The 52,932-nt window shown below is 59.2% G+C and carries 38 protein-coding genes; 12 read left to right on the top strand and 26 right to left on the bottom strand.

From position 1 onward, the window contains the following. A partial coding sequence (locus PSV43_RS07815) for a DEAD/DEAH box helicase (RefSeq protein ID WP_300195260.1) occupies positions 1-1,487 on the top strand: 1,487 nt, incomplete at its 5' end. 14 nt (positions 1,488-1,501) lie between these two features. On the opposite strand, the gene PSV43_RS07810 is transcribed toward PSV43_RS07815, so the two are convergent. Both PSV43_RS07810 and PSV43_RS07805 read right to left on the bottom strand, forming a co-directional pair. After that, entirely contained in the window at positions 1,502-1,840 is a 339-nt protein-coding gene (locus PSV43_RS07810) for a DUF3368 domain-containing protein (protein WP_300195258.1), read from the bottom strand. Between the two features lie 72 nt (positions 1,841-1,912). Next, positions 1,913-2,155 carry a UPF0175 family protein gene (locus tag PSV43_RS07805; protein WP_300195256.1) on the bottom strand — a complete coding sequence of 81 codons (243 nt, stop codon included), beginning with the start codon at positions 2,153-2,155 and terminating at the stop codon, positions 1,913-1,915. Between the two features lie 152 nt (positions 2,156-2,307). Here PSV43_RS07805 and PSV43_RS07800 point away from each other — a divergent pair, with 152 nt between their 5' ends. Then, complete coding sequence (locus tag PSV43_RS07800; protein WP_300195254.1) at positions 2,308-3,111, top strand: hypothetical protein; 804 nt, start codon at positions 2,308-2,310, stop codon at positions 3,109-3,111. A 9-nt stretch (positions 3,112-3,120) separates the two neighbouring features. Here the strand turns inward: PSV43_RS07800 and PSV43_RS07795 are convergent, their stop codons facing one another. From PSV43_RS07795 to PSV43_RS07775, 5 genes are all read right to left on the bottom strand, one after another. Next, positions 3,121-6,321, bottom strand: coding sequence for a PVC-type heme-binding CxxCH protein (locus PSV43_RS07795; RefSeq protein WP_300195252.1), 3,201 nt, complete (start codon positions 6,319-6,321; stop codon positions 3,121-3,123). Between the two features lie 115 nt (positions 6,322-6,436). Beyond that, entirely contained in the window at positions 6,437-10,906 is a 4,470-nt protein-coding gene (locus PSV43_RS07790) for a PVC-type heme-binding CxxCH protein (protein WP_300195250.1), read from the bottom strand. Between the two features lie 118 nt (positions 10,907-11,024). Beyond that, entirely contained in the window at positions 11,025-12,617 is a 1,593-nt protein-coding gene (locus PSV43_RS07785) for an arylsulfatase (RefSeq protein WP_300195248.1), read from the bottom strand. Between the two features lie 19 nt (positions 12,618-12,636). Next, positions 12,637-14,136, bottom strand: coding sequence for a sulfatase-like hydrolase/transferase (locus tag PSV43_RS07780; RefSeq protein ID WP_300195246.1), 1,500 nt, complete (start codon positions 14,134-14,136; stop codon positions 12,637-12,639). 15 nt (positions 14,137-14,151) lie between these two features. Continuing rightward, positions 14,152-14,943, bottom strand: a complete 792-nt coding sequence (locus PSV43_RS07775) for a DUF1080 domain-containing protein (protein WP_300195244.1) — start codon at positions 14,941-14,943, stop codon at positions 14,152-14,154. A 110-nt stretch (positions 14,944-15,053) separates the two neighbouring features. Between PSV43_RS07775 and PSV43_RS07770 the strand changes: the two genes are divergently transcribed. From PSV43_RS07770 to PSV43_RS07760, 3 genes are all read left to right on the top strand, one after another. Further along, a complete protein-coding gene (locus PSV43_RS07770) occupies positions 15,054-16,376 on the top strand; it encodes a hypothetical protein (protein WP_300195242.1) in 1,323 nt (440 codons plus the stop codon). 62 nt (positions 16,377-16,438) lie between these two features. Further along, positions 16,439-17,710, top strand: a complete 1,272-nt coding sequence (locus tag PSV43_RS07765) for a DUF1552 domain-containing protein (protein WP_300195240.1) — start codon at positions 16,439-16,441, stop codon at positions 17,708-17,710. Next, positions 17,710-20,199, top strand: a complete 2,490-nt coding sequence (locus PSV43_RS07760) for a DUF1592 domain-containing protein (RefSeq protein WP_300195238.1) — start codon at positions 17,710-17,712, stop codon at positions 20,197-20,199. The genes PSV43_RS07765 and PSV43_RS07760 overlap by 1 nt, the downstream gene beginning before the upstream one ends. 131 nt (positions 20,200-20,330) lie before the next feature. Here the strand turns inward: PSV43_RS07760 and PSV43_RS07755 are convergent, their stop codons facing one another. From PSV43_RS07755 to PSV43_RS07730, 6 genes are all read right to left on the bottom strand, one after another. Then, positions 20,331-21,221 (bottom strand): ThuA domain-containing protein, encoded by an 891-nt coding sequence (locus tag PSV43_RS07755; RefSeq protein WP_300195236.1) that lies wholly within the window; start codon positions 21,219-21,221, stop codon positions 20,331-20,333. A gap of 71 nt (positions 21,222-21,292) precedes the next feature. Further along, complete coding sequence (locus tag PSV43_RS07750) at positions 21,293-22,495, bottom strand: SGNH/GDSL hydrolase family protein (protein WP_300195234.1); 1,203 nt, start codon at positions 22,493-22,495, stop codon at positions 21,293-21,295. A 14-nt stretch (positions 22,496-22,509) separates the two neighbouring features. Beyond that, entirely contained in the window at positions 22,510-23,613 is a 1,104-nt protein-coding gene (locus PSV43_RS07745; RefSeq protein ID WP_300195232.1) for a hypothetical protein, read from the bottom strand. Between the two features lie 20 nt (positions 23,614-23,633). Continuing rightward, on the bottom strand, positions 23,634-24,920 hold the full coding sequence (locus PSV43_RS07740) for a DUF1552 domain-containing protein (protein WP_300195229.1): 1,287 nt from the start codon (positions 24,918-24,920) through the stop codon (positions 23,634-23,636). Between the two features lie 28 nt (positions 24,921-24,948). Continuing rightward, positions 24,949-27,642 (bottom strand): DUF1592 domain-containing protein, encoded by a 2,694-nt coding sequence (locus PSV43_RS07735; RefSeq protein WP_300195227.1) that lies wholly within the window; start codon positions 27,640-27,642, stop codon positions 24,949-24,951. A 115-nt stretch (positions 27,643-27,757) separates the two neighbouring features. Continuing rightward, positions 27,758-28,741: a hypothetical protein gene (locus tag PSV43_RS07730; RefSeq protein WP_300195225.1), complete on the bottom strand. Its 984-nt coding sequence runs from the start codon at positions 28,739-28,741 to the stop codon at positions 27,758-27,760. Positions 28,742-28,910: 169 nt separating this feature from the next. Between PSV43_RS07730 and PSV43_RS07725 the strand changes: the two genes are divergently transcribed. Continuing rightward, positions 28,911-34,769, top strand: coding sequence for an alpha-2-macroglobulin (locus tag PSV43_RS07725; protein ID WP_300195223.1), 5,859 nt, complete (start codon positions 28,911-28,913; stop codon positions 34,767-34,769). A 5-nt stretch (positions 34,770-34,774) separates the two neighbouring features. Beyond that, positions 34,775-37,078: a penicillin-binding protein 1C gene (pbpC, locus tag PSV43_RS07720; protein ID WP_300195221.1), complete on the top strand. Its 2,304-nt coding sequence runs from the start codon at positions 34,775-34,777 to the stop codon at positions 37,076-37,078. A 12-nt stretch (positions 37,079-37,090) separates the two neighbouring features. Here pbpC and PSV43_RS07715 read toward each other — a convergent pair whose 3' ends face one another. After that, the gene (locus PSV43_RS07715; RefSeq protein ID WP_300195219.1) at positions 37,091-37,636 is read right to left on the bottom strand and encodes an MOSC domain-containing protein; all 546 of its coding nucleotides are present in this window, start codon (positions 37,634-37,636) and stop codon (positions 37,091-37,093) included. A 142-nt stretch (positions 37,637-37,778) separates the two neighbouring features. On the opposite strand from PSV43_RS07715, the gene PSV43_RS07710 reads away from it, so the two are divergent. Continuing rightward, positions 37,779-39,596 (top strand): FAD/NAD(P)-binding protein, encoded by a 1,818-nt coding sequence (locus PSV43_RS07710; RefSeq protein ID WP_300195217.1) that lies wholly within the window; start codon positions 37,779-37,781, stop codon positions 39,594-39,596. Here PSV43_RS07710 and PSV43_RS07705 read toward each other — a convergent pair. Continuing rightward, complete coding sequence (locus PSV43_RS07705; protein WP_300195215.1) at positions 39,593-40,102, bottom strand: methylated-DNA--[protein]-cysteine S-methyltransferase; 510 nt, start codon at positions 40,100-40,102, stop codon at positions 39,593-39,595. The genes PSV43_RS07710 and PSV43_RS07705 overlap by 4 nt on opposite strands. A 136-nt stretch (positions 40,103-40,238) precedes the next feature. Between PSV43_RS07705 and PSV43_RS07700 the strand changes: the two genes are divergently transcribed. Next, positions 40,239-41,702: a DNA-3-methyladenine glycosylase 2 family protein gene (locus tag PSV43_RS07700; RefSeq protein WP_300195213.1), complete on the top strand. Its 1,464-nt coding sequence runs from the start codon at positions 40,239-40,241 to the stop codon at positions 41,700-41,702. A gap of 245 nt (positions 41,703-41,947) precedes the next feature. Further along, entirely contained in the window at positions 41,948-42,100 is a 153-nt protein-coding gene (locus tag PSV43_RS07695) for a helix-turn-helix transcriptional regulator (RefSeq protein WP_300195211.1), read from the top strand. Between the two features lie 103 nt (positions 42,101-42,203). Here the strand turns inward: PSV43_RS07695 and PSV43_RS07690 are convergent, their stop codons facing one another. The 4 genes from PSV43_RS07690 to PSV43_RS07675 all read right to left on the bottom strand — a co-directional run bounded on the left by PSV43_RS07690 (position 42,204) and on the right by PSV43_RS07675 (position 46,600). Further along, the gene (locus PSV43_RS07690; protein ID WP_300195209.1) at positions 42,204-44,036 is read right to left on the bottom strand and encodes a DUF1549 and DUF1553 domain-containing protein; all 1,833 of its coding nucleotides are present in this window, start codon (positions 44,034-44,036) and stop codon (positions 42,204-42,206) included. 74 nt (positions 44,037-44,110) lie between these two features. Then, a complete protein-coding gene (locus PSV43_RS07685) occupies positions 44,111-45,484 on the bottom strand; it encodes a DUF1501 domain-containing protein (protein ID WP_300195207.1) in 1,374 nt (457 codons plus the stop codon). Positions 45,485-45,656: 172 nt separating this feature from the next. Beyond that, positions 45,657-46,043: a nucleotidyltransferase domain-containing protein gene (locus tag PSV43_RS07680; protein WP_300195205.1), complete on the bottom strand. Its 387-nt coding sequence runs from the start codon at positions 46,041-46,043 to the stop codon at positions 45,657-45,659. A 65-nt stretch (positions 46,044-46,108) separates the two neighbouring features. Further along, on the bottom strand, positions 46,109-46,600 hold the full coding sequence (locus PSV43_RS07675) for a GNAT family N-acetyltransferase (protein WP_300195203.1): 492 nt from the start codon (positions 46,598-46,600) through the stop codon (positions 46,109-46,111). 137 nt (positions 46,601-46,737) lie between these two features. On the opposite strand from PSV43_RS07675, the gene PSV43_RS07670 reads away from it, so the two are divergent. Together PSV43_RS07670 and PSV43_RS07665 are read left to right on the top strand one after the other, a co-directional pair. After that, positions 46,738-47,820: a Gfo/Idh/MocA family oxidoreductase gene (locus PSV43_RS07670; RefSeq protein ID WP_300195201.1), complete on the top strand. Its 1,083-nt coding sequence runs from the start codon at positions 46,738-46,740 to the stop codon at positions 47,818-47,820. Between the two features lie 78 nt (positions 47,821-47,898). Then, positions 47,899-48,762 carry a TIR domain-containing protein gene (locus tag PSV43_RS07665; protein ID WP_300195199.1) on the top strand — a complete coding sequence of 288 codons (864 nt, stop codon included), beginning with the start codon at positions 47,899-47,901 and terminating at the stop codon, positions 48,760-48,762. Positions 48,763-48,790: 28 nt separating this feature from the next. On the opposite strand, the gene PSV43_RS07660 is transcribed toward PSV43_RS07665, so the two are convergent. From PSV43_RS07660 to PSV43_RS07630, 7 genes are all read right to left on the bottom strand, one after another. Next, complete coding sequence (locus tag PSV43_RS07660; RefSeq protein WP_300195197.1) at positions 48,791-49,201, bottom strand: type II toxin-antitoxin system VapC family toxin; 411 nt, start codon at positions 49,199-49,201, stop codon at positions 48,791-48,793. Between the two features lie 30 nt (positions 49,202-49,231). Next, on the bottom strand, positions 49,232-49,465 hold the full coding sequence (locus PSV43_RS07655; protein WP_300195195.1) for a hypothetical protein: 234 nt from the start codon (positions 49,463-49,465) through the stop codon (positions 49,232-49,234). Positions 49,466-49,602: 137 nt separating this feature from the next. Further along, entirely contained in the window at positions 49,603-50,829 is a 1,227-nt protein-coding gene (locus tag PSV43_RS07650) for a Gfo/Idh/MocA family oxidoreductase (protein ID WP_300195193.1), read from the bottom strand. Between the two features lie 248 nt (positions 50,830-51,077). Then, positions 51,078-51,368 (bottom strand): 30S ribosomal protein S6, encoded by a 291-nt coding sequence (rpsF, locus tag PSV43_RS07645; RefSeq protein ID WP_300195191.1) that lies wholly within the window; start codon positions 51,366-51,368, stop codon positions 51,078-51,080. 19 nt (positions 51,369-51,387) lie between these two features. Continuing rightward, positions 51,388-52,002, bottom strand: a complete 615-nt coding sequence (gene pth, locus PSV43_RS07640) for an aminoacyl-tRNA hydrolase (RefSeq protein ID WP_300195189.1) — start codon at positions 52,000-52,002, stop codon at positions 51,388-51,390. Positions 52,003-52,023: 21 nt separating this feature from the next. Next, a complete protein-coding gene (locus tag PSV43_RS07635; protein WP_300195187.1) occupies positions 52,024-52,710 on the bottom strand; it encodes a 50S ribosomal protein L25 in 687 nt (228 codons plus the stop codon). A 60-nt stretch (positions 52,711-52,770) separates the two neighbouring features. Further along, complete coding sequence (locus PSV43_RS07630) at positions 52,771-52,932, bottom strand: hypothetical protein (protein ID WP_300195262.1); 162 nt, start codon at positions 52,930-52,932, stop codon at positions 52,771-52,773.

Below are 52,932 nucleotides of genomic sequence, written 5' to 3'. Positions count from 1 at the left end.
GAAACCCTTCTGAAGCACCTGCACCGCTGAATCTGCACGCCACCCTGCGTCCATATCAGCTCAAAGGCTTCGCCTGGTTGCAATTCATGACCCGTTTAGGCCTCGGCGCCTGTTTGGCGGACGACATGGGCTTGGGCAAAACGTTGCAAGTCATCGCGCTGCTGCTCGCCCGACAAAAAGAATCGAAAGCGCCCGGTCTGCTCATCGTGCCCGCCTCGCTGGTTGGCAACTGGAAGGCCGAGGTGGCAAAGTTCGCCCCCGACCTAAAACTCTTCATTGCACATCCATCCCAGACCTCCCGTGAAGCACTCGACCATGCGGTGCAGCATCCCCCCGAAGCTCTGCGGGGTTTTGATGCCATGCTCACCACCTACCAGTTTCTCCAGCGCACCGAATCATGGCAGCAGCACCCATGGAGCGTCGTCATTCTCGACGAGGCCCAGGCCATTAAGAACCCCGGCAGCAGCAGCACCAAGGCTGTGAAACGCCTGCAAGCCACCACACGCATTGCTTTAACTGGCACGCCCGTGGAGAACCGCCCTGGCGATCTGTGGAGCCTCTTCGACTTCCTCAATCCCGGTCTGCTCGGTGGTTCCGCCGCCTTTGCATCTGCGGTGAAAAATTGCGCCAAAAGCAGCACCGGCTTTGCACCGCTGCGCAAGCTTGTGCAACCCTACATCCTGCGCCGCATGAAGACGGACAGGAGCATCATCAGCGACCTGCCCGACAAAATCGAAACCAAAGCCTTCTGCGGCCTCACTAAACGGCAGGCTACAATCTACGCGAAGCTCGTCGATCAACTCGCGAAAATGCTCGCAGACAAGGAGATGGAGCCAATCAAACGTCAGGGCCTCGTACTCGGCTTCCTGCTGAAGTTCAAACAGATCTGCAATCATCCCAGCCATTGGAATGGCGATGGTGCGTGGAACCCCGCAGACAGCGGCAAATTCACGCGTCTGGCGGAAATTTGCAGCGAACTCGCCGAGCGCGGCGAGCGCGCACTCATCTTCACTCAGTTTCAAGAAACCTGCGATCCCCTCGCCCGCTTCCTCGCCACCGTCTTTGGCCGCGAGGGCCTCATCCTGCACGGCGGCACTGCGGTGAAGAAGCGACCGCAATTGGTCGAATCCTTCCAGCAGCCCGGCGGTCCGCCCTTCATGGTCATCAGCGTCAAAGCCGGCGGCACCGGCCTCAATCTCACCGCCGCCAGCCACGTCATCCACTTTGACCGCTGGTGGAACCCCGCCGTCGAAAACCAGGCCACCGACCGCGCCTTCCGCATCGGCCAAAAGCGGAACGTTATGGTTCACAAATTCGTCTGCCAGGGCACTATTGAAGAACGCATTGACGCATTGATCGAAGAAAAGATGAGCCTCGCCCATGACCTGATCACCGGTGACGGCGGAGCCGAAAAACTGCTGACCGACATGGGAGCTGAAGAACTGCTGAGTTTGGTCGCACTTGATGTGAACTCCGCTGTCGTGTGATAGCACATGCGCTGTCAGGGAATTTCCCCGGCTCGTTGGAGCGTGGCATGTACTAATGCTGGTGATACGCGAAAACGACCTTCGACGATGAGTTTGCGCAACAACGGCGCAACCTCGTTGACGAGCCCCTCCTGCTTGGCTCGAAGGAGCAGCCCCAAAGTCCCGATCACCTGCATGCCAAGCTCATTCGCGACCGCTCTGGCGGCGGATTCATCCAGTAGAATGGCGTCAGCTTTTAGTTCGATCGCGAGAGCCAGCGCCTCGGCCTCGCCGGCATCCAATCGTGCTTCGGACACCAGCTTGGCAGGAACTTCTGCAACAGGGGTGATTTGGCAGAAAGCAGGCAGCTTCAAACCAAGCTGGCAATAGGCGTTCCTGATTGAGAAACGCCAGATTCAAAAGCACGGAAGTGTCCGCGATAACGATCACTTTTTGAGAAGGTGATCGAGTGCGGCCAGATCGGCATCGAGGTCAGCAGGCTTGCAGCCAATGGATACGCCACGGGAATGAAGCTCCTCCTCAAAAGCATCCAGTTCCATTCCCGCTAGCCGCGCCGCCAGGCCTTTCGCAACGCCACGTGAAGCATACAGCGCACAAGCCAGCTCCAGCCGAAGCTGATCCTCGCGAAACAGCGCGAGGCCGGGTTCATCGGGCAGAGTCACTGTCATGGCGAGATTGTATCCCAGAGTGTTAAGTGTCCAACTGGAAAATTGGACCTATGCAGGCGGCGCGGAAAAAATGCTCACAGACATAGGGGCGGCGTAGTTGCTGCGCTTTGTCTCCCTTGATGTGAACTCTGCTATCGTGTAAAAACCCACTCATGTGGTGGTCTTACCAAGATGTCGAAGAGCAAAAAAAGCGGCTGCAGCGCGAGATCGCGAAGCGGAAGAAGCGTGGCGATAAGTTTGAGGTGCTGCCGGCTCCGGCGGGACAGAAGAAGCTGAGCACGACATTCTGGGGGCTGGCCTGGTGCAGGAATCTGGAGTCGTATCAGGACTATGAATCGCGGCTGCCGCGTGGCCGCAGCTATCTCCGGCAGGGCAAGGTGTACGATCTGGAGATCGAACCGGGAAAGCTGAGTGCGGTGGTGGCGGGATCAGAGCTGTATGACACGAGCATCGTCATTCAGCCACTGCCGAAAAAGCAGTGGAAGCAGATCGTAACCTCCAGTGCCGGTCAGGTGGGCTCCATGCTGGATCTTCTCACAGGGAAACTAGGCGATGGCCTGATGAAGGTGCTCACCGATCCGGACGGCGGCTTGTTTCCGAAACCGAAAGAAATTCACTTCAACTGCTCCTGTCCCGACCATGCGGACATGTGCAAGCATGTTTCCGCCGTGCTCTATGGCGTGGGCGTACAGCTCGACACGAAGCCGGAACTGCTCTTCACCCTGCGCGGCGTGGATCAGGCCGAGTTGCTGTCCAACGCCAGCAGCGCAGCGATCACAGAACTCTCCACCAGCAGCGGTGACCTGGCCGGAGCCGATCTCTCGGCGATCTTTGGCATCGACCTCAGTGCAGAAATGATGCCGGAACCGCCAGTCGCAAAGAAAACAGTGAAGAGGGCCACGAAGAAAAAAGTCGCAGCAAAGAAAGCGGCGAAGAAGAAGCCGAAAGAAATCTGAGGGGCCGCCTCACTTCACATGCATCATCCCGCGCATGATGACCCAGTGGCCGGGAAAGGTGCAGAGGTAGGGGTAGTCCCCTGCGGCGGCGGGGGCGGTGAAGCGCAGGGTTTCACCGGTGTTGGGATTGAGCAGCTTGGTGTGGTGTAGAATTTTTTGCGTCTGCGGGATGAAGTCCTTTTTAATGCCTTCCGGGTCTTTTGCCATTTCGTTACCGGCGAGGCCGATTTCCTCCACACTGCCCGGCTGGCAGATGGCGAGGTTGTGCGCGGTGGCGTCGGGATTGTTGAAGACGAGACTCACGGGCTGACCGGCCTTCACGCTGAATTCGGTTTTATCGAAGAGCATGCGCTCGCGCACGCAGTTGATGGTGATTTTAGCAACGCCGGGCTGCTTGTCGAAAGCAGTTTCCTCAGCGGTCTTTTTCTTCTCGAAGGGGCTGCGTTTGTAATTCGCCGCGAAGGTGTCCATGAACGCGGTGATCTTGGGATTCTCGTTGGCCTTCCAGTGGCGTGAAAGCGCCTCGCTGCCGAGTGCGGTGCGGACTGCATAGGTCAGGTGGTCGCCCATCGGCTTGTCGAGCACCTCAAGCACGGCATCCAGCGCTTCCTGTGTGCCGATGTAGCTTGCAGCGATGACAGCTTCCATGCGGACGAGCCCGTTGTCGTCATTGGCACGGGCACGAAGTTGCTCGATACGGTCAGACAGAGCCACGTAGCGCAGTTGAGTCGTTGCGGCGGCGCGGGCGTGGTGTTCGTCGCATTTGAGCAATTCTCTGAGCAGGGCGCGGTTCTCGGTGCTGAGGGTGCGGTAGGTCCACAGGGCTTCGAGCTGATGATGACGAAAGCGGGCATCTTTGGGGTCGAGCTTGGCCACCCAAGCATCAAGGGCCGTTTTGACTTCGGCGGCGTAGCGTTCATGCAGTTCACGCTTGGCCTGGTAGCGCCAGCGGTAGTGCGGACTCTTCAAGAGATCCAGCAGCGCGGGAATCGGAGCACCGGCCACTGTTGGCGGTTCGGCGAGCTTGGCCCTCTTCGGCACGATGCGCCAGATGCGGCCGCTGGTGCGCAGGCGGCGCGGATCACGCAGCGAGTACTGCGCATGACCTTTGATGGGATTGTACCAGTCGCAGATGTAGAAGTCACCACGTGGGCCAGCCTTCACATCCGTGGGAATGAAGCTGAGGTTGGTGGAGAAGATGAGATCACCGATTTTCTTTTCCTCATAGTGGTCGTCCATCTCGATCCACTGATGCATCTCGATGTTGTTCGTGGGTTTGTAACGCGCCTTGAGGAAACCACCTTGAAGCTCCTGCGGCCAGAAATCGAAATCGATGAACTCCTGCCCGCAGGTGCCGGAATACGCGGGCAGTTTGCCAGCACCGGGCTGCTGCTCGGGATACGGTGGATTCGTCGCATGGAACGCACTGGCGAAAATGGGATGGCTGGCCATGTGGTGGCCCCAGTCGTCGAAAGTCACACCCCACGGGTTCGTGCTCGGATAGCTGCCAAAGGTGCTCAGCTTTTGCGTGTCGGTTCGCAGCCGGAACCAGCCGGAGTTGTCGAGCCGCACGGGACCGTAGGCGGTTTCAATTTGTGAGTGCAGGAAAATCGAATCGCGGATGATGAGATCGCCATCCGGGCTCCACACAAAATCATGCAGCGCATGGTGCGAATCCTCCGTGCCAAAGCCTGTGAAGACTTGGCGGCTGAAGTCCGCCTTGCCATCGCCATCGGTGTCTTTGAGGAAGGTCAGGTGCGGCTCGTCAGAGACATACACACCGCCATCGCCGAACTCGAAGGCCAGCGGGATATGCAGCTTGTCAGCCCACACCGTCGATTTGTCAGCGCGGCCATCGTTGTCCGTATCTTCGAGAATGACGAGGCGGTCCTTCGGCTCCTGGCCGGGGTAGAGATGCGGGTAGGCCTGGGATGTGCTCACCCACATGCGGCCGCTCGTGTCCCAGCGGATCTGAATGGGGTTCGCGATCTCGGGGAACTGCTCTTCGCTGGCGAAGAGATTCACTTCGAAGCGCGGATCGACCTTGAAGGCGGCGAGTTCATTCGCTGGCGTCATCCATTCGTTCGCGCCCTTGCTTTCCTTGGTCTCAGGCATCGCGGGCACATTGGAATCATCCACCTTCTTGCCTGCGAAGCTCTTCCCCTGCGCGATGGCCCAGATGCGCTGATCGCGATTCGCCACCATCACATCAAAGCTCCGCATCGCGGGCAGGAAATCGAGGTAGCCGTAGTCCTTGTTACGATCACCCGTGTAGTAGAAGCCGTTGAGCGGCCGGTAGCGTTGAAAAAACTGCCGGTTCTTGTCCGCGATGGCCGCACGCAGTTCGGGCGTCGTCTCCGGCGCGCTGACCTCGAATGTCGCACGATACAAGGCCTCGCCAAACACCCCGTACCCCTTGTCCTCCAAATGCACGCCGTTGAAGGTGAGCCCCTTCATTGCGGGCAGCATCGGCTCAAACACATTCGCAAAGCCGACCTTCTGCTCCGCCGCGACTTCTCCCATCGCTTGCGTGTAGGCCGCCAGCCGGGCGTTGTTCATATCCGCCGCCGGAGCACCCTTCACATTCTCATTCGCAATCGGCGACACCAGCACCACACGCGGCCCCGCTTTGCCGTTGTAGGCATGCGTCTTCAGTTCCTGCACCAGCGCTGTGAGCCTCAGCTTGAAATCCGCCAGCTTCCCCAACCCACCAAACGATTCATTGAAGCCAAACGCCGCAAAGATCACATCCGCCTTCTGCGCACACAGGTGCTGGTTCAACGTTCCAAAATTCGTCGGTCGCGGCATCAGATCCACCTCATCCGCCGACCATGCCAGCGTGCGCACCACGAGCTGTTTGTCCGCCTGCCCTTTTTGCAGCATCGCCTCGAAATGCGGAAACTGCGCCCCGCGATCAAACAGCGTGTTGCCGATGAACACGACGTGATCTCCCTGCTGAAGAACCAGCGGCAGCGCCGTATCCACCGCTCCTGTCACCTTCGGCAGCGGAGCCGATTTTTCATCCATGGAGTACTTCGCCAGCGCCGGATCTTCAGGCGGTGGCGGCTTGCCGGTGTCCGTATTCTTCGCATCCAGCGGATTCACTGAAGCCGAATAGTTCTTCACCGGCTTTTCCGGCTTCGTTGCCGGTGGGTCTGCGGCGACAGCGCTGGTGGCCAAAGCGAGAAAGAGAGTGGCAGATTTGATCATAGAATTCAGAACTGAGTGAACGAAAAAAAGACCCTCACATTGCGGGGTAAAACCGAGCAAGGTGAGGGTGCTACAAAACTCGCATTTCCGGGCCTAACTAAGAGCTGCGACAGGTTTACTTCACATGCATCACACCACGCATGATGATGTAATGCCCAGGAAAGGAGCAGACATAGGGGTAGTCGCCAGGCTTCGTGGGAGCGGTGAACTCGATGACTTCTTCCTTCCCGTGGTCGAGGAGTTTGCTGTGCCAGAGGATGTCCTTGTTCTCGGGGATGAAACCGGTCTCGAATCCTTTGGCACCGAGGGCCATGGCCTGCATGGCGATTTCATCCACCTTGCCGGGATTCACCAGCAGAATGTTGTGCGGCATGAAGTCAGGATTGGCAAAGGTGAGCTTCACCTTCTTGCCGGCCTTCACGCTGAGTTCCTTCACGTCATACATCATGCGTTCGGGCAGGGTGCCAACGCGGATGGTGGTGAGCTCAGGCGTGTCACTAAGCACGCCGGACTTCTCCGTCTTTTCTTCCACTTCAGCGGCGATGACGCCGCCGTGCATGGAGGCTTCGACATTGAACCAAAGATGCTGCACGACGTTGGCGGCATTGCGCGCATTCAGCTCAGGCGACTTCTGCAACTGCCCGAGCATCTCCACATTGCGCACGTTGTGCTGCTGATGAATCCACAGCGCTTCGAGCAGGGGATGCGCGTCTTCCTTCTTGGTCACGTCAAACTGCTTCATCCATGTCTTCGTAGCGGCGATGACTTCCTTGGTGTCGCGCTCGCTGAGCTCAATGTGCGTGCGGTGGCGCACGCCGTCGGCGGGGTGCTTGAGGTTTTCGAGCAGCGCAGGGATCGGCAGGCCCTCCACGGGCACGATCTTTTGCAGCGGGCGACCCGTGGCGGTGATGCGATAGACGCGGCCGTGGGCGTGGTCGCGGTTAGGATCACGCACGTTGTGCTGCATGTGGCCGATGATGACGTTGTGCCAGTCACTAAGATACAGCGAGCCGTCCGGTGCGAAAACCGCATCGCTGGGACGGAAGTTTTTGTCGCCGCTCATGAGAAAGCCGCGTGAGGTTTCTTCAGTAACGGTGCCGTCAGCCTGCGTGACTTTCACGCTGAGTTCATCGCCCGCAGGCTCGCCCCAGACCGTACCTTTGTCGCCATCGCGTTCGAGATGGTAATGCTTCACACCAAGGAAACCGATGACGTTGCAGATGAGGAAGTCTCCCTGCATGGCCTCAGGGAAGTGGGAGCTGCTGACGATCTCGCTGGCCGTGACAGGTCGCACTTCCTTTTTCAGCAATTCATACATCTTGAAGCCATTACCTTCGGGGCGCACCTGATACGCACGGCCACCCGTGCCGTCGGTGGCATACTGATAGCCCCAGGAATCAAACGAGGTGCCATGCGGATTCGGAGAATTGTCTGCGTGCTTGGCGATGGTGAAACGTCGCGGATCGAAGCGATACATGGCGGAAGCGCCGGTGTTCAGCGAAGGGCCCCACGGATGCTCGTGATTGTGCTGCATGAACACACCACTCTGCCAGTACAGGCCGCCATCGGGGCCGTAGATGAGATTGTTCGCGCCGTGGTGCGAGTCAGAGCTGTCGAGGCCCGTGAGCATGATCGTCTCCACGTCCGCCTTGTCGTCGCCATCGGTGTCCTTGAGGAAAAGAATCTCTGACTGACGCGTGACGAGCACGCCGCCATTCCAGAACTCGAAGCCGAGGGGATTTTGCACACGGGCAAACTCCGTGGTGCGATCTGCTTTGCCGTCGTTGTTGTCGTCATGCAGGATGACGAGCGCGTCTTTCATCTCCTTCAGCGGCTCCCACTTCGGATAGGTCGGCCACGCAGCGACCCACAGGCGGCCCTTGGAATCAAACTGCATCTGTACTGGGTTCGCGATCTGCGGGAACCGCTCTTCATCGGCGAACAGATGAACTTCAAAACCCTTCATCACCGCCATGTGCTTGATCGCCTCTTCGCCGCTGATGTATTTCAGTATGCCTTCCTTCTGCGCGTTGCTGCTCTTGCTGCCGCCGCCCACGTTGGAGATGACCGGCACGGGTTGCGGCACATTGCTGTCGTCGATCTTCTTGTCGCCACCGCTGATACGTGCCCACACGCGCTCATCCCGATTTGCCGTCATCACATCGAGCATCGAAAGCTCATGCTGCAGCACGACGGCATTGGTCTGGCCGTTGGTAAAGCTCAGCGTGGAGCGGCTGCCCCACACGTCGTTGCCATCGGAGGCGTGGTACCGGTTGTACCAGTGCAGGGACTTGTCCACCACGGCCTCCCGCAGCGGTTCCATGGAGGGTGAGGTGCTCACCGCCTTGCCGAGCAGGGCCTTCGCGATCACTTCCGCGAGTTGGCGATCACCTTCGATGCCAAGATGCACGCCATTGATCGTCAGTGGTTCATTCGCGGCTTTGAACAACTCCAGCGATGGATGGTATAGATCCACAAACGCCACGCCCGCTTCCTTGGCCGCAGCCTCGGTGGCTTTCGTGTAAGCTTCGAGCTGCGCATTGTGTGCCTTGCCATCCGGCACGTTCACATTGTGCGTGTCCTCATGCGCGATGGGGCTGAAGAGCACGATGCGCGGGAAGGATTTGCCATTCGCCTTGCTGCCGCGCGTCTTCTTTACGAACTCGACGAGCTGTTTTTGAAACTCCTCCAGCTTGTTGTCGTAGGATTCATTGTAGCCAAAGAAACCGAACACCACATCCGCCTTCACATGGCGCAGGTAGTCCGTCATATGCGTAGCACCGGGACTACGCGGGTAGCTGTTCGGACGATCGCCGCTGGTGCTCATGTTGCGGAAGCGCACCTGAAGTTCTGGAAGCTGGCTTTGCAGCAGCGTTTCCATCCAGCCATCATGCTGCATGCGGTCAGGCAGGGCATTGCCGAGGATCGCCACGACATCACCTTTGCTAAAAGCGAATGAAGCCGGGTCCTTGTAGTCCGCAGGCACGTCCACCAGTTCAGGCTCCTTGACAGGCGCTGCACCACCACCGCTGGACTTCGCCACCGCTTTGCCCGGCTTGCCTTCATAGGTCAGGTAGCTCGTCTTGCCGCCACTCTTCACATCGATCACCATCGACTCCGGTCCGGCGACGTTTTTGATCTCAAAAACCGGCTTACGCGCTTCATCAAACAACTGGAGCGTGAAGTTGCCCAAACGGTCCGAAAAGCCCTGGCGGCTCCACAGTCCGATCGTGTCGATGGCATGGCTGGCGCCCAGATCGACCTCCCACCACGGATTCGGCTGGTTCTCTTTCGTATGCGTCTGGCCACCCTTGCTCCAGTCCGGGCTTTTATTGCCATCCAAGGCCCGCTCCGCCACGCCACCGATGGCCGTTGTCGATTGCGAAGCCTTGCCGCCCTTCACCACATTCTTGCCGCCGCTCATCACCTCAATCTCCGCGATTTGCAGGCAGCGCTTATCTCCAGGAATCTCGATCCGCACATAGCGCGCCGGCTTCCCCGTCACGACCGAAACTTTGGCAGTCTCAGCAGGCTTTGAGGACTCGGCTTTTTTGACCGCCTTCGCTTCAGGCTTCTTCGTGTTAGCATTCGCCGGAATCGGGCTGTCCCAGCCCGCATACATCTCCGGTTTGATGCCACGCGCATACGCGCCGCCGCCAAAAGTGTTCGGCTTGAATGGGCCCACGAAGGCGATGTTCAGATCCGGCTTGATCGCGTCTTCCATGCCCAGTGCCCAGAAGATGCCGTTCACGATCATGCGACGATACCCTTCGTTCGTGATGTCTTCCGAAGTGCCGTACAGCGTCGTGAAAACACGCCCCGCTTTGCCATTCGCTCCCTTGTAAGTACGCGTCCACTCGCTCGGCATCGGCGGCTTCGTGGCATCCGCGGGAGAATCTTGCGTCATGCCATTGAGCGGCTGCGCCATTGTCAAAATCTCGCCATCGATCGGCTTGCCCACGTAGCCGCCCGCCTGCACCCAGACGTCCTTCACACCCCGGAGGATTGGATGCGCCGCCTTGTTCGGCACAATGGCAATGCGCGTGCTCTGCTTGTGATTGGTGCCGTAGTGGCCCACCCAGGTCTGCCCGAGCACCTGATGGCCGAAGCCCAGCTCGTAGCCCGCGACCTTGCTGTCATACGAGTACTTCGCGAAGGGATCATCCTTCGTCGTCTTGAAACCATGCGTCGCCGTGCGCAGCCCGATCACCGGACCACCACGGGCAAGGTAATCATCGAGGTGCTTCATCTGCTCCTTCGGGAACTGCTGAAAGCGCAGGAAAACGACAGCGAGGTCAGCCGAATCCAGCGCCTCCATGCCCGGCATGTTCGCGACTTCACCCGCCACGATGTCGCCCTCTTTGTCGATGTCGAACAGCACCGTGCACTTGAAGCCCTGGTGCTTCGCCAGCATTCGCGCAAGCGCTGGCAGCGACTCTTCGGAACGGTATTCATGATCTCCCGCGAGGAAGACAATGTGCTTGCCCTTGCCCGGCCCTTCCTTGCCTTCAAAGACGAGTGGTGCGGCGGTCGCGAAGGTCGCGAGCGAGAACAGGGTGAGTAGTACAGCGGCTAGGTTGGTCATAAATGGACGGAGCAAACGTGATTGAACGGTTTTTTGTATCTCGCAGACCGGAGTAAAACCGGACAAAAAATGATGATGCGGTGGGACAGAAGTCGTTCAATGGCGACAAATTCGGGTGCTATTTGCTGGCCTTCGCCTTTTTTGGAGTGGCAAGTTTGGCCGGGAAACGCTTCGCCGCGACATCGTTCTTCTGCGGTGCACCTGGCGTGCTGCGGCCCTCGGTGATGAGTTGTTCGAGCAGCGCTTGCATCTGAGCGACGCGCTCCGGTTGCGCGGCGGCGAGGTTCTTGGTTTCGCTGATGTCGGTGGCGAGGTCGTAAAGCTGAACCTGCTGGCTTTGATCGCCGCCCTTGCCCCAGCCGCCGGACCCCGGCGCGGCGATGTATTTCCAGGTCCCTGAGCGAATGGCGGGAATACCATTGATTGAAACGCTGACGGCGTTTTTGCGGATCGCCTTGTCTTCGCCGTTCAAGAGTGGCAGCAGACTGAAGCTGTCTTCACCTGCCGTATCGGGTAGTTTTGTTCCGAGAATATCGGCAAAAGTGCGAATGAGATCGGCCTGATGAACGAGCTGGTCGCAGGTGCTGCTTGGTTTCACATGGCCGGGCCAGCGTACGATTAAGGGCACACGATGACCGCCCTCCCACGCATCCGCTTTGTAGCCGCGCAGCGGACCACTGGGGTAATGGCCCATCTTTTCGAGATCTTCCACACCAATGTAGGGCGCACAGCCGTTGTCGCTGGTGAATACGACGAGCGTGTTGGGCGCCGCGCCGCTCTTGTCGAGTGCGTCAAGCACGCGGCCGATGACGGCATCCGTTTCCATCACCAGATCGGCAAAGCGATTGAGCCCGCTTTTGTCCTTCCACGGTTCATTCACCGCCAGCGGTGTGTGAGGCGTGGTGAGCGGCAGGTAAAGCATGAACGGTTCGGATGTCTTTGCTGCGTGCACGATGAAGGAGACTGCGTGATCCCGAAGCGCGGGCAGGATGCCTTCGAGCTTCCAGTCTTGCAGGGCAGGGCCTTGCATGCTGGCGCGGTGGTCTCCGAAATCTCCAGACGGCAGGAACGCGCTGGGCACGCCAACGGTGCGGTCGTTCTCGATGAAACAATACGGCGGCCAGTTCGGGACGTCGGTGCCGAAGTAGCTGTCGAATCCGCGTGTGGTCGGTCCCCCGGCGATGGGCTTGGTGAAAACATCTCGCCATGCGGCGATGTGTTCGCCAGTGGGAACCGGTGCTTCATCGTTGCTGCCCTTTTTGCCTGCGCCCTGGAAAAAAATCTTCTTCTCCGCTGCAATGGGCCAGTCCCAGCCAAGATGCCATTTGCCAACGATGGCGGTGTGGTAGCCATTTTGTTTCGCCAGCGTGCCGATGGTCATGCGTTCAGGTGCGATCAAAGGTGCCCCAAACACACCAACGATGCCGCTTTGCAAACGCGTGCGCCAGGGATAGCGCCCGGTGAGAATCGTATAGCGCGAGGGCGTACAGACACCGGATGACGAGTGCCCGTCTGTGAAGCGCATCCCCTGCGACGCGAGCTTGTCGATGTGGGGCGTGGGAATCTTGCCGCGCTCCTGATTGTAGCACTGCACATCGCCGTAGCCAAGATCATCGGCATAGATGACGATGATGTTCGGGTGTTCCGGAGATGCAGCACGGCAAAGCGCCGAAGTTGAAACAATGAAGCAGAGAGAAATGATGAATTTCATGGTGGTCGGTCGGGGAGGTTTACTTCTGATAGTCCGCCTCCGTGAGGCTGTGCAGCACGGACTGCTGCCAATCGTGCAGTTCGGCCTCCAACTTCTTCGCAATGGCAGGCTCCTGCCCGAGCAGATCGCTTTTTTCAGCGGGATCAGCGATGAGATCAAAAAGCTCGTGTTTCGCGGGGCCTTTCTTCGGCTCATGGATCACCAGCTTGTAGCGTCCATCTATGATGGCACGCGAGCCGAGGTAGTCGGCATCGGTGATGGTGCTGTGGCGGAAGTTATTGAAGTCGCGCGTGGCTTTGCCGCCGGACTTCTTCACCAGCGGGCAGGTGCCTTCCTGCAACTTGGGATCAATATAAGGATTGCCCTTGTCGAGATGCGCGGCGTCAAACTGCCACACCCAGAGCGGCTTGGGGCGCTCGCTCATTTTTCCATCCAGCATTGGCAGGAAGTCCATGCCATCGATTGGACGATCTGGCAGTGGCTGACCGGTGAGCGCGCAGAGCGTGGGCAGCAGGTCGCTGGTGGTGGCACGAGCCTTCGTGCTGCGCGGCAGTGGGATGCGCGCGGGCCATTCAATGAGGCCGGGAACAAGTACACCGCCCTCATAGACCTGGGCCTTCACGCCGCGATGCGGCAGGACGAGCGAACCATCGGCAGAGGTGCCGTTGTCGCCGCAGTAAAACAGCAGTGTGTTTTCGCGCAGACCTTTGGCAGCGAGGTGCTTTCTCAGGGTGCCGATGGAACGATCCATCGCGGTGATTTCGGCGTAGCGCTCGCGCAGCACTTCACCCTGCGGGCGTGTGGTCGGACCGCCGGTTTCATTCGAGGTCAGCTTGACCTTCTTGTCCTTGTACTTGGCTGGCAGATCATCGTAAAGCGCGAGATCCTCCGGCAGGCCGCTGTAAGGCTCATGCGGTGAGCCGAACCACACGACGGTGAAGAAGGGCTGGCCATCCTTGCTCGCGCGATCAATGAACTTGATCGCCTCGTCGATGACGACGGCGGAGCTTTCTCCTTGGATGACCTCCGGCGGGCCACCATTGCGCGAGAGGGATGGATTCAACTCGAAAAAATTGTCATGCGACACCCACTCATGAAACCCCATCGCTCCCGGACTCGTCGGGGACGAGGCTTTGACCGGCCCGAGATGCCACTTGCCGAAATGTCCGCAGTGGAAGCCCGCTTTGCCAAGAATCTGCGGAAGGGTGATCTCCTCAGGGCGGATCGAAAAACCAGGCGTGAAAGTCCCCATGCGGTTCGGGTGCCGACCCGTCATGAAACTGGCGCGTGTGGGCGAGCAACTCGGATGTGCAGCGTAGAAATTCTCAAATCGAAAACACGTCGCGGCCATGTCATCGAGCACCGGCGTCTTCACATGCGGATGTCCATTATAGCCGGTCTCCTCCCAGCCATGATCATCGCCCATCATCAGAATGATGTTCGGAGCTGACTCTGCCGAGGAAGACGGATGATGAATGAAGAATGACGAAAAGAGGATGAGCGGGAGAAGACGTTTCATGCAGGTGGAAGAGGCTTACTTTTTCGTCGGCGGCACAACAGGACCGGTGCCCTGCGGGCTCTTCGTCCGAGGCTTCTCGATCTTCACGGCACCAGCGGGAAGTTTCGCCGCGTCAAAGGACTGAGGCTCCGCGACAGGAAGCACTTTGAGGCGGAGGTCTTTGATGTGAACGCTGTTCGCATTGCCGCGATGAAGCTGAATGGCAAGCAAACCCGCCAAGGCGCGCTTGCTTTCATCGCAGTCAGTCAGTTCAGAGGTGATCTTGCCATTGATCTTGTGCACCAAGTGATTCCCCTGTGCGATGACGGTGTACTCATTCCACTGTGAGACATCGACCTTCACCGCCTCGTGCGTTGACAATTTCCACAATGCGCCTGTTGGATCGAGCATGACGTTGGCGCCATTAAGGCCGAAGATGCCCCGCCCTCTCTCTTCATAAGTCATGCCCGTATGTTCGGTGGCGGGATGAATGTCGAGCTGATATCCCGTGATGACCCAGGGCGCGATTTCCGGCAGTTCACGGCTGCGGTATTGAATGCCGGAATTGTTATCGCCCACCACGCGCACAGTGGCATGCAATTCAAAATCCTTCACCTCGCCGCCACGCCAGATGAGGAAGGAGTTGTTGGCCATGGCGTCTGGTCCGGTGCATGTGCCGATGACCTCGCCGTTTTCCACTTTCCACAGCTTCGGATCGCCCTCCCAGCCTGTAAGATCCTTGCCATTGAACAAGGAAGTGAAGCCGTCTTCAGCGGAAGCAGCGGCGGCGGCGAAAATGAAAAGGGCGGGCAGAACAGGAAGTCTCATAGAGCGTGGTTGGGGAAAACGTTCGGGCGGGACAGGGAAAACGACCGCTGCGTCGTGCTTTCTCATCGCGCTTGTAACTTTCTCACTTCATTCCCTGTTTGTTTGTCTCCATGCGTTCCTTTGCCCTCCTCTCTTTTTTCGCCCTGACTGCTTCGTTGTGTGCGCAGCAGCCGCCCTATGATGTCTTTCCACCGCCTGACGCGCCGTATTATCGCGTACGCTACGAGGCTTCGACCAAGCCGGGAGAGCTGATCTATCCGGTGAACTACACGGTATGGGTGCCTCCAGGAGTGAAGTCCCTGCGCGGCGTGATCGTGCATCAGCACGGCTGCGGTGAAGGCTCCTGCAAGTCCGGCCTCACCGGTGCCTATGACCTGCACTGGCAGGCGCTCGCAAAAAAGCACGACTGCGCCCTGCTGGCCCCCTCCTATGAGCAGCCGGAAAAAGCCGAGTGCCAGATGTGGTGCGACCCACGCAATGGCTCGGATGCCGCCTTTCAAAAGGCACTCGTGGATCTCGGCGCGAAGTCCGGCCACCCCGAACTCGCCAAAGTCCCCTGGGCGCTATGGGGCCACAGTGGCGGCGGTCATTGGGCGGGCGGCATGACGCTTCTGCACCCGGAACGTGTCGCTGCAGCATGCCTGCGCTCAGGCGTGCCGATGCTGGAGGCCAATCCGGCTCGGCCCACCATCAAGGCTTACACTCTGCCCGAGGCCGTCTCCTCCGTGCCGATCATGTGCAATCTGGGCACCAAGGAAGGTGTGACGGTCAAAGATGGCCGCTTTGCCGGAGCCTGGGCTTCGAATGAAACGTTCTTCACCGCCGTACGTGCCAAAGGCGGCCTCATCGGCGTATCGGTTGATCCTCTGACCGCGCATGAATGCGGCAATCAGCGCTACTTCACCATCCCCTGGCTGGACGCATGCCTAACCGCCCGCCTGTCGGAAAAGAGCGGCGGATCGTTGAAACCGATGCCGACGAAGAACGCCTGGCTGGCCCCGCTGCTGGGCGCTGAAGCCGTCCCTGCGGCCAAGTTCACCGGAGAGAAAGACAAGGCCGTCTGGCTGCCAAACGAGGCCGTCGCCAAAGCCTGGGCCATCTACGTCAAAGACACCTCCATTCCCGACACCACGCCGCCCCCCGCACCGACAAAGCTGGTGGTGAATGGCAATGAACTCACCTGGAAAGCCGAAGCCGATTTGGAAAGCGGCCTGGCAAATTTCATCATCGAGCGTGATGGCAAACAGATCGGCACCGTGCCGGAGCAGCCGAAGAATCCCTTTGGCCGTCCGATCTTTCAGGGCCTGCAATACAGCGACACTCCCTCGAACCCGCTGTTGGAGATGCGTTTCACCGACAAACAGTCCGAGGCTGGCAAAAAGCACCAATACCGCGTGATCGCCGTCAATACCGCAGGCCTGAAATCCGAGTAAAGGGCGCGTTTCATGCTGCAACACGGGGCGCTCTGGCTACGTAGTAGTCAGACCCCCAAATCATGAACAGACGCCGTTTTATCCTCCAATCTCTGGGCACCTCCTTGGCCCTGCCCGGACTCCCTTCCCTCATGGCCGGCACCGTGGGTGGCAATTCCGCCGTCCAAGCCGCCAAAGGCGCAGGTGACGGAGCGCGTCGCTTCGTGGCCGTGGGCAATCTGCTCGGCTTTCAGACCAAGCAGCTCTTTCCGACCACCCAGGGTCGCGACTATGAGAAAACCACGCTGCTGGAGCCGCTGTGGGATAATCGCAGCCAGATGACGGTCCTTCGCGGCCTCGACCACGGCGTGAAGGGCGGTCACTTTGCCGTGCATTCGTTCCTTTCCGGCGTGCTGAACTCCGAGGCGCAAAACCGCCCGGATGGCAATGTGACCATCGACCAGTATCTCGCAGACGAGATCGGCTTCCAGACGCGGTTTCCTTCGCTCACCGTCGGCTCTGAAGGCGGCATTCATGGCGGCTGCCAGATCGCCTGGACGAAGTCGGGCGTGCGTGTGCCTCCCGTCACCAATCCATCGCAGTTGTTCGAGAAGCTTTTTGTCAGCGATTCCAAGGAGCGCCAGACCCGCCGCGTGCAGGAAAACCAGGTGCAGGCCTCCATTCTAGACTCCGTGATGGACGAGGCCAGCCGCCTCTCCAAGCGAGTCAATAAGGAGGACAAGGACAAGCTCGATGAATACCTCACCTCCGTGCGCGATGTGGAAAAGCGTCTGGAACTCCGCCAGCGCTGGGTCGCCCAGCCCAAGCCCAACGCACCTTTTGACAAGCCCGCGAATCACAATGCCGTCGAAGATCTGCCGATTCTCTATGAGCTGATCGCCCTCGCCCTGCAAACGGACAGCACACGCATCGCCACGCTGGAAATCGGCGGCGACTTCATGCCGCAGCATCTTGGGATCAAAAAAGACTGGCACGGCCTCTCTCACCACGGCAACGCCCCGGAGGCCGTCGCCGACCTCATCACCCTGGAGAAGTATCAGATCGAGCACTTCGGCAAATTCATCACCCGCCTCTCGAAGATCAACGATGGCGAGCGCACCCTGCTGGACTCCACCACGGCCATCTTTGGCAGCGGCATGGGCGATGGCAATTCGCACAAAAACTCCGATCTTCCCGTCATCCTCGCGGGCGGTGGCTACAAGCACGGCGAATTCCGCGAAGTGCCGCGTGAAGGCATCAACAAAGTGCCGTTGTGCAATCTCTTCGTCGACATCGCGCAGAAGATGGGCGTCGAAACAGATTCCTTTGGCAGCAGCACAGGATGTTTCGCGTGATGAGTTCAGCTCCGACTCTGCGCTCCAGCGCACTCCTTTGCCTGTCGCTCCTCACCTCGGCCCGCGCCGCAGAAGACGCACCCAAACTCGCCCAGCAGTTCCTCGGAAAGTACTGTCTGGAATGCCATGACGCGGATGTGCAAAAGGGTGATCGCGCCTTTGAAAAGTTCGCGCTACCGCTGAAGTCCGTTTCTGAACTCATCGATGCGCGTGACATCATCGACCAGCTAACGCTGAAAGAGATGCCACCGAAAAAGGCGGACCAGCCCACCGATGAAGAACGTCTCGGCATCATCCGTGCGCTGCGCGAGGGCACCGTGGCCGCCTATGGCAAATTTCAGAGCACTGGCAGCCGCACGGTCATGCGCCGCCTCTCCAGCCGCGAGTATGAAAACACCCTCGCCACATTGTTTGGCCGCCGGGTGGATACACTAGGCCTTACAGCCGATTTCCCGAAGGAGAAGACCAGCCAGCACATGGACACCATCGGCAAGTCGCTGGTGACTTCCGGCTTTCTGGTGGATCAATACTTCCAGTCCGCAAACCGTCTCGTCGAGATGCGCCTCGGCAAACCAGCCACCGAGCCAAAGAGCTGGCGTTTCAACAGCCACTTTTTGCAATACGAAGAGTTGAGCGGCTCCCATAAATCCGCCTTCAACTACCGCTACCTCTGCCTCTACGAGCAGCCAAACACCGACACCCGCCAGGGCGGCTACGGCCACATCGAAGACTTCAAGCAGGGCGTGCCCGTCTCCGGCCTTTACGACATCGAGGTCGAGGCTGCCGCGCTGCACCGTGACACGCACTACGATCCCACCATCTTCGGCATCGACTTCTCTGAACCCTTCATCCTCGGTGTCGTGCCAGGAGATGTCACCAAAGGCCACATCCATTACCCGCAGGCCATCGAGCCTCTGCTCGCCAGCGCCGTGGTGCCGGACAACACGCCCACCTGGTTCAAATTCCGCGTGTGGCTGGAGGCCGGGCAGACCCCGCGCTTCATCTTCCCAAATGGTCCGTATGAATCACGGGCCTCGGTCGTCACGATCAACAAACGCTACAAGGACGAGTTCAAGGCGAACGTCGGCACCTCCGGTGTCGGCCGCGCCCACATCCTGCTGGAAGGCAAGCTCCCACACATCCGCATCAGCGAGATCAAGATCAACGGCCCCGTGCCTGAGGAAAAAGGCGGTGCCGAAGAGGTAGCCGTATTTGGCAAAGACGGGTTCCAGGCAGAGCATGCGCTGGAGCAGGTCCAGGCTTTTGCCGAAAAAGCCTACCGCCGCCCGCTCACCGATGCCGACCGCCAGCCCATCCGCGCTCTGTATGACAAGCGCCTCGCGGAAAAAGCCACACCACGTCAGGCCGCGCTGGATGCGTTGAAGCTGATCCTGTGCTCCCCTTCTTTTCTCTATCTGAGCGAGATCACTGAAGAGTCCGCCAAAGCTCTGAGCCCTTACGATCTCGCCTCGCGCCTTTCCTTTGCCCTTTGGGCCACTCCGCCCGATACAGCGCTGCTCGTCTCCGCGAAGTCCGGCAAACTCACGCAGGATGCTGAGCTCAAAAAACAGATCCAGCGCATGCTCGCCGATGAACGCATCAGCGGTTTTGTGGGCGGCTTTCTGGACAGCTGGCTGAACCTCCGTGAACTCGGTGGCATGCCGCCGCCGCGCGAAGTGGTCCGCTCTTACTATGCGGAGGACCTGCCCACCTCGATGAAGACCGAGGCCACTCTCTTCTTCCGCGATCTGTTGAAGACCAATGGCTCCGTCATTCAGTTCATCGACAGCGACCACAGCTTTGTGGACAAGAAGCTCGCCAAACTCTACGAAATGCCCGAGCAGAAGACCCTGCGCCTCGCCGATGGCTTTCAAAAAGTCAGCCTCAAAGGCAACACGCATCGTGGTGGCCTCCTCGGCATGGCCGCCGTGCTCACCGTGAGTTCGAACGGTGTGGAGACCTCTCCCGTCACTCGTGGTGTGTGGGTCTCAGAAAACATTCTTGGCATCCCGCCACCACCGCCACCGGATGTCGTGCCAGCCATTGAGCCTGATGTCAGCGGAGCCACCACCATTCGCGATCGCCTGGCCAAACACCGTGCCGATGCCGCATGCGCCGAGTGTCACCACAAGATCGATCCGCTCGGCTTCAGCCTCGAAGCCTTCGATCCCGTCGGTCGCTGGCGCACCAAGTACCCGCAGGTGAATAAAAAGACCCCCGCCGCAAAGATCGACACCACCGGCGAATTCCCGTCCGGCGAGACCTACACCGACTTCGCCGGCTTCAAGAAACTCATTCACGACACCCGTGCCGATCTCTTCAGCCGCCACCTCATCCGCCAAGTCCTCACCTACACCGCCGGTCGCTCCATGGAGCTCAACGACGACTTCATCATCGACAAGCTCCACGCCAAAGTGAAGCAGCAGGGCCTCGGCCTAAATACGCTGCTCGTCGAGTGTCTCATGAGTGAGGTGTTTCGTTCGCGGTGATCTTGACCGTAGAACGAACATCCACGTTCGCCCACTTCCCGCAAAGCACTCATTCCCCCAGCGTGCACGAACAACCCAGCGCCGTTCTGTAGTCCCGCCTTTAGGCAGTCTGGAACTTCAAGAAATCAAATCTACTTCACCGCAGGAGCTGGAGCAGCCTCAGTTTTCACCTTCTTCGGCGGTGCGATACGCGGAGTCAGAAAGGAATCGATCAGCGCCTTGTCAGCCTCGCATTTCGCACCCGTGGCTGGAATCTCAACTCCCGCCGACCACAGCACGCCATTGATGACAAGCTGGCGCATTCCCGCCTGTTCCCAGGCATGGTGCGCATCCAACCCACTAAAGCTAAACGAGCGCCCGCCGCTGGGGCGGTCAAAGGTCCATGCCACCACATCCTTGTCGCCGCCTTCAGGTGAACCCAGCTTCTCTTTGCCGGACCACACCAGCGGTGTGATGCCCTTCATTTCGGCGGGAAACTGAAAATGGTTCAACCAGCCATCATTGATCTTCCACGGTGTGACACCTCTGGTGATCGCGTGTTTGGGAAACACATCATGCACGCTGTCCCAATGGCCACGGCTGGAGAGCGCATTGTACACGGCACCGGTCCAATCCTTCGACTGCTGCGCGAATGCTGGCGAAAACTCCACCGCCTGATGAATGTTCACCAGCCCCCTTTTGCCATCCGCCATTTTCTGCACCAGTGCGATATGCTGCGGTGTGGCCAGATAAGCCTGCTTGCCACCGCCATCCGTGTAAAAGACCACGGCTGCAGCTCCATCGAAAACCTTTTCATCCGCAGGCCATTCTTCGTTCACCAGCACCGCATCCACACCCGGCGTCTGCTTGAGCAGCGCCTGCATCAGGCGGCAGCCGCCGAGATAGTCATGATGGCCAGTCTTGTCCACCTCCTTCACCTTCCCGGCAACGAGGACGATCTTGATATTGTCAGCAGCCAGAGAAGAAACAGCAAAGGCGGCCGAAACGGCGAGCGAGAGGAAGAAGCGAGGACGAGAAATCATGGATGGGTGGGTCTGAAGACGAGACTAAACGTAGGCGGAGCGGGCCAAATGTCGCCAGTTGTAGGATTCGATCAATTCAGCAGCAGGTGAAACACGCGCAGCGCCGTGCCCATACCTTTGTCATTGTGGCCAGCTGCGATGCGTACCTTCACGCTGTGTCGGCCGTCTTTCAGGCCATCGTCGAGGATGACGGCCCATGGCAGATGCAAGCCGCTGCTCCAGTGGGTGAAAGTGTCTGTCAGGCGATACTCACCGCCGTCGATGCTGCACTCAATGCGTCCTGCGTCCGGTCCCGCAGCAATGAAGAGACCGCACCCTGTGCCATCAAAACTGAACTCAAACTCAGCGCCTGGTTCGGTACCGACCAGTGCGGGCACATCGACAAAGCCGGGGCGCGTGCCTTTCTTGTCCTCTGGCTTCCACGCCTGCTCCAAGGTGAAGCCTTTAATGATGTGTGCGTCGGCGATGTTGCCAAAACGTCCGCGCACATAACTTTTCGGATCAATCAACGCCGGCAGTTCGTGCGGCTTCGCGGCGACGGGCAGGGGCTGCTTGCAGGCGGCCTCAAACAGGCGCTGGATGCTGTTGGCGTAAAGCTGATGTCCGAAAGGCGCTGGATGCAGCCCCTTGAAATCCTTCTCCCAGGTGAACTCACCCGCGTTGATGCGATCCGTGACTTCAAGCGCCAGATTCAGCGTCACATTGCCATACGCCACGGCGACTTTTTCGTGCTGTGTGATGGCCGCCGGAACTTTGCCCTTGGTGTAGTCATCCATGTGCGGCGGCATGACAAAATGCATCTGAATGATGTCGGTCAGCGGATTCACCATTCGTGCATGCCTCACCACGCCTTCCATGCCGCGCAGCATCTGCTCGGGATGCTCCGGGATGTTCGAGGCGTCATTCACCGCAGCTTCCACAAACAGCAGATCCACCGGTCCGTGCGAGAGCACATCGCGCTCCAACCGAAACGCATGCGGCACCGATCCCATCGAGCCAATGCCCGCGCTGATGAACTCGAACTTGGTGTCTGGATACTTCTGCTGGAAATACTTGATCGTATGATCGCGCCAGCCGCCACTGGCCGTGATCGAACCGCCGAGGAAGGCGATGCGTCCGGTCTTTTCCCGTTCGAATTTGATCCGGCAGTTCGCGAGCCCGTCGCGCAGCTCGAAGTATTCATGTCCCTTGGGAAGGACATTTGGATCATAACCCGCAAGCGCTTGAATACTGAGCGCGAGCAGCAGGAATGTCGTGCGACTGAGGCAGTGCATGGCGGGCAAAAGGTTCAAGGCTTGGTAATCTGTCCGTCGCGCTGAAACACCTGCCAGTCGGCAGCATACGCAGGATTGATGAGCCATGAGGCAGTGGACTTGTCGCCATCGAATGCAGCAAACGGTGCCGTCGGCAGCGTTTGATAGCCTCCCTGCGTGACATCCCAATTTTTGCCGAGCGAGCCGCTCTCAAGCGTCAGCGCATTGAGCTTCACCGGACCTTTGAGTGCATCAGCATCCGTAGGCACGCGCGCGGCAAAGGTATGACGCAGAAAGGAGAACACCAGCGGCCAGGTCTTTTCACCAGGACCGTGTCCCGTCTTGGGTTCAACGGCATAATTCCACAGCGCGTTGTGCTTCTTCCGCATCGCTTCGACGACACCCATGTTCTCAGCCTTTGAGGGACGTCCAAAGAAGTCATCGACCTCGCCAAAGATCACGAGGCCGGGGATCTGCGCTGCTCCGGGTTGATAGACCTGATACGTGGTGCCAGGGCGCATGGAGACCCAGCCCCACACGCGGGTGCTGTCGGCGGGAAAAATGGCAGAGAATCCGGTGCCGTTGGAGTGACCGTAGAGAAAGAGCGGTGCGTTTTCGAGTTCGGAATGTGCCGCTCTTTGTCCAAACGTCTTCAGCCGCTCATGGAGCAGGCTACGTGGCCAGAAGCCACGCTGCATGGGATTGCCCACAAACTTGAAGAGCGCGAAATGCTGCTCGCGGGCGATTTTGCGCAGCTCCGGATGTTTATACAACGTTTCGCCGCTGCCATGGCCAGACATGACCACGATGCCCTTCGCCACCGCGATGCCGTCCGGAATCCACAGGTCAAACTTCACGTCTTCCTCTTTGCCCTCGCCTTTCTCCTTCACCGCCTGCTGCCACTGCTCATCGGTGAGTTTCCAGTCCCAGCTTCGCTCCACGGCCTGCTGTGGCGAAGGCGTGCCCCACTTGGCTTCATCGAGCACCCCATCCCAGTTCTTCTGCCCTTTCACCTGCGTATTGGCCCGCACCCATCCAATGCTGTGGCATTCGGGCAACTGCAACGTCTCGGTGAGTTCGATGTCAGCAGCGTGCAGATTTGTCAGCAGCAGTGCCGCGGCAAGAAGTGAAGACTTCATGAAATAAAAGGCAGGTGTGGTTACGCGATGAGTTCCTTCAGCACGCCGCTGCTGTCGCCATGTCGCTCGGCATTCACACCGATTCCATTCAACAGAGTGAGCCACGTATTGCACAAAGGCGTATCCTTTGGCGCGACGATGTTGTGGCCCAGTTTGATGCCTGCGCCGCCGCCGGTAAGCAGCGTCGGACAGTTGTCGAGATTGTGCTCTGTGCGGATGTTGCTGCCGTAAGCGAGAGCGACATGGTCAAACAGACGGCTGCCATCGGCTTCCTTGGTGGCTTTGAGTTTGTCGATGAGTCCGGCCAGCAGATCGCTTTGAGCGAGGTCTCTTTGCTTGGAGGCTTCAAGCTTTTCTCCCAGCGTGGAATGGTAGTGGCTCATGTCATGCGGCGCCACCTTGATGCCGATGCTGGTCATCAGGGTGCTGACCGGCTGGCGATAGGTGAGCACACGCGTGCTGTCCGTCTGCATCGCCGCGATGATGATGTCATACATGATCTTGATCTCCTCTTTTCCAGCGAGGCCGGCTGCCGGCTCGGGCAGGGGTGCCTTGGGCTGCGCGACACCGATCCACTGCTCGTCTTTGCTCAGACGCGTCTCGATGTCGCGGATGCCTTGGAAATATTCATCAAGCTTGCCCTTGTCCGTTTTTCCAAGGCCGCGTTGCATGCTCCGCGCATTCTCCATCACAGTATCGAGCACGCTACGCTTCTGCGCGAGCATGGCCTTCTGCTGCTCGATGGGCGTGGTGTCCTTGGAAAAAAGCCGGTGATAAGCTTCCACCGGCCCCTTGTGTCCGCCGATGGGTTTGCCGCTCACATCCCATGCCATGGAAAGCCCCGGGCCATGCCCCGATGACTCCGCGTTTTCGCTGCCATTGAGCTGCATCGAGGCAAAGCGTGTATCCAGCCCGAGCTTTGCCGCCGCCACCTGATCGGCAGAGATGCTGTTGTGAAAATTCTGCCCAGGCTCGCCGAAACGATTCGCACCGCTCAGCCACATCGTGCTGCCCCAGTGACCGTCGTTGCTGTACTTGTTCCAAAGCCCCTGCACCACGCTGAAGTCCGCCTTGTGCCGTGCCAGTGGTTTGAGTCCCTCTGGCAGAGTGTAATCAGCCCCCGGTTGCTTGATGTCCGGAAACCAAGTCTCCGTCGTGATCCCCCAGCCAAAGCCCAGAAACACCAGCCGCTTCGGCGGTGCAGCCGGAGCCGCTGCCGAAGCAAAGCGACGAAAGCCAAGAGATTCGAGCGCCGGCAGGGCAATGAGCGCGCTGCTGGATTGAAGGAAGTGACGGCGGGTTTTCATAATGGAATGTAGATCGTATAAGTTGAATTCACTTCGTGTGAAACTCCTGGCTGGCGACGAGTGCCTGGATGAACTCGCGGATGGCGAGGTCCCTTTTCCCTGCTTGTTTCACCATGCCCGTGATGAGCGGCTCATCGCGGAAGCCGGGTGGGCGGCCGAGGGCAAATTCAAGCAGGGCTTCGCTGAAGCTGCGAGCGAAGGCGTCTGACTTTGAGGCGATGATGTCGCGCAGGCCGAAGAAGTCTTTGAACGCAGGGCCCTTGTAAAGCGCGGCGGCGGCTTCGATGGTCCAGGTCTTCTTCGTCTTGGGATCGGCCTTGCCGTTCGCGTCGATGGCCATGTAGCTGTCCTCCGTGCGCCACTGCCCGGCGGCGTCGAAGTTCTCCAATCCAAAACCGACGGGGTCGATTTTGCGGTGGCAGCTCGCACACTGCGGATCTTCCTGATGGGCGAGCAGCCTCTCATGCGTGGTGAGCACCTTGCTCGCGAGCCGCGTGATCGCCGGGACATTGGCAGGCGCGGGCGGTGGTGCATCATGCAGCAGCTTGCGCAGCACCCAGGCACCGCGTTCGACAGGGCTGGTGCGCTCGCCATTGCCCCCCATGAAGTGAATGGCCGCCATGCCGAGCAATCCACCACGCGGAGAATCCTTGGGCAGCGACACTTTTTCGTAGCCATTCCCCTTCACGCCGGAGATGCCGTAGTAGTGAGCCAGCACGCGATTGATCATCACATAGTCCGACTTCAAGAGATCGCGCAGGCTCGCATTGCTCCGCATGATGTGCGCAATGGTTTCATGAATCTCACCCTTGGCCGCAACCTTGGTGCCTGAGTCAAAGCGCGGATACAGCGCAAGATTGACCTCGAAAAAGTCGATTCGATCCAGACCCAGCCATTGATGCGTGAAGGCTTCAAGAAAATCCGCCGAACGCGGATCATTCAGCAGCCGTTCCGTTTGCGCAGTGAGCACCTCCGGCTTCATCAATTCACCGCTCTTGGCGAGACCTTGCAGTGTGCCATCCGGCGGTGCGCTCCAGAGGAAATACGAGAGGCGGGTGGCGAGTTCTGTGCCTGTCAGTGGCCGACGTTTTTCATCCGCTGAAGGCTCTGCGAGATACAGAAACATCGGCGACGACACCACGACCGAAAGCGTCTCCTTCAGGGCCGCACTGTGCTTGTCTCCCGCCTTGCGGCGCACATCATAGAGGCTGAGCAGGCGGTCGATGTAGCCCACTGGTGGCGTCGTTCCGCGGAAAGCCTGTGTGGCAAATCGTTCAAGTCCCGCACGCAGTTCGGGCGCGGAGGGTGCAGGCGCTTTGTCATCCAGCGGAATGCCGAGTGCGGCAACGCCGGGCGGCTTCGGCTTGGTCACGTTGGGCACGCGCTCGATCTCGATCCAGTCCACCCACAGCGTGAGTTCCGGACCGATGCCATTGCGCTTCAAAGCCTCAGCACGTCTGCGGCCGCCTTCTTCATTGGTGTCCCAGCTGCCCTTCTCCCGCACAAACAGCATTCGGTTCTCCCGCGTCATGTTACTCCGCGTCAGAGTCAGGGGGATTTCGATCACCTGTGGTGCCTCCAGCGTTCCGGTGATTTCATGCGTGGCCATGACGCGGCCTGTGCGGGCATAGATGCCGAAGTCGAGGAAGCGCCGCTCTGCTGGAGCGTCCTTGGTGGCTGCGGCTTTCACGCGCACGATGTAATCGCCCACCGGCCAGTCAAACGGGACGAGCAGTTCAATGTAGCCCACGTTCAGTTCCGCAGGGTGCCGCGTCTGCGTGCCGAGGTAGGCCCCCTTGTCCACGGCAGGTTGCCCCATGTAATACTGATGATACTTCAGCCAGCCTGCGCCCAGCGAATCGTTGGCCAGATCAGCGTCATTCTCGCCCTTCTTGTCGAAGCCAAAGGTACGCGGATTGGGCGCACCGGGAATCCGGGCCCATTCACGGCGGAAGATGCTGTCGTTCTTCGATTCCTTGCGGATCTTGGCCACGATGTCCTTGTTCTCAGGCTTGGCCGCCGCTTCATCCACCGCTTTGATCCAGCGCTCCGCACGCGCTTTAGCATCGATTTGATAGGCCACAAACTTCTGCACAACAGGTGTCGTCGTCTCAGCTTCGTAGTGAAGCTTCTTCTCCACGCCTGCCGCCGCCTGCCACGCAAAAGCTTCCTCAAGCGCCTCGCGTCCCAGCACCTGATACTGCTCAAACTGGTTCGCCGACATGAAGAGATTGGCCCCCACCGTATCGAACCCACCTCCACCGCTGTCTCCCGGAAGATCGGACACATTGATTTCCACACCGAGAAGTTCCCGCAGGGTGTTCTTGTATTCGCGGCGGTTCAGCCGCCGCATGGTGATGACTCCATTTTGATCCCCCAGACTGCGCCTCGCCGCGACCATCACATTCGCCAGATCATCAAGGAAATCCGCCTTGGCTGCATTCGCCGGCTGCTTTTCGTCCTCTGGCGGCATGTCGCCCGAGTTCATCTGATTGAGCACTTTCTGCCATTTTTCCGCCGTCTCGATGTCTTTGATCTCAAACGGCAGATCATCCAAGCGGAACTTTCCCTTCTGCTTCTCCGGGCCGTGGCAGGATACACAAGTCTCCTGAAACAAAGCCTTGTGCCGTTGATCCATCACGGCGCGGCTTTGAGCCTCAGCAGCTTGGGATGAAGCATGGGCGGACAGCAGGACAGCGACAAGAAGAGACAGACGATTCATCAGGGGAAGAAACAAACGCATTAGAACGATCAATGTATCTCCCCAATGCTGCCAAAACCGGACGAAGAAACCATCCCCCGCTCCAATCAGCCGGGATTGGGGCCTGGGTGAACGCTTACCTCTCAGCAATCCACATCCTCACGACGCCCGTAGGCTTAAACTTTTCGCTGGCAGCAGTTAGCTCAATCGTGACCTGCGCTTGGCGGCCGTTTTTACCGACGACGGTGACAATGCCAGTGACGTCCACTGCCAAAGGCTTGCGGTCCACTCCAGCGGGAGCCACCCGAATAGGAGTGCCCTTTTTGAGCCGTTTGATCTGCTCATCGCCTTCATTGAAGAGCGTCAGGGTGAGCTGCCGCCCCTGGGATTCATCAACGTAACCCGGCATGCCTTCTTCCAAGATGCGCTTGGAGTGCACGGCCTTTTGTTCAGCTTGGAATTTGACCAGGCTGGCGTCATCGAGAAAGACCTCCCAGGCCATGCGGATCTTGCCTTTACCAAGGCCATGGGTCTTGGTGCGCAGCTTGTCGCCCCCCTTGATGTCGCTGAACTTCGCGGGCTGGCCTTCTTTCCAGTAGCGGGTGTCCTTGTCGGTTTCGAGCACCACATTTTTTTCACGCACGAAGGTCATGTCCCCCTTGGCCCAGGTGGTGGTGAGTTTGCCAGTAGTGGCATCAATCTGATCCACGAAGAAGTATTCGCCGTGGCCGTTCATCATGTTCATCTCATCCTGAATGTAGGTAAGCCAGACCCACTCCTCTTTGTCATTCACATGCATGCGGAAGATCGCACGCTCGCCGACCCTGAAGTCCTGTAAATCGCCCAGCGTCGCATGGTGCAGCAGCTCCGCATAGGGCATGACCGTGAAGCTCATCACCTCGTCGTTGCTCTCGCTGCGGAATGTTCCCGTGCGTGTGGCGGGGTCGAGGCTGATGAGCTCGCCCCAGATGCGGCGCATTTTTTCAATTGGGATAATCACCTGCCCCGGCGTGATCACTGAGACGGGCTTGGCCGGAGACGCGTCAGCGGCGGAGCAGGCAAGAGAAAATGCGGCAAGCAGAGTCTTGGCAAGGCATGGAAACAGGACGCGGTTGGACATTGCTCAGTCATACGGCCCCGCGTGGGCGTTCATGCAGCCCCCCCCGAACTATCGGGGGGCGACAGCCCCCGATGAGGAATCAAGGGAATTAAATTCAATTTTCGCCACAAGATTCCCCGCGCATGAGCAGGGCCGTCGGTTAATCTCTGCACACAATTCTTTATCCATTATGTCTGATTCTTCTAGTTCGTGGCTGGTGTGCTTGATGAGAACTTTGTTTGGGCAATTTCACTATCAGCCGCCCGCCTGGGTGCCGCGCCTGGCCCGCGCGGCAGATGATCATGTGCGGAAGCATCCGGGCTGCTACGCCCTCGCCATTTTGATCACCGGGTCGATGTTCCTCATTGTCCCGCAGATTCGTCAATCCATGGAAGCGCATCGGCCACGGCCACTGGTCCGGGCTGAACTGCGGCAGGCCAAAGGTGTGCTCTCGATGCCGGGGATCACACCGATCATCAAAAACAAACCGCAGCACCAGCCGATCACGGTGAAGTTCAATGTCTCGGTGGCCAAGCTGGAAGCCGTCGGCAAACCGGCAACTGGTGTCACTCTCAAGCCTGCACACGCAGGCGTGTGGACATGGAGCACGGACAAGCTGCTGATCTTCACACCTGCCAAGGACTGGCCCGCCGGGCAGCAGTACACGGTGCAGCTTGATCCGGCGCAACTCCCGAAGGAAGTGGCGGTGAAGGAACCGGTCTGGACAGGTAAGACACAACCGCTGGTGCTCACCGTGACTGGCTCGGAGTTTGAGATCGATCCGCGTGATCCGTCGTTGCAAAACGTCGTGGTGGGTTTCACCTCCACGCATCCGCTCGACAAAGCGCAGATCGGGCAACTAGTCTCGCTGGAGGTTGTAGGTGGCGCGAAAATCTTCGACTGGAAAGGGCAGAAGCCGGATGCACTGTTCTCGGTCACCGAAGGAAAGTTTCAGCGCGAGTTCTGGATTCGCACCGCGCGGATTCAAGTGCCGGCGAAGGAAGACTTCGTGAAAGTCACGCTGCACAAAGAAATCACCAGCACAGTCGGCGGCGGATCGCTGGCGGCCGACATCATCTCCAAAGTGCGCGTGCCGGATGTGGACAGCGGCTTCAAGATTGCCGATGCGAACACAGAGATTTTGAAGGCCGAGGATGGCGAGCCTGAGCAGTTTCTGTTCATCAACACCGAGGGCTACGTCACGACGGACAATCTGCTCAAGCATCTCGGTGTCTGGCAGGAACCGCCGAATTTTCGGATTACGGATGTGAATGGCAGACGCGTCCCTCCCGGTGTCAATGATGTGACGGAGGATGTACTGAGGCAGTATGCCCCCGTTTCGTTGAAGCCGGTCGAGCTGGAACTGAGCGATGACCATCCGGCGACGACGCGGCATGCGTTCAAGTTTCTCACGGAGAAGCAGGGGCGCATGTTTGTGCGCATCACGCAGGGAGTCGAGGCACTGGGCGGCTTCCGGCTCAGCCGGGAGTTTCGCTCCTTTGAATCCACGCCACGGTTTCCGAAGGAGGTCCAGTTGCTGGGCAAGGGCGGCATCCTGGCGCTCAATGGCGAGCGCAAGCTCTCGCTGCAATCACGCGGCGTCCCGTTTTTGCGGGTGATGATGGCGCGTGTGCCTGCACGCCAGGTCAACCACCTGGTGGTGATGACAGAAGGCGACTTCGCCAATCCCTACTTCACGATGGGCGACAGCTTTGACGAATCCAACATCGCCCACTTCCTGCGCCATGTGCAGCCAGTGGCGATGAAAAACGAGTATCAGGCCTCCTACTCGATGGTCGACTTTGCCAGCGCGCTGCAATCACAGGACACTTCGGATGCAGATGCATCACGCGGTCTGTTCTTTCTCACGGCAGAGGGCGTGGAGCCTTACCCACACAGCCAGAAGCGCCTGGAAGGTGATGCTGTGGAGGACGACTGGCGCGTCATGGATCAGGCGACGACGAAGCGTTTCGTGCTAGTCACCGATCTCGGCCTGATGGTGAAAAAGAACGCAGACGGCTCGCGCGATGTGTTTGTGCAGAGCATCCAGACCGGCGAACCGGTGAACGGCGCCGTGATCACGGTGATGGCGAAAAACGGAGAGCAACTGCTGCAGCAAACCACTGCCGACGGCCATGTGCTGCTGCCGGATGTCGGAAATTTTCAACGCGAGAAGCGCCCGGTGGCCATCGTCGCCACGCTCGGCAATGACTTGTCCTTCCTGCCGTTCGAACGTCCCGACCGCCTGCTCGATTTCTCGCGTTTCGACATTGGTGGCGTGCAAGCTTCAGAGCAGGAGGCGCTGGAGGCCTTCGTATTCACCGAGCGCGGCGTATATCGGCCCGGAGATAACATCCACATCAGTGCGGTGCTGAAGCGCCGTGACTGGGCCGCGGGTCTCGCGGGGCTGCCACTGGAGATGGATCTGGTCAACGCGAAGGACGAGGTGATCGACACCCAGAAAATCGCGCTATCCGCTGACGGCTTCATTGAAGTGAAGATGAAGACCGATGAGACCGACCCCACGGGCCGCTACATCGCACGTCTGTATCTGATCAAAGGCATTCATGACCGCGACCGTCTCGGGCAGACCTTGCTCAAGGTCGAGGATTTCCAGCCGGACCGCATGAAGATCGACATGACACTCACCGGCAACGAACTCGCCGGATGGCTGCAGCCGAATGAGATCAAGGCGGATGTCTCGCTGCAAACCTTGTTTGGTTTTCCTGCGGCCAAACGTCTGCTCAAAGCGCGGATGGAATTGAGCCCGGGCGCTTTCGCCTTTGCTCAGTTCCCCGATTTCATCTTCCATAATCAACTGCCTGAGGCTGAAGACACCGAAGAGACTGAGGCCGGGCAGAAGATCAATCTCGGCGAGCAGACCACGGATGAGACGGGCGCAGCGCAATTTGATCTGGCGCTTGAGCGTTTCGACAAAAGCTGCTTTCAGGTGAGCCTGCTGATCGAAGGCTTCGAGGCCGACGGCGGCCGCAGTGTGCGCAGCGGGAAGAATTTCCTCGTCGCCGCGCTGCCGTATGTCGTCGGCTACAAGCCGGATGCGAAGCTCGATTACCTCGGCAAGGACACGGCGGCAAATGTGCGCTTCATGGCAGTCGGCCCAGATTTGAAACCCTATGCGCCGAAGGATCTCATGGCGCGCCTCATTCAAATCAAACACGTCTCCGTGCTCACGAAGCAGGAAAGCGGCAGCTACACCTACGTCTCGACGCAGCGTGAATCCGTAGTGTCGGAGGCACGTTTCGCTCTGCCGCTCGAAGGGGCCGGTTACGCTCTGCCGACAACCGCAGCAGGCGAGTTCCGCCTCGAATTGCGCGACCCAGACAACAACACTGTCTGCGCCACCGCCTTCACCGTGGTGGGCAAAGGAGATATGGAACGTAGCATGGAGCGTGATGCGGAGCTGGGCATCAAACTGGCGCGCGGCACCTGGAACAGCGGTGAATCATTGGAGGCAAGCCTGAGCGCGACCTACACAGGCGCGGGCCTCATCACCATCGAACGCGAGCGCGTGCTCGGCTGGCAATGGTTCAAGGCGGGCACGACGGCCAGCGTGCAACACATCACGGTACCAAATGACATCGAAGGCTCCGCGTATGTAAACGCTTCCTTTGTGCGGGCGCTTGACTCCAAGGAGATCTTCACCTCGCCTCTGAGCTATGCGGTGGAGCATTTCGTCGCGAATCCCGACAAACGCCGCATCGAGGTGAAGATCGACGCGCCGGAAAAAGTGAAGCCGGGGGATGTCATGAAAATTGGTTTTCAAGCTGCGAAGCCCTGCCGCATCGTCATCTATGCCGTGGATGCGGGCATCCACCAGATCACGGACTACAAGCTGCCAGACCCGCTCGCGCACCTGAACCGCAAACGCGCGCTCGAAGTCGAGACCGAGCAACTCATGGACCTGATCCTGCCGGAGTTCTCGCTCATCGCGCAAAACAAGGCATTCGGGGGCGATGCCGACAAACCGCTGCGTTTGAATTTGAATCCGTTCAAGCGCCGCAATGAGCCGCCGGTGGTGTTCTGGTCGGGATTGATCGCCGCCGGGCCCGAGCGCCAGGAGGTCAGCTACACGGTGCCGGATTACTTCGCCGGCAAACTCAATGTCATGGCCGTCGCCGTTGCTGAGGATGCAGTGGGCCGCGCTGAAACGAGCAGCATCGTGCGCGGACCTCTCGTGCTCACGCCGAATGTGCCGTTTTTTGCCGCGCCCGGAGATGAATTCACCGCCTCGCTCACGGTGGCGAACAACCTTGAAGGAGCCGAGGCGAATGCACCGATCAACATCGTGGCGCAGGTCACGCCGCATCTCGAAGTCATTGCATCGCCGCAGGGCGCGCTCAATGTGGCCACTGGCAAAGAGGACACCGTACGCTTCCGCATACGAGTGAAGAGCGAGCTCGGTGGTGCGGAGATCACCTTCAAAGCTGAGGCAGCCGGTCAGGTGGTGCTGCGGCGTGCCACGCTGAGCGTGAGGCCTGCTGCACCGTTCATCACCAACGTGCAGAGCGGCTACTTCCGCGACAGCAGCTATGACGTGAAGGTCACGCGCGAGATGTTCCCGCAATATCGCAAACTGAACGCGAACGTGTCTGCCCTGCCGCTGGGTCTTGCACGCGGCTTGGAATCGTACCTGCACGAGTATCCGTATGGCTGCTCCGAGCAGATCACCAGCCGCGCGGTTTCACGCCTGCTGCTGGCGAAGGAGGTGGACTTCGGATTTGATGCAGCGGACTCCGCACGGCAGTTGGATGCGGCGTTTGCCCTGTTGCGCAGCCGCCAGAATTCCAGCGGTGGCTTTGGCTACTGGGATTCGTCTGCGGATGCCGCCATGGATTATCTCTCCGTCTATGTGACACGGTTTCTCACGGAAGCGCGGGATGCAGGAAATGCGGTGCCGTCGGCCCTGCTCGAAGGCGCGCGCAATCGCATGCGGCAGATGGCACGCGGCCAGGTGAACAGCCTCGACGAGGCATCCATTCAGGCGGCAGCCATTTATCTCCTCACGCGCCATGGCGAGAACACCTCCACCTTTGTGCTGAACCTGCGCGACAACCTGCGGCAGAAGCATCAGGAGGCATGGCGCGGCCATCTCACCGCTGCGTATCTCGCTGGCACGTATGCTATGCTGCAGAAGCGCCCGGAAGCGGTGGCGCTGATGCAGGACTACTGGGCCGCCGTGCGCAAAACCAAAGCGCAGGGCTCATGGCGCGGCTGGTACTATCTCGATCCGCAGGTGAGCCAGGCCGAGGGCTTCGCCGTGGCCTGCAAACACTTCCCAGAACTGGCGGGAAACTTTGGCTATGATGATCTCGCCGTCGTCACCGAGCCGCTGGCACGCAATCGCTTCAACACGATCAGCGCCGCCACCACGATCCTCGCGCTCAAGGCCTACTCGGATCTCGCGAAGCAGTCTGGCGTGCGTGTCTCGCTGGCAGAACTGCCGCGTGCAGGCGGCACACCGAGTGTGCTGGTGCCGGAGACCACCGGAATCGTCCAGAGCAACTTCAGCGCGCAGGCGAGTGCCCTGCGCTTCGGACTCGCTCAGGGTGGTGGCCGCGATCTAGGTGCCTTTTATCAGGTGACGGAGGCCGGATTCGACACCGGTGTGCCGACCCAGCGCATCGCGGATGGCTTGGAAGTGTTCCGCGAAATTCTCGGAGCGGATGGCAAGGCCGTGGCGAAGCTCAAAGTCGGTGAAGGTGCGCTGGTGCGCCTGACCGTTCGCAACATTTCTCCCGATGCGCTCCGCAACATCGCCGTGCTCGATTTGATGCCCGGCAGCTTTGAGCTGGAGCCCAATGGCCTCAAACCCGGACTCCGCACGATACCCGGCGCGGATTACGTGGATGTGCGCGAAGACCGCAACGTGTTCTTCTGCGGCCTGGGCAAGGGCGAAGTGAAGACCTTCAGCTATCGCATCAAGCCAATCGCCGCAGGCAGTTATGTGATCCCGCCTGTGTTTGCCGAGAGCATGTATGACCGTGGCACCAAGGGTCGCGACGGCGGCGGGAAGGTGGACGTGGAGTAACGGCCATGCACACGCTTCACCGTATCCTGCGCTGGTCTGGCGCGGCGCTGCTGCTGGTGGCGCTGGTCTGGCTGCTGCTGCCGGAGCCGGTGCTGTATCCACCGGAGTTTCGTTTCTCGCGCACACTGGAAGATCGCAATGGCAGGCTGCTGCATCTTGCCCTGACGCCAGATGGCAAATACCGCCGCTACACGCCGCTGGCCGAGATCAGCCCGGCCTTGATCAATGCAACGCTGACGCTGGAAGACCGACATTTTTACGATCACCCCGGAGTGAATCCGCTCTCGATGCTGCGCGCGGCGTGGGGTGTCGTTTCAGGCTCGACACGCGGCGGTGGCTCCACCATCACCATGCAGCTTGCGCGACTGCGCTACGATCTGCACACACGCACGCCCTGGGGCAAGGCCTGGCAGATGCTGCGTGCGATGCAGATGGAGAAGCATCACTCAAAAGACGCGATCCTGGAAGCGTATCTCAATCAGGCACCTTACGGCGGGAACGTGGAAGGCGTGGGCGCAGCTGCCCTGCTGTGGTGCGGCAAACCAGCGAAACAACTGACCCTGCGAGAAGCGGTGACGCTCTCTGTCCTGCCGCAAAGCCCGACAACGCGAAGGCCGCGTGTGACGGGTGAAAACGCGAGCCTGGCCGCCGCACAGCATCGCCTGTGGGATCGTCTGCGTGAGGAGCGCGGCGTACCTGCCGACCCGCTGGATGCGGCGTTCACACTGCGGCAGTTGCAGCCTGTGCCACGTGAGGCACCACATCTGGCACGACGTTTGTTTGCCGGAAAGCCGGTCGAAGACCGCGCCAGTTCCGGAGTGTCACTGCGCTGCACTTTGGATGCCAACCGTCAGCATGGTGTGGAGCAGGCGGTGAATGATTACGTGGAGCGCAAACGCGAGGTGGGCATCACCAATGCCTGCGCGCTGCTGGTGCATGCGCCCTCGCGCGAGGTGCTGGCCTATGTGGGTTCCAGCCGCTTTCTCGACAGCAAGATTCAAGGCCAGGTGGACGGCGTGCTGGCGCGGCGTTCTCCGGGCTCGGCGCTGAAGCCCTTCATCTATGCCATGGCGATGCAGCAGGGACTGATTCATCCCCACACGCTGCTGCGCGACGGGCGCATGGCCTTCGGCAGCTACAACCCGGAAAATTTCGACCGCAACTTTGCCGGCCCCATTTCCGCCGGAGATGCCCTGTATCACAGCCGCAACATTCCAGCCGTGGCATTGGCCCAGCAACTTGATGCGCCGGGCCTGTACGGCTTTCTCAAAGAGGCAGGCGTGGCGCTGCCGCAGCCTGCGGAGTTTTACGGCCTCTCACTGCCTCTCGGGGGTGGTGAGGTTTCGATGGAGGAACTGGCCGAAATGTACGCGCTGATGGCGAGCGATGGCGTCGCCAGACGGTTGAACTACTTCAAAGCAGAACAGGCCGTAAAAGCAAAACCACTCATCACCGATGAGGCGCGTCATCTCACACGCGAAATGCTGCGCACGCGTGAAGGCGAGCCGGTGATGGATGACCCCGCAGTGACATGGAAGACAGGAACCTCGCACGGCTTTCGCGATGCCTGGGCGGCGGGCATGCGCGGGGAATATGTGCTGGTGGTGTGGATCGGTAATTTCAACGGCAAGTCCAACCCGGCATTCATCGCCCGCGAGTGCGCGGCACCGCTGCTGTTTGAAACGTTCCGGCATCTGCGCCTTCCGATGAAACGAGAAAATTCGCCCGCCGGAGTTTCACAGGTGGAACTGTGCGCGGTCTCTGGCCAGCTTCCCACCCCGCATTGCCAGCACCGCGTGCAGGGCGGATTCATTCCCGGCGTCTCACCCATCACTCCCTGCGACATCCATCGCGAAGTGCTGATCGATGCCGCCACTGGCCTGCGCGTGGCGCGGGACGATGGCAAGCATGCCTTGAAACACGAGGTCTTCGAGTTCTGGCCGCCGGACCTGCTAGAGATGTTCAAGCTGGCCGGTGTTCCCCGCAAAACACCACCACCACTGGAAGCAAGCGCTGAATCACTCGCCGCCGCTGATGCGGGCGCGGTGCCAAAGATAGTCTCGCCGCGTGCCGCCCTCGTTTACACCCTGCAAGCCTCCGATGCCGCTCGGCAGACAATCCCTCTGCGTGCGGACACAGCTCCCGGCGTGAACCGCGTCTTCTGGTTTGCCGGACCTCGCTTTCTCGGTGCCAGCGATCCCGCCACACCCGTCATGTGGGCCGCTGCCGCTGGCAAATGGCACGTGCATGTGCTCGATGATCAGGGCCGCAGCGCTGCCGTGGAGGTGCGCGTGGAAATGGTGCCGTGAGGCGCACCGCATTTAATCAACGTGCAGCGTGCCGCTGCTGATGATCTTGGCTCTCAGCCCACCGCGAAACTTGCCTTTGAGAAAGTCCTCCCCACCCGGAGCGATCGCGCGGTCCATCCAATGGCAAGGCTTGCACTCCTGGCTTCCTTCGAACTCCACACCTTGGAAAACGAAGCGCTTCCCCATCCATTGCTGCAGATCAATTCCGCGCACGATCAAGTTGCGGCGGAAGACCGAGGCGGGCAGTCGCGCCAGTTTGAAGTGATGGCGCACCTCCTCGACGATGGCGATGTCAAAGAAAGTGGCCTGCCCCTTGAAGTCGGGCCGGAAGCCAAAGTAGCGGTCACCGCGCAAGCCCATGCCGGCCACGCACTCGATCTCCTCGACCTCGGTAATGCCACTTTGAAAACGTCCCGCGCCCTGCTTGCCCCAGTAATCGTGGCCGGATGAAATATAGATGTGGAGCAGCCGGGCATCCCAAACCGTCACATCGGGCAGCTTCAGCGTTGGAGTGGCGGACGGTTCGTCAGCCTCTGTGTTCTCCGTTCCATTAGCCATAGAAGTCACCGTATCACTTCGTCCGGGCGGGCTGCTCCGGCTGTATAGACCAGCGCATGAAACTGATCGTGGGCAATCTGTCGAATCTTCCGCGCACTCATGCCCCGGAAAACGATTCAAAGAGCGTGAGACGCTACACCGAATGAATCACCACGAACATCTCGCCATCATTGGAAGTGGCGCCTCCTCGATCTACCTGCTCAAACATCTGCTGGATCAGGCTCCGCTCCTCAGGTGGCAGGTGTGCAAAATTTCCATTTTTGAAAAGAGCAGCATCACGGGAATGGGCATGCCGTACAGTCCGAAGACAACGGACGTGTTTAACATGTCGAACATCTCCTCCGAAGAACTGCCGGAACTGCCTGTGACATTTGGCGACTGGCTGCGCTCGCAGGAGCCCGCTGTTTTGAAAAACCTGCATCTCGAGGGTGTAACGATCAGCGACAGCGAGGTTTACAGCCGCCTTGCGCTGGGCCGCTACCTGCATGCACAATACCTGACTCTTATTGCAAGCCTTGCAGAGTGCGGCATTGAGATCCTCGAACATCCCGGCTGTGAGATCATTGATGTGCAGGACCAGCCATGTGGGGAGTGTGTGGTGCTGACCACCTCTCAAGGCGCGGAGCATGCCTTCAACCGGGTCATCATTGCAACAGGGCATTGCTGGGCCGACGACAAGCCGGAGTCGGGCTTCTACGCCTCTCCCTGGCCGATCTCCAAACTGCTGCCGAGGGAGGGAGAACATCACAATCATGCCATTGGCACCTTGGGCGCATCGCTCAGCGCCTTTGATGTCATCACATCGCTGGCCCATCGGCACGGCGACTTTGTCTTGCATGAAAAAGGAAAAATGACCTTCCGTCCGCATCCCGGAACAGAGAACTTCCAGATCATCATGCATTCAGGCCATGGCTTGCTGCCACACCTGCAATTTGATCAGGAGGAGCCCTTTCGGGAGATCTACCGCCATGTGGATCGCGAGGGTATTTTGAGCCTCATCAACGACCAGCGTTTTCTCCGCATCCATACCTTCTTTGAGCAGGTGTGCCGTCCCGCGTTGCGAAAGGCCTTTGAAAAAGACTCCATGCCCGAGCTTGTGTCCTTGATGGATGATTCTCAATTTGGCCTGGTGGAATTCGTCGAAAAAATGACCGACAAGCACGATTACTCAAACGCGTTTGATGGCATGGAACAAGAGATGGTGGAAGCGCGGAACTCGGTGCTGAATCATAAACCCGTGCACTGGAAGGAGGTCATCGACGACCTGATGTACACGCTCAATTTTCATGCGGAGCTCATGCCTGCCGAAGATCATCTGCTGCTGCATTCCAAGGTGATGCCGTTCCTGATGAACGTCATCGCCGCGATGCCCCTGCCCTCCGGCAACACCATCCTCGCACTCCACGATGCCGGCAAGCTTGAGATGGTCTCCGGCAGAGTGTGCATTGCCGACAATCAGACTGAGCAAGGCATGACCAAGATCATTATTGATGATGAGGGCGTGGAATCGTCCATGAGCTATCGCATGTTCATTGATTGCAGCGGCCAGAAACCGCTCGAACTGGAGGACTATCCCTTTCCAGGCCTTGTCAAAAACGGCTCGGTGCGTAAAGCACGGGCCGCATTTTGCGACTCGAAATCAGTAGCCGATTCGCTGCCGGATGAAAAGAAGGCGCATCTCTTCAAAGACGGAGACGACTTGTTTTACCACATCGGCGGGATCGACATCGACGGCACCTACCGCGTCATCGGCAGGGACGGGAAACCCAACTCGCGGATTCACGACATCGCCTTCCCGCACACCTCAGGCATTCGGCCTTACTCGTACGGGTTGCAGGCCTGCAGCGACACCAGCGCCATTCTGGTGAGGGCCTGGGTGGAGGAGATCAAAGGCGCCGCCCCGGTGGAAAACGATATCGTCGAAATCACAGAGATCTACGAGAAGGTACAGGCCGCTTAATCCAGATTCATCACTGGTTGGTGCAGGCCGTTGGACTCCAGGCGCAGCAGAAGTTCCTTGGCCGTGAGCCCCCCCGCAAAGCCCGTCAGCTTGCCATTGGAACCAATCACGCGATGGCACGGCGCCACGATGGAAATGGGGTTCCTGCCATTGGCTGCACCCACGGCACGCACCGCCTTGGGACTGCCCACCTGCATGGCGATCTGCGCGTAGCTGCGTGTCTCGCCAAAGGGAATGGTCAGCAGCGCCGCCCAGACTTTCTTTTGAAACTCGGTGCCAGCGAAATCGAGCTTGAGGGAGAACTTCTTCAGCCTGCCCGCGAAGTAGTCACACAATTGCCGCTCGGCTTCCAGCAGCACGGGGTGAGTCGTATTTTCTTCCAGCGGACTGAGCCTCACACGCTTCGGATCATCGTTCTCCCACAGGATGGCCGTGAGTCCGTGATCATTGGCCACAAGGGTCAAGTTGCCTACCGGAGACGGCGTGGTTTTGTAGAAGTATGTCATGGGCAAAATTTGGGTGTGCTGCCACGATGCCCGTTCTTAACAGAAACGCTGGCCGTTTTCGGACATGGAAACAAAAAGAATGTGATGTCCGAAAACGGCCAGCGAGACAAGGCATAAAGGTTACCATGCAGCAGCAATGACAGCCATAGACGACAACGCCGCCTACAACGCGATAACTTCCCGGGATCCTCGTTTCGACGGCGTGTTCTTTGTCGGCGTCACATCCACGGGGATCTACTGTCGGCCCATCTGCCCCGCCAAAAAACCCCGGCGTGAGAACTGCCGTTTTTTTCAAAGCGCCGAGGCAGCGGAGAAGGACGCATTCCGCCCCTGTCTCCGCTGCCGCCCCGAGCTGGCACCGGGCAGTGCACCGGTGGACAATGCGCAGCGCATTGCGCACCTGATTGTGCAGCGGATCGACGAAGGGCATGTGGATGATGGCGCAGGCCTTGAAGAAATCGCGGCTGACCTGGAGCTCAGCTCGCGGCAGTTGCGCCGCATTGTGCAGAAGGAGCTGGGAGTGTCGCCCATGGAACTGATCCAAACCCGTCGCCTGCTGCTGGCAAAGCAGTTGCTGACAGAGACCAAGCTGCCCGTAATCGACATCGCCTTTGCCAGCGGCTTTTCCAGCCTGCGTCGTTTCAATGCGGCCTTCAGCTCCCACTACCGCATGCCACCCACTCGGCTGCGCAAAGAAGCAGAGGTGCATCATGGCAAAATCAACGCCGCCGACACCTCGACCCTGCAGCTCACCTACCGCCCGCCCTACGACTGGGAGGGGATCATCAAATTTCTCAGCGGCCGCGTGATCAAGGACGTGGATTTCGTCAGCGGCGGAAGTTATGCGCGCACCATTTTTCTGGGGCAGAGCAAGGGCTGGATCCGTGTGACCCATGCGCCGGAAAAGCGCGCGCTGTTGGTCGAGTTCACCCATTCACTGACCTCCGTATTACCAGCCCTGCTCGGCAGACTGCGCAATCTCTTTGACCTTGCCGCACGCCCCGACCTCATCGCGGCGCATTTGATGCAGGACCCCATGCTGAAAGAAGGCGTCATGAAAAATCCCGGCCTCCGTGTGCCCGGTGCCTTTGACGGTTTTGAACTGGCCCTCCGGGCGATCCTAGGGCAGCAGATCACAGTAAAAGCCGCCACCACCTTGTCCTGCCGGTTTGCAGAGGCGTTCGGAGAAAAGATCGAGACACCTTTTCCTGAGTTAACCCGGCTGTCTCCCCTGCCCGGGTGCGTGGCTAGAGCCACTGTGGATGACATTGCCAGACTCGGCATCGTCAGCGCCCGTGCCCGCTGCATCCTCGCCCTCGCTCAAGCGGTTCATGCTGGAACGCTATCTTTCGAAGCAGGCACAGATCCCGAAGCCGCCATCGCTCGACTAGTGGCTCTTCCCGGCATCGGCCCTTGGACCGCTCACTACATCGCCATGCGCGCCCTGCGCTGGCCGGATGCCTTTCCCAAAGAAGACATCGTCGTACGCAATAACCTCGGCGGCGTCACCGCCCGGCAGGCCGAAGAGATGTCCCAGCCCTGGCGTCCTTGGCGGAGCTATGCGGTGATGCATGTGTGGAACCGCACGGTGAATAAGTAACACCTTCAACTCGATCATGTTCCTAACCGTTAGATGCCTGGCGTATGAAAGCACCAATCCTTTCGGCTGTTCTACACATTGCATACTGCTCGCTAGGATCAGCATCTGATACGCTGGCAGAAATGCCGGCCATACGCTCGCGGGCTTGTTTTGGAAGCAGCGATGTGGAGCGAATATGCTGCCCTTATAGAAACTGCCCACTCCAGTCAATGAACGCTGGCGGGCATTCAGGTGTCAGCATCTCCATGACCGACAAACCCAACCTCACCCCCAAAGAGAAAGAAATTCAGAGCCTCTTCGCCCGAGGGAAAACCCCCGACACCATTGCCATCCGTCTCGGCATGAAAATGTCCAAGGTGCTGATGGTGATATCGCTGATTCCCAAGCCGGTGGTTTGAGCGAGAAATGACGTGGGCTGCGGACGAAAATCTGGCCAGCAAGAAAGGGAGGCATTGAACAGGCATGTCCCTGCATTCATCGGAGGGAGCCTCCAGTGAAATTCTAATCCACATACACAAACTCGTTCGAGTTCAACAGGGCAAGGCAGTAGTCTGCCAGAGCCTCACGAAAGCCGGGAGTGAGGGCAGTTTGTTTTTGCAGAAACTTCTGGCCGCCCGCGATCTCCTGAGCCGTGGGCGGGCGGGAAAGGCAGCGCAGGGTGGCGGCGGTGATGAGCGCGGTGGCATCGGAGCCGTGCTGCTCATTCAACTGCGTGGCGATCTTTGTGGCGATGCTGTGGGCAAAGTCGGAATTGAGCAGCATGAGGGCCTGCGGGGCGGTGGTGGAGGCATTGCGGCGGGCGCAGGAGATCTGGGCATCCGGGCGGTCAAAAAGTTCGAAGAGCGGGTGGCGCAGATTCCGCCGTGCGAAGGTGTAGATGCTGCGGCGGGTGTGCTCGCTCACGTCCTTGGTGGGTTCGGACTGGTTCTTGAGCAGCGTGCTGCTGATCTCTTTGGGCAGCGGGAGTTTCACGCCGGGTCCGCCGGTTTTGAGATTGAGCTGACCGCTGACGCTGAGCATGGCATCGCGCAGCATTTCGCCGGTGAGACGCGTTGGGGCGGGGAGCTTTTGCTGATAGGTCTGCGACATGACGATGACCTTGTGCAGGCGCTTGAGGCTCCAGTTTTGGCGCGGCAGTTCGGCGGCCAGCCAGTCGAGCAGCGCGGGGTTATTTGGAGCTTCGCCCTGATGACCAAGATCGCCGGGAATGGCGGCGAGCGGTTTGCCGAAGTGCTGCTGCCAGAGGCGGTTGGCCATGGTCCGGAGGAAAAGGGCGTTGTCCTTGCTGGCGAGCCATTGTGCGAGTGCGGTGCGGTCGGCCTTGGCTGGTGTGGCACCGAAGACGCGGGGAAAGGCGGGCTGAATTTCGGGGCCGGGACGTTTGAAGTCACCACGCACAAAGACGGTGCTGGCGGGGATGCCTTCGGTGTAGATGCGGACGGCGGGACCGAGGGGCTTGCTGGTCTTGGTCAAGACGGTGTTGTCAAAGAAGGCGCGCAGCCGGTAGAAGTCTGCCTGGCTGATGGGATCGTGGGGATGATCGTGGCACTGGGCGCAGCCGACGGTGAGGCCGAGGCCCACCGCGCCGACAGTGGTGGCGATGTCGTTGAGAATGACATGGCGGCGCTCGTTTTGATTGTTGAGATCCGGCATGTCCGGGCAGGAAAAGAGGAAGCCGGTGGCGGTTTCGTCCCCCATCAAATCGCCGGCGATCTGATGCTGCACGAAGGCATCGAAGGGCATGTCGCGATTGAGCGCGTCGATGACCCAGTCGCGGTAGTGCCAGGCGCGATTGCGTTCGGCATCGTACTCAAATCCGTCCGTGTCGGCGTAGCGTGCGAGGTCGAGCCACCACTGCGCCCAGTGCTCCCCGTAGCGTGGGGAGGAGAGCAGTTTGTCCACGAGCGATTCCAATGCGGAATTCGGAGTTTGGAGTGCGGAATCTTTAAAGGCGGTGACTTCTTCGGGCGTCGGTGGCAGGCCGGTGAGATCGAAGGTGAGGCGACGGATGAGGGTGGCGGGATCGGCGGGGGCTGCGTTTGTTTTTACGAGAGCGTCGAGTTCGTGGCTTGCGGGCTGCCAGTCTAAACTGCGCGCTGGGGCTGCTGCCTTTGGCAGGGGTTTGAAGGCCCAGTGCTCCTTGTCCTGAGCTTTGATCGGGGGTTCATCTTTGACGGGATCGGCGGAGGCGTGGATGGAGACGGCGTGGGCATTGCCCGCGATAAGAAGCAGACTAAGAGCGAGGGGGATGAAGAGGGACTTGGGGCGCGCGATTTTGCCGCAGAGGGGCGGAGGAGCAGAGGGGGCAGAGTCTTGATTTAAAAATCTCTGCACCCTCTGCCTCTTTGCCCCTCTGCGGCAAATCCGAACGTCCCCGCCCTCACCTTGGTTCGCATTGTCCATGGTGCTCATGCGAGGATGCCCTTCACCACATCGCTGCCTTCCACACCCGTCAGCTTTTGGTCGAGGCCGTTGAGGCGGAAGGTGAGGCGTTCGTGATCGAGGCCGAGGAGATGAAGGATGGTGGCGTGGAGATCGTGGATGTGGACTTTGTCCTGGGTGGCGCGCAGGCCGAAATCATCGGTGGCGCCGTGGATGTGGCCGTGCTTGACGCCCGCTCCCATGAGGACGGTGGTGAAGCCCCAGGGATTGTGATCGCGACCGATTCCTTTTTCGCTCATGGGCATGCGGCCGAATTCACCGCCCCAGATGACGAGGGTGTCCTCCAGCAGGCCGCGTTGTTTGAGATCGCGCAGCAGACCGGCCACGGGCTTGTCGGTGCGGGCGCAGTACTCGGTGTGATTCTTGAGCACGTTTTCGTGGGCGTCCCAGCCGTTGGTGTCGCCGGAGTAGAGCTGCACAAAGCGCACGCCGCGCTCGATCATGCGGCGTGCCAGCAGGCAGCGCGTGCCGAACTCTTTCGTGGTGGCGTCGTCGATGCCGTAGAGTTTTTGGGTGGCCTCGGTCTCGCGTGAGATGTCCACCGCTTCCGGAGCAGCACTCTGCATGCGGAAGGCGAGCTCGTAGCTACGGATGCGGGCGTCGAGTTCGCTGTCGGCGGCGTGCTGCGCGAGATGCTGCGCATTCATCTGCTGGATGAGATCCAGCGTGGCGCGCTGGCGTGTGCTGCTGTGCGGGCTTTGCAAATCGAGGATGGGACTGCCGCCGGCGCGCATGGTGGTGCCCTGATAAGTGGCGGGCAGGTAGCCGCTGCCCCAGGCGGGTGGTCCGCCCTTCAAGCCGCCGCCGGGATCTGGCAAAACGACGAAGGCAGGCATGTCGGCGTTTTCAGAGCCGAGGCCATACGACACCCAGCTGCCCATGCTTGGCCTGCCCATCTGGATGGAGCCGGTGTTCATCTGATAGACGGACTGCGGATGGTTCACGCTGTCGCCATGGCAGCTGCGGATGACGCACATCTCGTCTGCCAGCTCCGCCATGTGGGGGAGGAAGTCGCTGACCTCGATGCCGCTCTGGCCGTACTTGCGGAAGGGTTTCACCGGCGCGAGCAGCGGATTTTGAGCGACCTTGCGCCGTGTCTCGACGGCACCGTAGCTGTCTGGCAAAGGTTTGCCCGCATGGCGGATGAGTTCAGGCTTCGGATCAAAGAGATCTACGTGGCTCGGCCCGCCGTGCATGAAGAGCCAGATGACGCGCTTGGCCTTCGCGGGGAAGTGCGGTTGCGAATCTGCCATGAGATCCGACAGCGCGACGCTGGACAAGCCCATGGCCGTGCTGCCGAGGAAGCGGCGGCGGGACAGGTGAGCATGGTCACTGTGCATGGCGTGAAGACGTTCGCTGCGCGCCGGTTCTAGCGGGTTGCGTGGAAAAGGTCAAGAGTGGGGCTGGGGCGGCCATGCTGAGACAAGGCCATGCGCACGATTTGTTTCACCGCTATGCGGTTCCGCTGAGGTGAATGGGGACTGGGCGCGTACCGTGGGTTGGCACCCACGGCTACGGTTGTGGCAGCCCTACAGGCTTGTTGTAGAATGATGCGGTGCCGGTGGAGCAGTGGAGCGAATACACGGTTACGGGCGCTGCGAGGATGGCGCGGCGGCGATAGGGATTGCGGCTGCGCTCGACTGCTGGGCGGCTGAGCAAATCGACGGGATGTCCGAGTTGCTGCTCGAGGTCTTCTTTCAAACCTCCCATTTCCAGCAGGCCCGCATTCGCCTGGGGCAAAAATTCGACGAGGAAGTCGTAGTCGCTGCCATCATGGGCTTGTCCATTGGCACGAGATCCAAACAACTCCATTCGCGCGACGGCGTGGCGCTGACAGACAGTCTGGACCGCTGCGCTGAGACGCTGCAAGTCGGGCCGTGCTGGAGGTGACTGGAACACGCAGAAGCATAACCGCCCGCACCGGCTGCGCAAGCTTGCTGCACTGTATCCAAGCCGTGGAAGCTCTACAGCATCTTCTGCATCCACAGCACATCGAGCCAGCGGCCGTGCTTGTGCCCGACTTCCTTGAGGTGGGAGACTTTGACGAAGCCGAATTTGGCATGCAGGGCAATGCTGCCGGCCTGATCGGCATCGATGCCGCCGAGGACGGTGTGATGGCCGATCTTTTTAGCCAGCGCGAGGAGCTCGCCGAGCACCAAGCTGCCGAGGCCTTTGCCCTGGTGCTCGTGATGCAGATAGATGGAATCCTCCACGCTGTGGCAGTAGGCTTGGCGCGGATGAAAGCGGCTGAGGGAGCCCCAGCCGATGACGATTTCATCCTCCTCGGCCACGATCACGGGATGCTCCGGGCCGTGTGCGTCAAACCAGTCGCGCCGTTCCTCCGCTGTGCTGGGCACGGTTTGGTAGGTGCAGGTGCTGTGCTCAACGTAGTGATTGTAAATCGCGTTGATGGCCGGGAGGTCGGCGAGCATGGCGGGGCGAGTGGTGACTGGCATGCGGCAGGTGGGGTGAGGCGAACTATGAACGGTGTCGGTTGGCAGGCTCTATTTTCAAATCTTGACTCGGTGGCTCTGAATCTCCATTCTCGCGGCCCTCAGTCAAATTCACCAATCAACTTAACGAACACATTTATATGGCCATCAAAGTCGGAGTCATCGGAGCAGGCGGCATGTTGCAGTATCACGCGGCGGGTTTCCGCCAGGCGGGCGCGGAGATCGTGGCCGTGGCCGATGCGGCTCCGGGGGCGGCAGCCCGGGCGGCGGAGAAGTACGGCATCGCCACTTCTTATGAATCCGTGGAGGCCATGCTGAAGGGCAGCCCGGAGATCAAGGCGGTGAGCGTGATCGTGCCTAACAAATTTCACAAGCCACTGGTGATTCAGTGCCTCAAAGCTGGCAAGCACGTCTTCTCTGAGAAGCCCCCGGCGCTGAATGCGAAGGAGGTGAAGGAAATCATCGTGGCCGCGAAGGCTGCTGGGAAGAAAGTTCTCTTCAACTTCAACAATCGCGCACGTCCTGAGTCCCGGGCGATGAAGCAGTACATCGACGATGGTGTGGTGGGCCGAATCAATTCTGCGCAGGCGAAGTGGATCCGCCGCACGGGCATCCCCGGCTTTGGCGGCTGGTTCACCACCAAGGCGCTGGCCGGTGGTGGCGCGCTCATCGACCTGCTGCACATGGTGGACCTCGCCATGTACTTCATGGGCTACCCCGAGCCTGCCTACGTGATGGGCCAGACCTTCACGGACTTCATCCAGGACAAGCAGTTCAAAGGCCCCTGGGGCATCCCGGACCGCGTGGGCGGCACCACCGATGTGGAAAACGCGGCGCACGGTTTTGTGATGTTTAAGACCGGACAGGTCCTCAGCCTTCAGGTCTCCTGGGCTGAGATGATCAAGCGCGAGGAAGTCTCCGTGGTCTTCCAGGGCACCAAGGCCGGCGGCAAGGTGGAGCGCCTCTTCGCCATCGACGGTCTGGACAACACCGCCATCGACAGCTGCGAACTCTACGTGCAGGAAAACGGCAACAGCGTGGACCGCAAAATCACCGTCCCCGCCTGTGAAGACATGGGTCGCATCGGCTCCGCCGCGAACTTCATCGAAGCTCTCGAAGGCAAGGCCCCCGCCCTGAACACCCCCGAGGAGGCCCTGCGCCTGATGCAGGTGATCGACGCCGTCTATGCCTCCGCGAAGTCGGGCAAGCCGGTGACTATTTGAGCTGACGGATGATTCACAATGACGGGGAGAATGAGCGATGGTGCTTGTTCTCCCCGTTTTGCTAACCAACGATGGAAAATGAGCAATTCTCCAGAATACGACATGGCGCTTTCCTTCGCTGGAGAAGATCGCTCATACGTGGACATGGTTGCCGAGAATCTGAAATCTCTTGGTGTACGGGTGTTTTACGATGAATACGAAAAAGCCGATTTGTGGGGCAAGGATCTTTATGTTCATCTCACTCAAATCTATCGGACAAAGGCCCGTTACACTTTGATGTTTTGCTCAAAGCATTACGCGAATAAGTTATGGCCGAACCATGAACGAAAAGCTGCTCAGTCTCGAGCATTCGAAGAATCCGCAGAATACATCCTGCCTGCAAAGTTTGATGATACTGAGATTCCAGGGATGCTGCATACGACTGGCTACATCGACCTGAGAAAGCACTCGCCTATGGAGGTGGCATTCCTGGTTTGTGAAAAGCTCGGCATCGAAACGAGAAAGATAAAGGCGAATCGAGTTCCTTCGCCAAAGTGCCCTGGTGAAGCTGGCAAAGCTGAGTTTGATTACTCCAGCCACGACGGAAACTTCAGGATAGGCGATGGGTTGTTCGAAATTGAAACTCGCTGGAGCAAGTCAAGTGACCGTTCAATCCAGTGTTCCTCCAATGGCTCTGGAGTTCGAGGCATTGCGGTCGCTCCTAAAGGAGCACGTCTGACTGATTTGACTAATGTTGCCGATTTGGATTTCACGAGCCAAAATCGAAGACCTGAAATTGGGAGGTTTGTCGTGTTCCAGAACGATAGAGGGATTTATGGGGTGATACAAATTCTGGAAATTGATGACGATTCTCGTGGAAAGCCGAAGGACCGATTAAAGTTTGAGTATTGGATTCTCAGGGATGGCACTGCCGATTTTTCGACGCTCTCCCCAAACCCTTAGTGCGGTGAATTTCCGCAGGTTCCGCCCTTCACGGCAGAACCGTGAAACCCAGATGCAATGCGGCGGCACGCTGGCGGATGTCTGCAGAAATGAATTCTTGTTCGCCTGCCAATTTGGCTGAGGCCAGATGCAAGGCATCATTGGTACGCACGAAAACAGGCGGCGAATGCAAGAGGCAGCGGCGCAGCACGGCTCCATATTCGGCCTCCAGTGCTGAAGTGAGGGGTATTTCCACAATGTCCCCGTTGGCGATGTCGGCCAGCATGTCCTGGTATAGCAGGTCGGCTTCACCCACGGGCAATGCATTCTCGCTCTCGCGCCGAAAAAAAGCGGCCTGTGCTTCGTGTCGGGCGATGAACGCGGTGACAAGAGGTGCCGACCTCGCGGCTAGAGCGACAAACGATGTGCTGTCGGCTTCGGCCAGCAAAAGCTTCAACAAGGCTGATGTGTCCCAGTGTGCCATCGGAGATCAGTTGCCCCGAAGGTCATCCATGATTTGTTGCAGTGGCGTCCCCGGTTGGCCGGTACGTCCACGTTCGCGTCGCTCCACAAGACGTTGCAGCCACGCTCGCCGTTCTGTGGTCGCTTTCGTGACAGGTTTGAAATTTTTGGACACCTGCGATTGCAGCCAGACGAGAAGACACTCCTGCTGCTGTGGCGGGAGTGTGGTCACGGCGCTTTCGATTTCGACCAGAGTACTCATGGTCGGATTATGCCATGACAGAGAGATGTCGGCAAGCTTGGCATGGCAGGGAGGCAGGTAGCGTCCCCGAACGCGCCCCTCAACAAAAAGGGGAGAACGAGCGCATGGCCCGTTTTCCCCGTGAATGATCTCGCGTATTACGCCAAACCACCGCGATCGCTCGTCAGCGTCGCATCGCCATACTTCGCACGCGTCGTCGGAGTGTAGTCCAGCGGGGTCCAGGCGGCGTTGTTCGCGGAGGAGGCGACGACGGCTTCGATGAAGGCCATGCCTGCGACGCCTTCTTCAATGGTCGGGTAGTCCATGTCGAGCGGGTTCGGCGCGGTGCCAGCGCTCACAGCACGGACGTGGTTGGCGAAGTTTTTGTAGATGTTGGCGAAGCCTTCCAGGTAGCCTTCGGGGTGTCCGGCAGGGGTGCGGGAGCAGGCGGCGGCGGCGCTGCCGAGGTAGCCCATGCTGGTGCGGTAGATCTGTTTGGGCTTGTCCAAGGAGGTGACGATCATCGTGTTGGGATCAAGCTGGGACCATTCGATGCCGCCGAGGGAGCCATAGACGCGGAGGCTGAGGTTGTTTTCACAGCCGATGCTGATCTGGCTGGAGTGCAGCACACCCTTGGCACCGTTGGTGAAGCGCAGCAGCACGTTACCATCGTCTTCCAGACGGCGGCCTTCTTTGGCGAGGAAGATGGTGAGATCGGCAGCGAGCTCCTTGATGTGCAAACCGGTGACGTATTCGGCGAGATTGATGGCGTGAGTGCCGATGTCTCCCATGCAGCCAGCGGCACCGCAGATGGCGGGATCGACGCGCCAGGAGGCCTGCTTCTGCCCAGTGTTTTCCAGCATGGTGGCGAGCCAGCCCTGCGGGTATTCAACGACGACTTTACGGATCTCGCCGAGTTTGCCTTCTTCGATCATCTGCCGGGCCTGACGCATGAGCGGGTAGCCGGTGTAGTTGTAGGTGACACCGTAGAGCTTGCCAGTGGTCTTGACGATCTCCGCGAGCTCCTTGGCCTGCGCGAGGTTGAAGGTGGCGGGCTTGTCTGAGAGTACGTGGAAGCCGGCCTCCAGCGCGGCTTTGGCAGCAGGGAAGTGCAGGTGGTTTGGCGTGACGATGGAGACGAAGTCCATGCGCTTGTCCGCAGGCAGCGCGGCCTCGGTGCGGAGCATCTCTTCGTAGTTGGCGTAGCAGCGCTCGGCGGGCAGAAAGAAATCAGCGCCGCTGTCCTTGGAGCGCTGTGGGTCGGAGGAAAAAGCGCCACAGACGAGTTCAATCTGCTGATCGATTGATGCTGCGATGCGGTGGACGCCGCCAATGAAGGCGCCGCGTCCGCCGCCGATCATGCCATAACGAATTTTCCGGCTCATAAAAAGTAGCTGTTCTAAAGTTTGGGGTGGGTGAGAAAGAGAAAGCGAGTGTGCGCAGAGGCTGCGGAGGGTCAAGTCCATCCACACCCGGAAGAGGCGGGGCCAAGGAAAACCTCAACAATCAAAAATCGGATCTTCGACAATCCATAGGGAACGCGGCGTCATACGGCTCCACTCATCACCAAAAACAAAACCCCGGCTCGCGCATGAACGCGAAACCGGGGTGATGAAAAAAACGACTGGGCGGACTACGCGCTGCGCTTCAGGTAATACTGCTGATACACGTTTTCGTTCAGCTTCAGCTTGGAACGAAGGCTGTCCAGGGCGGCAGGTTCACCGGAGAACTGGATGTTGATGAAGTGACCACCTTCAACGTGACGTGGGTTGAAGGGAAACTTGCGTTTGCCCATGTTGTCGATCTGCTCAAGCTTCAGGCCGGACTTTTCCATGTCCTTGCTGATGGTGCTGACGAGGGAGTCAACGGTTTCTTCTTTGCCTTTGGTGTCGAGCACGATCAGTGCTTCGTATTTGCGGTTCATAGATGTATGTTTCGTTGGGTTAAGATTCGGGTTGTCGGTTGAAGAGATTCATGGCGTTTTCCAGGCCGCGATCAACCGCAGAAAGCACGGCATCTGCAGCTCGCTGGATGACGATTTGCAGCTCAGTCTGCTCCTCGGTGCGGAATTTGCCCAGCACGTGGCCCACCATGCGTTCCCCGGCAGGGCGGCCATCCGCCGCTGAAATGCCGACTTTCAGTCGTGGAAATTCGTCTGATCCGAGCGAGGCGATGAGGGATCGGATGCCATTGTGTCCGGCAGCGGAGCCGCTGGTGCGAAAACGCAGACGGCCCAGCGGCAGATCGACATCGTCGTAAACCACCAGCGTTTGCGCGGGTGAAGCTTTGTAGAAATGCCCCACCGACTGCACAGCACGACCGCTTTCGTTCATAAACGTAAGTGGCTTGAGCAGATAACCACCCGTGAATTTCGCCACCAGACCTGACCAGCGTTTTTCCTCGCGGAAAGCGGCTCCCATGCGTCTTGCTATTTCGTCCAGCACCATAAATCCAATGTTGTGGCGCGTGTCGCGGTAGGTTTCGCCGGGATTGCCGAGGCCCACAATGAGACGCGGCGCATTCACGCCGCTGCTCGTTGTATCCGCGCTGGAAGCCACATCGTGGGAAAGGTGCAGAAATTACTTCTTGGCAGCTGGCTTGGCAGCAGCGGCAGGGGCTGCAGCGGCAGCCTTGGCACCAGCAGCGGGCTTGGCTGCGGCGGCAGGCTTGGCTCCAGCAGCGGCAGCAGTAGGCTCGGGTTCAACTTCGACCTTGGGCGCTTCGCACATCACGATGACGACATCGCCACCCAAGTTGCAGCTGACACCTTCAGGGAACTTGATTTCGCTAACGTGGATGCCTTGGCCGACTTCGAGGGCGCTGACGTCGATCTCAATGCTTTCTGGCAGATCCTTCGGAAGGCAGCGCACTTCGATTTCGTGATGGATCGCTTCCACCATCCCACCTTGCTTCTGGCCTTTGGCTTCACCAATCGTCGTGACAGGCACATTGGCGTGAATTTCTTCATCGGCGGCCACTGCGTGGAAATCGATGTGCAGAATGCCACCACGAAGGTAGTCGTGCTGCACTTCCTGCACCAGCGCCAGCTGCTCTTCTCCGGCGATCTTCAGCGAGACAAGAATATTGTCCGAAGCGCTGCCTGCGAGAAGCTTCGAGAAAGTTTTGCCGTGCACCTGGAGGCTGGAAGGCTTCACCTTGCGACCATAGAGGGCAGCTGGAATGGTGCCTGCCTTGCGCATGCGTTTGACGGCGCTGGTACCGGATTGAGTGCGGACTTCTGCCTGGAGATCGAGAATTTTAGCCATGGTCGGGGTTCCTCACTGGAGGAGATTAAGTTTTGGAAAAAGGGCGCGGAGAATACACGCCTACCCCCGCGTGTCAAACAGGGATGTGACAGACTCGTTCCCGTGGATGCGGCCGATGGCCTGCGCCAGCAGCGGGGCGATGTCCAATGCGGTCACTTTATCCCCCGTTGCCTGCGGCGTCGAATTGGTCGCCAGCAGCTCCACAATAGGCGAGTTGGAGAT

It is taken from the genome of Prosthecobacter sp., assembly GCF_029946185.1.
Taxonomy (GTDB): Bacteria; Verrucomicrobiota; Verrucomicrobiia; order Verrucomicrobiales; family Verrucomicrobiaceae; genus Prosthecobacter.
Note: the sequence above shows the minus strand (reverse complement) of the source record. Positions and strands in the feature narration are given on the sequence as shown.

What these genes read in the sequence shown, in the direction of transcription:
- PSV43_RS07805 (WP_300195256.1), bottom strand. Translation starts at nt 2,155, where the DNA reads ATGACAGTGACTCTGCCCGATGAACCCGGCCTCGCGCTGTTTCGCGAG.
- PSV43_RS07800 (WP_300195254.1), top strand. Translation starts at nt 2,308, where the DNA reads ATGTGGTGGTCTTACCAAGATGTCGAAGAGCAAAAAAAGCGGCTGCAG.
- PSV43_RS07795 (WP_300195252.1), bottom strand. Translation starts at nt 6,321, where the DNA reads ATGATCAAATCTGCCACTCTCTTTCTCGCTTTGGCCACCAGCGCTGTC.
- PSV43_RS07790 (WP_300195250.1), bottom strand. Translation starts at nt 10,906, where the DNA reads ATGACCAACCTAGCCGCTGTACTACTCACCCTGTTCTCGCTCGCGACC.
- PSV43_RS07785 (WP_300195248.1), bottom strand. Translation starts at nt 12,617, where the DNA reads ATGAAATTCATCATTTCTCTCTGCTTCATTGTTTCAACTTCGGCGCTT.
- PSV43_RS07780 (WP_300195246.1), bottom strand. Translation starts at nt 14,136, where the DNA reads ATGAAACGTCTTCTCCCGCTCATCCTCTTTTCGTCATTCTTCATTCAT.
- PSV43_RS07775 (WP_300195244.1), bottom strand. Translation starts at nt 14,943, where the DNA reads ATGAGACTTCCTGTTCTGCCCGCCCTTTTCATTTTCGCCGCCGCCGCT.
- PSV43_RS07770 (WP_300195242.1), top strand. Translation starts at nt 15,054, where the DNA reads ATGCGTTCCTTTGCCCTCCTCTCTTTTTTCGCCCTGACTGCTTCGTTG.
- PSV43_RS07765 (WP_300195240.1), top strand. Translation starts at nt 16,439, where the DNA reads ATGAACAGACGCCGTTTTATCCTCCAATCTCTGGGCACCTCCTTGGCC.
- PSV43_RS07760 (WP_300195238.1), top strand. Translation starts at nt 17,710, where the DNA reads ATGAGTTCAGCTCCGACTCTGCGCTCCAGCGCACTCCTTTGCCTGTCG.
- PSV43_RS07755 (WP_300195236.1), bottom strand. Translation starts at nt 21,221, where the DNA reads ATGATTTCTCGTCCTCGCTTCTTCCTCTCGCTCGCCGTTTCGGCCGCC.
- PSV43_RS07750 (WP_300195234.1), bottom strand. Translation starts at nt 22,495, where the DNA reads ATGCACTGCCTCAGTCGCACGACATTCCTGCTGCTCGCGCTCAGTATT.
- PSV43_RS07745 (WP_300195232.1), bottom strand. Translation starts at nt 23,613, where the DNA reads ATGAAGTCTTCACTTCTTGCCGCGGCACTGCTGCTGACAAATCTGCAC.
- PSV43_RS07740 (WP_300195229.1), bottom strand. Translation starts at nt 24,920, where the DNA reads ATGAAAACCCGCCGTCACTTCCTTCAATCCAGCAGCGCGCTCATTGCC.
- PSV43_RS07735 (WP_300195227.1), bottom strand. Translation starts at nt 27,642, where the DNA reads ATGAATCGTCTGTCTCTTCTTGTCGCTGTCCTGCTGTCCGCCCATGCT.
- PSV43_RS07730 (WP_300195225.1), bottom strand. Translation starts at nt 28,741, where the DNA reads ATGTCCAACCGCGTCCTGTTTCCATGCCTTGCCAAGACTCTGCTTGCC.
- PSV43_RS07725 (WP_300195223.1), top strand. Translation starts at nt 28,911, where the DNA reads ATGTCTGATTCTTCTAGTTCGTGGCTGGTGTGCTTGATGAGAACTTTG.
- pbpC (WP_300195221.1), top strand. Translation starts at nt 34,775, where the DNA reads ATGCACACGCTTCACCGTATCCTGCGCTGGTCTGGCGCGGCGCTGCTG.
- PSV43_RS07715 (WP_300195219.1), bottom strand. Translation starts at nt 37,636, where the DNA reads ATGGCTAATGGAACGGAGAACACAGAGGCTGACGAACCGTCCGCCACT.
- PSV43_RS07710 (WP_300195217.1), top strand. Translation starts at nt 37,779, where the DNA reads ATGAATCACCACGAACATCTCGCCATCATTGGAAGTGGCGCCTCCTCG.
- PSV43_RS07705 (WP_300195215.1), bottom strand. Translation starts at nt 40,102, where the DNA reads ATGACATACTTCTACAAAACCACGCCGTCTCCGGTAGGCAACTTGACC.
- PSV43_RS07700 (WP_300195213.1), top strand. Translation starts at nt 40,239, where the DNA reads ATGACAGCCATAGACGACAACGCCGCCTACAACGCGATAACTTCCCGG.
- PSV43_RS07695 (WP_300195211.1), top strand. Translation starts at nt 41,948, where the DNA reads ATGACCGACAAACCCAACCTCACCCCCAAAGAGAAAGAAATTCAGAGC.
- PSV43_RS07685 (WP_300195207.1), bottom strand. Translation starts at nt 45,484, where the DNA reads ATGCACAGTGACCATGCTCACCTGTCCCGCCGCCGCTTCCTCGGCAGC.
- PSV43_RS07675 (WP_300195203.1), bottom strand. Translation starts at nt 46,600, where the DNA reads ATGCCAGTCACCACTCGCCCCGCCATGCTCGCCGACCTCCCGGCCATC.
- PSV43_RS07670 (WP_300195201.1), top strand. Translation starts at nt 46,738, where the DNA reads ATGGCCATCAAAGTCGGAGTCATCGGAGCAGGCGGCATGTTGCAGTAT.
- PSV43_RS07665 (WP_300195199.1), top strand. Translation starts at nt 47,899, where the DNA reads ATGAGCAATTCTCCAGAATACGACATGGCGCTTTCCTTCGCTGGAGAA.
- PSV43_RS07655 (WP_300195195.1), bottom strand. Translation starts at nt 49,465, where the DNA reads ATGAGTACTCTGGTCGAAATCGAAAGCGCCGTGACCACACTCCCGCCA.
- PSV43_RS07650 (WP_300195193.1), bottom strand. Translation starts at nt 50,829, where the DNA reads ATGAGCCGGAAAATTCGTTATGGCATGATCGGCGGCGGACGCGGCGCC.
- rpsF (WP_300195191.1), bottom strand. Translation starts at nt 51,368, where the DNA reads ATGAACCGCAAATACGAAGCACTGATCGTGCTCGACACCAAAGGCAAA.
- PSV43_RS07635 (WP_300195187.1), bottom strand. Translation starts at nt 52,710, where the DNA reads ATGGCTAAAATTCTCGATCTCCAGGCAGAAGTCCGCACTCAATCCGGT.